The organism is Amycolatopsis sp. A133 (assembly GCF_031082405.1).
In the GTDB taxonomy this organism is placed as follows: Bacteria; Actinomycetota; Actinomycetes; order Mycobacteriales; family Pseudonocardiaceae; genus Amycolatopsis.
In genome coordinates, this window is record NZ_JAVHJU010000040.1 from 57,672 (window position 1) to 106,254 (window position 48,583).

Below are 48,583 nucleotides of genomic sequence, written 5' to 3' on the forward strand. Positions count from 1 at the left end.
GCCGTCGCGGCGAACGTGCTCATCGACACCGGGACCCAGCTGGCGTTCCGCCACCCCCTGCTGCGACAGGCCCTTTACGACCGCCTGCTGGCCGGGACGCGGGCGGCGCTGCACCGCCAGGCCGCCGAGGCGCTCGCCGGGATCGGCGCCCCGGTGAAGCGCGTCGCCGAGCAGCTGGTGGCGGCGCCCGCGACGGTGGACGAATGGGTGCTGGACTGGCTCGCCGCCCACCACGCGGTCGTCTCGACCCGGGCGCCGCTGATCGCCGTCGAGCTGCTGGAACGCGCGCTGGCCGCGTGCTCCAGCACCGACCGACGCCGGGAAACACTGCTCGTGGCGCTGGTCAAGGTGCTGTTCCGGCTGGAACGCAGCCCGGAAACCCTGGCGCGGCAAGCCCTCGACGTCGCCACCGAGCCGGACGCCGTCGAGGAGATGCGGCACGTGCTCGCGGCGCTGCGGCACCGCCGTGGGGACACCGAAGGTGCCGTCGCCACCCTCGCCGCGTCGGTCGACGACCCGGCCGTGCCGGAGCTCTGGCGGGGCAAGCACCGGCAGCTGCTGGCGAACTTCCGCCGCGGCGATCTGTCCGATTTGGACAATGCGGAGCGGACGGCGCACGAGACGAAAGCGCTCGCCGGCGGCGACCGCTACCTGACCGCGCACTCGCTGCAGTCGTTGTGGCTGGTCGATTCGGTGCGCCGCGAGCACGACCGCGCGCTCGCCCACGTCGACGCGGCGATCGAGGCCGTCGGCGACGACCACGAACTCGCCGACCTGCACCTCGACCTGCTCGACAACCGCGTGTTCACGCTCCAGAACCTCGACCGGCTGGCCGAAGCGGACGACGCGCTGCGCGCGGCGGGCGAAGTCGCCGCCCGGCACGCCCTGCCGGTCGGGCTGCAGGTGTCCGCCGCGGTGCACCGGTACTGGGAAGGCCGCTGGGACGAGGCGCTGGTCGAGCTGGACACGGTCATCGAGGACGGCCCGGCGATCACGTTCTACGGCCTGCGCGAGCCCGGCCCGGCGGCGCTGCTGCTGCACGGCGTCGCGGCGCTGATCGCGGGCCGCCGGGACGACCGGGCCCAGGCCGCGGCCCACCTCGACGCGGCGGAGGAGTACGCCCCGGCGACCGGCGCCGAGCGCGAAAGCTTCGACTTCCTGCTGGTCGCCGACGCCCTCGCGGCCGAGCAGCGCGGCGACCGGGTCCGCGCGCTCGCCGTCCTCGAACCGATCCTCAACCCGACGTACGCGCAGATGATGCTGCGGCACCAGTGGCTGCCGGCGTTCGTGCGGCTGGCGATGGAGCAGGACGACGTCGGCCGCGCCCGGCGCGCGTTGGCGGTGTGCGAGGAAGAAGCGGCGAAGGAACGACGTCCGGCGCGGGCGCACGCGGCGGCGTCGTGGTGCCGCGGGCTGATCGAGGAGGACCCGGCCCCGGTGCTGGCGACGGCCGAGCACTTCCGGGCGGTCGGCCGCCGCCCCGAACTGGCGTCGGCGCTCGAGGACGCGGCGGTGCTGCTGGCGCGCGCGGGCCGGCTGGACGCGGCGCACGCGGCGTTCGAGGAGGCCGCCGAGCTGTACACGGCGCTGGCCGCGCGCTGGGACCTGCGGCGCGCGGAAACCCGGCTGCGCCGCCTCGGCGTCCGCCGCGGCGCCCTGTTCTCGCCGATCCGGCCGGGTCACGGCTGGGAGTCGCTGACGCCGATCGAGGTCCGCATCGCCGGCCTGGTCGCCGAAGGCCGGTCCAACCCGGAGATCGCGGCGGAGCTGTCGTTGCCGCGGCGGACGGTCCAGGCCCACGTGGCCCGGCTGCTGGGCAAGCTGGATGCGCCGTCACGCGCGGGTGTCGCCGACGCCTTCCGGCAGCGCACCGGAGCGGGTGCCGATCCAGCACCACCCGCGGCCGGGCGACCGGGAAGCGGCAGGCGTTGAGGCCGAGCCCACGGGAAACCCGTCGGGAAGGTCATACCGGTGCCCCCTTCAGGATGCCCCGCACGATGTGGCGGCCCAGCAGCAGGAACAACGCGATGACGGGCAGGACGGCGACGGTCGCGCCGGTGAGCATGAGCGCGTAGTCGGTGTAGTAGCCGCTGGCCAGCTGCGACAGGGCGACCTGGACGGTCGGCGTCTCGTTGGGGTCGAGGACCACCAGCGGCCAGAAGTAGTCGTTCCACGTGGCCATGAAGGTGAGCATCGCGAGCACCGCGGCCGGCGCGCGCAGGGCGGGCACGGCCACGTGCCAGTAGGTGCGCAGGATCGAGCAGCCGTCGACGGTGGCGGCGTCGACGAGCTCCGCGGTGATCGCGTTTTCGCACGCCTGGCGCATCCAGAACACGCTGAAGGCGCTGACCAGCGCCGGCACGATCACCGCTTCGAGCCGGCCGTACCAGCCGAGGTCGCCGACAACGAGGTACAGCGGGATGACACCGAGCTGCGCCGGCACCATGGCCGAGCCGACGACCAGCAGGAACAGCGTGTTGCGGCCGCGGAACTCCAGCCGCGCGAAGGCGAACCCGGCGAGGCTCGCCAGCACGACGTTGGCCACCATGACGGTGCCCGCGACGATCAGCGAGTTCCCGATGGCCAGCCAGAAGTCGACGGTGTCGAAGACGCGCCGCACGTTCCCGGCCAGGTGCCCGCCCGGCAGCAGCAGCGGCGACGTCTCACCGATCGCCGAATTGTCGCGCGTGGCCACGACGAACGACCAGTACAGCGGGAACGCGGACGCGCCGAGCACCCCGGTCAGCACGGCGTACACCCAGCCGCCCGGCCGGCGCCGCGCCGTCACGCCGACCTCACGAACCGGCGCACCAACCGGTAGTTGACCAGCGCGAACAGCGCGCAGATCACGAACATCACCCAGGTCAGCGCGGCCGCGTAACCGGCGTCGAGGTGCGTGAAGCCCTTCTCGTAGAGGTACATGACCAGCGTCTGGAACTGGCGGTCGTTGCCGCCCGTTCCGGCGGAGCCACCGGCGTCGAACAGCTGCGGCTCGGCGAACAGCTGCAAGCCGTTGACGGTGCCGGCGATGGCGGTGAAGGCCAGCGCGGGCCGGATGCCCGGCACGGTGATCGACCAGAACGTCCGCCACCGCGAGGCGCCGTCGAGCTCCGCGGCCTCGTACAGGTCACCCGGGACGGCCTGCATCGCGGCCAGGTAGATCAGGGCGTTGTAGCCGGTCCAGCGCCAGAGCACCATGCTCGCGACGGCGAAGTGCGACGTCCAGGTCGTCGCCTGCCAGTTGACCGGCGCCACGCCGAACCAGCCGAGGACCTCGTTGACGACGCCGTAGTCGCGGCTGAACAGCTGCCCGAACACCAGCCCGACGGCGACGACGGACACGACGTTCGGCAGCAGGATGCCGGTGCGCCACCAGGTCGCGGCGCGCAGCGGCCGGTCCAGCAGCGCCGCGATGCCCAGCGCCAGCAGGAACTCCGGGACCGCGGCGAGCAGGAAGATGCTCACGGTGTTGGCGAGCGCGTTGTAGAAGTGCGGGTCGCCGAGCAGATCGCCGTAGTTGGCGAGTCCGGAGCCGCCCTGGTCGCCCTCGAGGAGGTTCCAGTCGTGCAGCGAAACCCACGCCGTGTAGAGCAGCGGGAACGCGCCGAAGACGACGAACAGGGCGAAGAAGGGCGCGACGAGCAGCAGCGGCGTGACCTTGCGGTCGAAACGGGCGAGCCGGTGCTGCACGCGCGGCTACTTCAGGGCGGCCAGGGCCAGCTGGACGGCTTTTGTCCAGGCCTGGTCGACCGTCTCGGTCCGGTCCTCGATCCGCCCGAGGGCCCGGCCGAACTCCGGCCGGACGTCGGCGTCGCGCAAGCCGCGGTAGTTCGGGCGCAGCCGCTCGGCCGAGGAGGCGAAGATCCGCCCGATCGGCGCGTCACCGAAGTACGCATCGGTGTGCGCGACGACCTGGGGATCCTCGTACACCGCGGGCTCGCTGGGCAGGATGCCGTCGGACAGGAAGAGCTTCTTCTGCTGCTCCGGAGCGGTCAGCCAGCGGGCGAGCTCGTACGCCTCCTTCTGGTGTTCGCCCTGCTTCGGCACGGTGAGGAACGAACCGCCCTGGTTGCCGCTGCTGCCGGGCACGGTGGTGACGTCCCACTTGCCGCGGTTGGCGTCCCCGCCGGCTTCCTTGATCTGGCTGAGCATCCACGCGGGACAGGCGACGGTGGCGAAGGAACCCTGTTTGATCGCCACGTTCCACGCCTGGGTGAAGGTGGTCGCCGCCGCCGTCTGCCCCTTCGCGGCCAGGCCGCCGGAAAGGAAGAAGGCGCTGCGCACGCTCGGGTTGCGATCGGCGATGAAGGAGTCGTCGCGCTGGGAGAAGTAGTTCTCCGGCGACTGGTTGAGCATCGCCGTGTAGACGGTCCCGGCGGAGTCGGCGAACTTCACGCCCGGCGTCTTGGCGGTGAACCGTTCCGCGGTGGCGGCGTAGGCGTTCCAGTCGGGGATCAGCTTCGCGACTTCGTCGCGGTCCACCGGCAGGCCCGCGGCCTGGAACAGGTCACGCCGGTAGCAGAGGGCGAGGCTGCCCATGTCCGTGCCGAGGCCCAGCACGAAGGCGCCGTCGGTGCCCTGCGCCCACTTCCACGGCACCCACTGGCGTTCGAGCTCGCGGGCGCCGTAACCGGCCAGGTCGGCGAACTTGTCTCTCACCTTCCGATACTGCGGCATGTACTGCTCTTCGATCGCGACGACGTCGGCGGCACCGCGCCCGGCGGCGAGCTGCGTCGCGAGACCCTTGTGGTGGGTGTCGAAGTCGGTGACGCGGTTCTGCACCGCGATGTCCGGGTGCAGCTTCTCGTACTCGGCGATCAGGGGCGCGTAGCCGAACTCGCCGAAGGTCGCGATGGTGAGTTTCGTCTTCTCCCCGGCGTCACCCGGACTGCAGGCGGCGAGCGGGATCAACGCGGCGACCGCGAGGGCGATCCGGCGGACGATCGTTCGCAACAGGCTTCCTCAGATCACACCGGCCCGCACGGCGTACGCGACCGCGTGCGGCCGGTTGCGCAGGTTGAGCCGGTTGGTCATGGCGTAGATGACGTTCTTCACGGTCCGCTCCGAGTAGCAGAGCTTGCCCGCGATCTCGGCAGTGTCCCAGCCCTCGGCCATCAGGCGAAGCACATCCACCTCGCGCGGCGTCAGCGCCGCCCCGCTGCCCTCGTGGGCGAGGGCTTCGACCTGCTCGCGCAGCGACGACGAGCGGCCCCGCGCCGCGGCGAGCACACTCCCGGTGAGCCGGTCGAGCGCGGTCCGCGGCAGCACAGCGGAGACGTGGCAGTCGGCGAGCAGGCTCACGTGCGCCGGGTCGACGCGCCCCGCGACCAGCACGATCGCGGCGGGCGACTCGGCGGCCGCGGCCCGCAGCGCGGCGACCGCCTCCCGGTCGACCTCGCCGACGGCGAACACCAGCACGGCCGCTTCGCCCCGGCGGGCACGCGGCAGGACCAGCAGCTCCGGACGGGACTTCAGGTGGTTGATCAGCCCGGTCAGGGCAATCGGGTCGGACGCCCACGCCGCCACTCGCACCTGGTCCATCGAACCCTCCTCCGCCCACGCCGGAACCTGACTCGCACCAGTCTGCTGAGGCCGCCTTCATGATTTCTCTAACGTCGGCGGAGGCCATTCTTCACGCCGTGAAGTTTGGCCGTCGACTACGGTCGGGGGACACACTGACGAGTGAAGGGACCGATGAACCACCGACGTCTTGCCGCCTCCGGGGTGGCGTTCTGCATCGTGGCCGGATGTCTGCTGGTCGTGGGCCTGCAACCGCGGACCGTGTCCGGGTTGGCGTTGCCCCGGGCATCCGATCGGCCCGTCCCTTCCGCGGCGGCTCCTCCTTCTGCTGCCGCGCCCACATCGCGTCTCGCGCGGCCGGGCGACTGCGCATCGCTGGTGACCGGGCTCGACGTCCGCAGCCAGGTCGCGCAGCTGGTCGTCGTGGGGGTCTCCGGCGACAACCCGGCGGCCACGGTGTCCCTGGTGCGCGACCACCAGGTCGGCGGAATCTTCATCGGCGGTAACGCAACAGCGTTGTTGAAAGATCGTTCCCTGGCCGCGGTCCAGGCCGCGGCCAAGGTGCCGGTGGCCGTGTCGGTCGACGAGGAAGGCGGCCGCGTCCAGCGCATCGACGACCTCGACGGCGATCTGCCGTCGGCCCGGACGATGGCCGCGACGAAGTCCCCGGACGAGGTGCGCGCGCTGGCCGCCGAGCGGGGCCGCCAGCTGCGCGCCCGCGGGGTGACGGTGGACTTCGCCCCGGACACCGACGTCACGGACGCCCCGGACGACGACGTGATCGGCGACCGGTCGTTCAGCCCGGACCCGGTCCGGGTGAAGACGTACGCGAAAGCGTTCGCAGCGGGCCTCCGCGACGCGGGCATCCAGCCGGTGCTGAAGCACTTCCCCGGCCACGGCCACGGCTCGGGCGACTCCCACAAGGGCACCGTGGTCACGCCTTCGCTGGACCGGCTGCGGGCGGTCGACCTGGTGCCGTACCGCGGTTTGGCCGACTACGGCCCGGTCACGGTGATGGTCGGCCACCTCGACGTGCCCGGCCTGACCGACGGGGTCCCGGCTTCCCTGTCGCCGGCCGCGTACCGGCTGCTGCGCGGCGAGTTCGCCTTCACCGGGCCGGTGGTGACGGACGACCTCGGCGCGATGAAGGCGATCACCGCGCAGTATTCGCTGCCGGAGGCGGTGTTGAAGGCCCTGCAGGCCGGAGCGGACGAGGCGCTGTGGTCTTCCGGGGGCCGGGTGGACCAGGTGCTGGACCGCCTGGAGCAGGCCGTGGAGAGCGGGGAGCTGCCGAAGGCGCAGGTGCAGGAGTCGGTGACGCGGGTGCTGCGGAGCAAGGGCCTCTGCTGAATTCCCGGTACGGCCGGCTTGCCCCAGCCCCGGGGGCGGGGTTCGACGATGGTTCGCATGACCGGGAACGCGCTGCCCATCTTCGAACCCCGGCTCCGCGAGCGAGTCGCCGCCCACTGCGAGGCCGACCTCGTGCCCGGATTCGTCGACGGCGTCCAGCACGCCGGCGAACAGATGATCTTCGCCCACGGCACCGCGAACGTCGCCACCGGTGCCCCGATGCGCGAAGACACCGGGTTCCTCTTCGGCTCGGTGAGCAAGGTCCTGACCACCACGCCGGTCCTCCGGGAGGTCGAGCGGGGGCACCTGGACGCACCGGTCGCGAAATACCTGCCTGGGTTCGCGCTGCGCACGCCCGGCGCGGCGGACCGGATCCTCGTCCGGCACCCGATCTCGCACCCCGACGGCATCGACGCGGACCTCTGCCTCCCCGACGCCCGGGGCCGCGACGCCCTGAAGGCCTACGTCGAAGACCTGGCGAGCAGCTGCGGGACGTTGTTCGAGCCCGGTGAGCACCTCAGCTACTCCCACGGCGGCATGATCGTCGCGGGACGGCTGCTGGAAGTGGTGACCGGCCGGTCTTTCCCGGAGCCGGCCCGGTGGTCTTCGCCGGCCTGGGCTCGTCTTGCCCTCCTGATGAAAGGACCATGAACCGGCCTCGTTGTCCGGCTGCGTTTTCGGTGGCGTGGAAGGAATCGTCGTAGTCACACCAACGACGCTACCGAACACAGGTTCGAAGGTCACCACTGAATCGGGTGAACCGCGCAGAGAAATTTCGACCGCTGTTTCCGTTGCGGCACAACGGAAACGCCAGTGCAGCAGGGGTGAGAAGCCCCCGATTTACACGCTACCGGTGACCACCGACAAAACGGGGGCGCGGACCGCGCCTAAACTTCGGCAGCATGGCGAACCTCGGCGGCACCTTCACCCTCGGCGGCGAACTTCCCGTGACGCGCATGGGTTACGGCACCATGCAACTGGCCGGTCCCGGCGTGTGGGGGCCGCCGCGGGACCACGACACCGCCGTCGCCGTGCTGCGGGAAGCCGTCGAGCGGGGGGTCACCCACCTCGACACCAGTGACTACTACGGCCCCCACACCGTGAACGCCCTGATCAAGGAAGCCCTGCACCCCTACCCCGAATCGCTCGTCATCGTGACGAAAGTCGGGGCGCGGCGCAGCGAGGACCGGGGCTGGCCGCCCGCGCTGTCGGCCGAGGACCTCACTCAAGCCGTGCACGACAACCTGCGCAACCTCGGCGTCGACGCGCTCGACGTCGTCAACCTCCGGCTCAGCAACGCCGCCGGGGACTACCCGGTGCCGATGCCGGTCGCCGAACCCTTCGGGGTACTCGCCGAACTGCGGGAGCAGGGGCTGATCCGGCACCTCGGCCTCAGCCACGTCAGCGCCGGGCAGCTCGACGAAGCGCGGGCGATCGCGCCCGTCGTCTGCGTCCAGAACCACTACAACCTCGCGCACCGCGAGAACGACGACCTCGTCGCCAAGTGCGCCGCCGAGGGGATCGCCTTCGTGCCGTACTTCCCGCTCGGCGGGTTCAGCCCGCTGCAGTCGGGGCTGCTCGACGACTGCGCCGCCCGGGTCGGCGCCACGCCGATGCAGGTCGCGCTCGCCTGGCTGCTGCAGCGGTCGCCGTCGATGCTGCTGATCCCCGGTACGTCGTCGCCGGCGCACCTGCGGGAGAACCTCGCGGCCGCCGAACTCGAACTGCCCGCCGACGTTCTGGCGGATCTCGACCGGATCGGCGCCGCCTGATCGCTACGCTGAGCGCGCAACCCAGCACGAGAACGGAGAAACCGTGGCGGAGTGGGGCGATCTGGTCGCTTACATCAGGGAGTCGTACCGGGTGGTGCGCGACGAGCCCGACGAGATCCGCATCCGCCTCGTGTTCGGCGACGATCCCGACACCGAGCAGCGGGCCCAGATCGTCGTGATCGCCCACGAGATCCTCGACCAGCGCGAGGACTGGGTCCAGATCGCCACGCCGTTCGCCCGGCACGAGGAGGTCGACCTCCTCGAGGTGCTGACCGAGATCGGCGAGGCGATCGTGGTGGGCGGGCTCGCGGTGATGGGCGAGCACGTCGTGCTGCGCCACTCGCTGCCGCTGATCAACCTCGACATCAACGAGTTCACCGACCCCCTCGAGCTGGTCGCCGGCGCGGCGGAACTGCTGGAGCAGCAGTTCACCGGCCGCGACGACTACTGAGGCCGTCGAACGCCAGGGGAAGCACGGCAACGGCGGCGGCCACGGCGAGCCCGGCTCCCAGGCCGAGCGCCGCGGTCGCCGAGCCGGTGCCGAGGCAAAGCCCGCCGAGGAGGGCGACGCCGAGGGTGCCGCCGAGCTGCTGCACCGCGTTGAGCAGCCCGGCCGCCGAGCCCGTCTCGTGCGGCCGGACCCGGTGCAGGGCCGCGGTGAAGAACGGCACCGTGAACGTGCCCATCCCGAGCCCGCACAGCGCCAGCGCGCCCAGCGTCGGCCACGCGTACGCGTGGATCCCGCCGGCGTACAGGGCGGCGATCCCCGCGACCAGCAGGGCCAACCCGGCGAACAGCACGCGCGAGCCGAACTTCGGCACCAGCCGGGCGCCGGCGAAGTACGACGACACCGCGAGCCCCGCCGAGAGCGGCACCAGCGTCAGGCCCGCGGTGCGGACGTCGGCGCCGAGCCCGAGCTGCAGCTGCATCGGCACCACCTGCATCAACCCCGTCATCACCGCGAAGAACAGCAGCGACCCGGCGAGCGCCGCCGGGAACCCGCGGTGGGCGAACAGGCTCGGCTCGACCAGCGGCGCGGCCGCGCGGCGCTGCTGGCAGCCGAACACCACCAGCAGCGCGGCCCCGGCCGCGAGCAGCACCCAGTTCGTCCCCGCGGGGTCGATCAGCGGGTACACGAGCAGCCCGGCACCCGCGACGACGAGCAGCGTGCCGGAGAGGTCGAGCCGGGGACGGGTGGCGGCCCGGTCCTCCCGCAGCAGCCGAGCGGCGAAGAGCACCGCGAGCCCCAGCGGGACGTTCACCAGGAACACCGCCCGCCACGACACCGCCTGCGTCAGCAGCCCGCCGAGCAGCGGCCCGGTGACCGCGGACAGGCCCATCACCGGCCCGATGCTGCCCAGCGCCTTCGCGAGTTCGTCGCCGTCGAAGAGGGCGCGGATGAGGCCGATGGTCTGCGGGATGATCAGCGCCGCCGCCGCGCCCTGGACCGCGCGGGCCCCGATCAGCAGCCCGGCGTCCTGAGCGGCCGCGCAGACCAGCGACGCGAGCACGAAGCCCGCCACGCCGATCCGGAAGACCTTGGCCCGGCCGAACATGTCGCCGAGCCGGCCGCCGGTGATGAGGAAGACCGCGAACGGCAGGGTGTAGGCCGCGCTGAACCACGGGATGTCGGCGGCCGGGCCGGGCAGGTCGGCGTGCACGGCCGGACCGGCCACCTGGACGATCGTGGCGTCGAGCAGGTTCATCGCCTCGGCGACGAGCAGCACGGCCAGTGCGGCCCAGCGCCGCCGGTAACGCGTCGTGGTCGGCAAGGGGTGTCTCCTTTCGTTCGGCGCCCACGTTGCCGAGCCGTCTACCAGTGGTTCCAGCTACGTGAATCAACAAGCGGATTTCTTCCATTGGATGCGCTTCAATGAGGGATATGACCACCCTGGACGCGGTCGACCGCGCGCTGATCCACGCGCTGCACATCGACGGCCGGGCGCCGTTCACCAAGATCGGCGACGTCCTCGGCGTCTCGACGCAGACGGTGGCGCGGCGCTACCGCCGCCTTCGCGCCGAGGCGTCGCTGCGCGTCGTCGGCCTCCCCGATCCGCAACGCGCCGGGCAGGCCGAGTGGATGGTCCGCCTGACCGCGACGCCGCACACGGCGCACGACCTCGCCCGGTCGCTCGCCCGCCGCGCCGACACCGCGTGGATCAAGCTCGTGTCGGGTGGCACCGAGATCTGCGTCAACGTGCACACGCCGGCCGCGAGCGACCACGCGCTGCTGCTGCGGGACATCCCGCGCACGGCGAGCATCACGGCGGTGTCGGCGCACCAGCTGCTGCACCGCTACTTCGGCGGCCCGACCGCGTGGCTCGGCCGGGCCAACGCCCTCGACGCGGCCCAGATCGCGGCGCTCACGCCGGTGCATCCGGGCCCGGGCAAGCCGCTGACCAGCGACGACGATGCGCTGATGGCCGCGCTGCAGCGGGACGGCCGCGCGGGCCTCGCCGAGCTGGCGACGGCGACCGGCTGGTCCGCGGCGACCGTCGCGCGCCGGTTGGCCGATCTCCAGGCGGGCGGCACGGTGTTCTTCGACCTGGAGATCGACCCGGCCCCGCTGGGCGCCACGACGCAGGCGCTGCTCTGGATGGCGGTCGCCCCGGCCCACCTCGACCGGGTGGCGAAGACGCTGGCGACGCACCCGGAGCTCGCGCTCGTCGCGGCAACGACCGGCCCGGCGAACCTGGTCGCCCAGGCGCTCTGCCCGGACGCGGCCGCGCTGCACCGCTATCTGACGCAGCGGCTGGGCGCGCTCGACGCCATCCGGACGCTGGAGACCGCGCCGGTCCTGCGCACCGTCAAGGCCGCCGCGTCTCGCTGAGGAGGGACCCCGATCGGCCTGATGGAGAGCTGGGCGCACGGCAGGCCGGCTTCGTCGAGGTCAGACGCCGGAGGCCGCCGGGACCACGATGACGACGGCCGGGTCGGGGAAGTGGTCGCCGGTCACGGTGCGGGCCGTACCGGCGGTTGTCCTAAGTGGACTTCACGTCGGCCAGGTGGTCGAGCATGCCGCGGACGGCCTCGAACTCCCGGACCTCCTGGCGGCAGTCCGGGCACGCCGAAAGGTGCCGTTCCACCCGTGCCGTGTCGGCGGCGTCGAGCAACCCCAGGCTGTACGCCCCGAGGTCGGTCCGGTCGTACCGGCCCATGGATCGCGTCTCCGTTCCGCGTCCCGCGAGGAACGCCCGCACTATCGGACGTCTCCAGGGTCCTGAGCCGGACGCCTCCCGGGCGGAGTTCCGCGGTTTTCTACCCGAACGGCCGACAACTTCGGGCGGCGAACAGCCCATGTGAGTGACAGCGGTGGTCACGCATTTCACCCATCCGAACACGGAAAGCTTTTGTGCGACCAACTTCACCCATTCCGCGTCATGGGTCCCCCGCTCGCTCGTCGGACCTGCGTCGGGCTGGAATTTTCCGGCTTCGACCTGGGCATGAAGGCGATCCGAAACGAGGAGAGCGATGACCGTACGGAGCCACCGGGCGGACGACGTCGTGGACGAGGTCGGGGTGTGGCTGGCCGGGGAGTTCGCGGGGCGGCTCCCCGCCTCGGAGATCGACCGCGTCGTCCGGACGACGCGGATCGACCTCGAAGGGAGCATCGCGCCGGAGGAGCTCGGGGAGATGCTCCACCGGCTGGGCCGGTTCCGGCTGCAGCGCATCCTGAACCTCGCGCCGGCCGCGCAGATCAGGATCCCGCAAGCGCGGTGACGTGCCGGGCGGGCCACGCGGACCGCAGTGCCGCGTCGCCCGCCCACCGGCGCGCCCGTTTTCCACGCGCCGCCCAAAAGCGGCTTCGCCGGGCTTCCACCCCGGAAAGCGAACCGGGCGATCCCGACGCCGCGATCGTGCGGTGCCGGCGGGCGCGGTGCCCGCGGCGATCTTCGGCGGGCTGACCGGCGCGGCCGCAACCGCTTCGACACTGCTGATGCTGGTCGCCCGGGTGAAGAACCGGCTCGGCGAAAGGATTCCCCCGGTTCAACTGAGGGGACGTTCGCGCACAACCCTTGCCCGCGACCCCCGGAAATCTTGACTGGACTAGACCAATCTGCTCTAGTGACGGTTGTCACGTTCGTCTCGGCCGGATGAGCACCCCCCACACCTCCGACGCCGGGCGCGCCCGCCGCGCCCGGGTTCTGTCGTGGCCGAAGGAGTGAGCGAGTCTTGAGAAGACGTCTTGTCGCGGTCCTGTCCGCTGTCGCCGCCGTAGCCGGGCTCGTGTTCGGTGTGCCCGCCGTCACCGGGCAGGCCCCGCAGGCGGCCGCCGCCGCGTGCAGTGCGCCGAACTGGGTGGCCGGCCAGTGGTACGACGTGGGTGCGGTCGTGCGCTACACCAACGGTGGTTACTACCGCGCCAAGAACGCCAATCCGGGTTACGACCCGGTCATCAGCACCTGGTACTGGGAGCCCTACAGCTGTGACGGCGGGGGCGGCACCACCTGCAGTTATCCGAACTGGGTCGCGGGCCAGTGGTACGACGTCGGCGCGATCGTGCGCTACACCAACGGTGGTTACTACCGCGCCAAGAACGCCAACCCGGGCTACGACCCGGTCATCAGCACCTGGTACTGGGAGCCCTACAGCTGCGGTGGCGGCACCGATCCCGGCAACCCGGGCGCGTTCGTCGTCAGCGAAGCCCAGTTCAACCAGATCTTCCCGGGCCGCAATTCCTTCTACACCTACAGCGGCCTGACCGCGGCCCTGTCCGCCTACCCCGGCTTCGCCAACAGCGGCAGCGACACCGTGAAGAAGCAGGAAGCCGCCGCGTTCCTCGCCAACGTCAACCACGAAACCGGCGGGCTCGTCTACATCGTCGAACAGAACACCGCCAACTACCCGCACTACTGCGACTACGGCCAGCCCTACGGCTGCCCCGCCGGCCAGGCCGCCTACTACGGCCGCGGCCCCATCCAGCTGAGCTGGAACTTCAACTACAAAGCCGCCGGCGACGCACTCGGCATCGACCTGCTCGGCAACCCCTGGCAGGTCGAGCAGAACGCGGCCGTCGCGTGGAAGACCGGGCTCTGGTACTGGAACACCCAGAGCGGCCCCGGCACCATGACCCCGCACAACGCCATGGTCAACGGCCGCGGCTTCGGCGAAACCATCCGCAGCATCAACGGCTCCATCGAATGCAACGGCGGCAACCCCGCCCAGGTCGAGAGCCGCGTCGCGAAGTACCGCCAGATCACGTCGATCCTCGGCGTCGACCCCGGCGCGAACCTCTACTGCTGAACTGACGCGGGCGGGGTGCGCCGGATCGCGGCGCACCCCGCCCGCTTGCTCAGCGGGCGAGCCGGTCGCCGATCAGCCGGATGACCGCCGCGGCGTGGTCGTTGAGGTAGAAGTGACCACCCGGGTACGTCTTCAGCTCGAAGCCCGCGGACGTGCGCTCGGCCCAGTCACGCGCCTCGGCCTCGGTGACCTTCGGGTCGCGGTCGCCGACCAGCGCCACGATCGGGCAGCTCACGTCCGGGCCGGGGCGGTAGCGGTAGAGCTCCGCGGCCTTGTAGTCGCTGCGCAGCGCGGGCAGCACCATGTTCCGGATGTCCTGGTCGTCCAGCACCGCCGTGTCGGTGCCGCCGAGCCGCTTGACCTCGGCCAGCAGCTCGTCGTCGCCCTTTTCGTGGACCCGCTCGTCGCGGACCGCCGAAGGCGCGCGACGGCCGGAGACGAACAACGACAGCAGCCGCGTACCCCGCGCTTCGAGCCGCCGCGCGACCTCGAAGGCCAGGCTGGCGCCCATGCTGTGGCCGAAGAACGCCACCGGCCCGGTGGTCTCCGGGGCGAGCACGTCCGCCAGCCGGTCGGCGAGCACGAACAGGTCGTCCACCGGGGTCTCGGCGTGCCGGTCCTGCCGGCCCGGGTACTGCACGGCCAGCACCTCCACCGCGGGCGCCAGCGCCGCCGAAACGGGGTGGAAGTAGCTCGCCGCTCCCCCGGCGTGCGGGAAGCACACGAGCCGCGCCGCGGCGGACGGCGCCGGGTGGAAGCGCCGGACCCACTCCGCGGCGTCGAGGGAAATAGTCATGGCCCCCAATCTGGCAGGCCGCCGGGCGGGCGTCGACCCCTAAGGTGCGCAGCGCCGGGCCGGCAGGCCCCGGGATGCGGCCGGGGCCTGCCGGTTCTCCTCCCTCCTCCTCAGTCGGAACCCGGCCCGCGGGTCATTCCGCCCGCCACAGCGCCGGGACGGCGGGCGGCTCCCAGCCCGGCTGGGCGGTGTGCGCCTGCAGGCACGCGTAACCCCGGCCGCCGTAGGTGACCCGGGCGCCGGCCGCGTACGCGGTGCCCACCGCCCAAGAGGTGCCCCCGGGCGGTGTCGAGGTCGGCGGCGTGGAGGTCGGCGGGGTCGACGTCGGCGGCGTCGACGTGGGGGTCTGCGGCACGTTGAGCACGAAGTCGAAGGCGGCCTCCTTCGCGGAGCCGTTGTCGCGCACGGTCATCAGCAGCCGCGCGTCGAAGATCGTGTCGGTGTTGTTGCGCGGCTCGCCGGGGAAGTAGAGCTGCGTGGTCAGGACCGGCCGGCCGGGGGCCTGGACCTTCACGTGGATGTGCCGGGTCCGGCCCGGGTAGAGCCCCGGCACGATCGTGGACAGCGTGAACGCGCCCTGGGCGTTGGTGTACTGGTGCCCGCGGAAGGTGTAGCCGGTGTTGTCGTAGGCGCCGTTGACGTCCGCCTGCCAGAAGTCCAGCAGCGCGCGGTTCACCGGCAGGCAGGCGCGGCCGAAGACGTACCCGGTCACCGTCAGCCGGGTCCCCGGCGTACCGGGCGTGACGAGGTTGGTCCGTTCCGGCGAGTTCGGCTTGAAGTAGGGGCCCTCGGTCTGCGCGATCGTCGGATCGTCGTCGTCGTGGCACGCCGGGGTCAGCTCCGGGGCGGCGCCGCCGGCGACGTTCGCGCGGGCGAGCGCCGGACCGCCGATCAACGCGACCGGCGCGGCGACACCCGCGGCGAGCGCGGCCTTCAGCACCGTTTTGCGGCTGAGCTTGTTCTCTTCGTCCATGCCTGCTCCTCGTGGGGAGGTCGGGGATCCCCTCGAACGTAGGCAGCGCACCGGGCGGGCGGCGATGGACTGGATCGGTCAGTCGTGGTGCTTCTCCCCGCCGCGCCGGAAGCCGCCGGGGCTCAGCCCGGTTTCCCGGCGGAAGAACCGGCAGAAGTAGGCCGGGTCGGCGAACCCGACGCGGCTCGCGACCTGCCGGACCGTCAGGTCCGTCCGGAGCAGGAACCGCTGGGCCTCGCGGATGCGGGCCTCGCGCAGCAGCTGCGCGGCGGTGCGGCCGGTTGCGGCCTTCACCGCCTCGGTGAGGTGCCCCGGGGTGACGCCGAGGCGTTCGGCGTGCGCGCGCACCGACCACAGCCCCGGCCCGGGACGGCCGGCGAGCCGGACGAACTCCGAGGCCACCGCGCCGGCGGGCGCGGGCGACGGCGTACCCAGCAGCCGTCCCGCCCGCACGAGCAGGACGTGCACCAGCGCCCGCAGCACCGACTCGGTGCCGTCGCCGCCGCGGCGGTACTCGTCCTCCAGATCGGCGATCAGCCGCGTGACCCGCGCGTCGGCGTGATCGTCCAGGGGCAGCCACGGCCGTTCGCTCAGCCGCCGCAGCAGCTCGCGGTCGGCCGGGTGGTCGAGGAGGAAGTCGTCGGTGAACACCACGACGTGCCCGGTGAGGCCCCGCACGTCCGCCCACTGGTGCACCTGCCCCGGCGCGATGACGCCGAGGTGCGGCGGCCGCAGGGGCCAGCGCGCGGCGTCGACGACGTGCGTGCCGGTGCCGCCGGTGACGTGGACGAGCTCGTGGAAGGTGTGCCGGTGCGGGAAATCCGCCCGCGACAGCGGCCCGATCGTGTCGAACGTGCCGACGGCGAACGGCGGCGCGTGCGGGGCGGGCACCTCCAGCCGGTGCATCGGCAGCTCGCCCGGCCGCGGCGGCGAGCAGGGGGTCCCGGGCGGAACGGTCGTACCGCGCATGGCCGAAAAGTCTAGACCAATCCGGGCAGCCCGCACCGGTTGTGCCCCGAAGATCGCAATCCGATCGTCGGGTGCCGGGCACAAAAAACGGGGCCGGTCCACTGTGGACCGGCCCCGTTTTCGAGGAACTGCTTACGCGCGGCTGCGGCGCCGGTTCACCAGCAGCATCAGCGCGCCGCCACCGAGCAGCAGGCCGCCGAGGGCGAACGGAACCGCGGCGTCGACACCGGTGTTGGCGAGCTCGCCGCCACCGGACGGGGCACCGCCGGGCGTGGTGCTCGGCGCGGTGCTCGGCGCGGCACCCGCCTCGGTCCAGCTGGCGGCCGCCTTCGCGGTCACCTGGGTCTTCTCCGAGTCGGCCACGATCAGCGACTGCGCCGGCTTCTTCGCGTAGTTCTCGGCGACGAACAGGCGGCCGGTGTCGAGCTCACCGGTGACCTTCAGCGAGAACGAGCCGTTGCCCGGCTTGGTGCCGGCCGGGACGTCGACGAACAGCTTGCTGCCGTCCTTGACGTCCGCGGTCTTCAGCTCCTTGCCGTCGGTGTCGGTGACCTTGACACCCTCGGGCAGCTCGGTGGTGAGCGAGGTGATGTCACCGGAGGTGGCGACCTCGAACGGGCCGATCTTGGTGCCCGCCTGGCCCTCGGTCTTCGGCGACGCGATGTTCAGCGTCGGCTTCGGCTGCGCGCCGATGCCCTTGTTCAGGTCACCGATCAGGTAGCTGTAGAGCGCGGCGACGTCGGCGTTGGCCTCGGCCGGGTTGTCCTCGGCCAGCGGCTTCTGCAGGTTGAGGTTCACCCCGTCGCTGAAGTGCCACACCGCGGCCTGCGTCGCGGCGATCGCCTCGCGCTCGGAGACGCCGTCGTGGACCTTGACGCCCTCCTTGCCGAGGGCGGCCTCGAGCGCGTCCAGCTTGATGCCCGGGTAGCCGTGGTGCAGCACCCAGTTGATCTTGTCGCTGTTCTTCTGGAAGGGCGAGTCAGCGGCGGGGTACTTGTTCCACGGCCGCTCGACCATGTCCACGTCGGTGCGCATGCCGACGGTGATCTGCACGCAGTAGAGCTTGAGCGACTTGCCGTCCGACAGCTTGAACCCGAACAGCTTGGCGATGGGGTCACCGCCGCCGTCGAGGTTGATCCGGTAGCCGACCGTGCCCGCCTCTTCGATGACCCGGCCGCGCGCGGCGCCGTCGTCCGCGAGGGCCGAGGGGGCGCCGACCATGACCGCGGCAGCCGCGGCGAGCACCGCGATCCCGCCACGCACGAGAGCTGACCTGACCTGCATAAATCTCCTATCCGAGCCCGAACCACGCATTTGGGCCGCGTGAGATCACATCTCCGACACGGCGGCCACTGATTCGGGTGAGTGATCACCCGGTCAAGCGACACCGGAGCATACACAGACCTCACGACCGCTACGGACGGTGCCCCCTCAAACACGGATTCACCGGGAAAGCGCCCGAACGGGCTGCGATTTTCAGGCGGGGAAATACCCCGCGAACAGGATTTCGCCGATCCTCGTGGTGGTTTCCCGGCCGACCGCGTCACCGTCGGCAACGACCTGGGTGTTGTTCATCAGGGCCAGGGTGTACCGCTCGTCCGGGCCCGCGAACCCGACCGAGTTCATGATCCACGAGCCGTCGTCGTTGTCGTCGGACCAGCCGTTCTTGTTGCCCGGCCGGGCGGCGGCCCCGGCACCCCAGACGCCCCACTGCTGGTTGCCGTCCACGGTGCGCAGCTCGCCGACGAGGTAGTCGCGGTGCCGCGCGGGCAAGCGGGTCAGCACGTACCCGATCAGCCGGTCCAGGTCGTCCGCCGTGGTCAGGATCCAGCCCCAGTGGTGCGGGTGCCGGTCACTGAACCGCATGTCGGTCAGCCCGTACTCCGGGAACCGCCGGGCGAACTCGGCCTCGCCGCCGTAGCGGGTCCACAGCGCGTGGGCGGCGGCGTCATCGCTGGAGTGCAGCATCCGGTGCAGCAGGTCGCGGTCCTCGGCCGTCAGCACGACCGCGCCGGAGTCCTCCCGCAGCAGCAGGTCGACGGCCATGGCCAGCTTCGGCGTCGAGCAGGCCCAGATCAGCGTGCCGGCGGCGGGGCTGCGGTAGACGTCCCCGGTCCACCGGTCCCGCAGCACGATCCCGGTCACGCCGGGCCGGCCGTCGGCGTAGGCCTGGGCCCGCGCGATCCGCGCCCGCAGGTCGCGGTCGAAGGGTCCGTGCGCACCGGAGTCCGGCACCGGCGCCAGCGCGAGGGCCGCCAGCAGCGCGGTGAGCAGGAGCTTGCCCATGAAAGTCCCCCGGGTGCGAACGAGCGGGTGTGCCACCCCGAAGACTCGCACGGACGGCCGGGCCGCGGCGAGCGCCGGGCGGACGCTCGCCGCACCCCGGTCAGCCGACCGTGCAGCCGACGGGCGGGGCGGTGCCCTCGCCGCTCCCGCTCGCCAGGAAGCCGAACGTGGCCGACGCGCCCGCGTCCAGCGTCCCGTTCCAGCTCGTGTTGCGCGCGGTCACCGAAGTCCCGTCCTGGCCGACCGTGGCGTTCCACGCCTGGCCGATCCGCTGGCCGCCGGTGAAGGCGAACGTCGCCGTCCACGCCGACGTCGGCGCCGAGGTGCCGTTGCGGACGCTCACCTCGCCCTGGAAGCCGCCGGTCCACCGGTTGGTGACCCGGTAGGTCGCGGTGCATGAGCCACCCGGCGACGGCGTGGTGGTCACCGGGGTGGTCGACGAAGGCGGGACGGGCGTGCCGAGGGCGGCCGCGACCGCCGGGTACCACCGGTCGGCCATCTTCCGGAAGCCGGAGTCGATCGGGTGCACCCCGTCGGAGGTGTCCGCCGCCGCGGAGAACCCCGTCCACTGGTCCACCACGGTGATCGGCGACCGCGCGGACGTCTTCGCGGCCGCCCAGCCCGGGATGGCGTTGTTCAGCGCGACCACCCGCTGCGGGCAGCCGGCGCAGCCGCTGGGTTCCATCGGGATGATCTGCGCGACGAGGATCTTCATGTCCGGGTTGCTCGCCCGCATCTGGTCGACCAGCTTGGAATACGCGGCGAGGATCGCGTCGGTGCCGATCGTGCCGCCCCACAGGTCGTTGGTGCCCAGGTGCATCAGCACGACGTCGGGCCGGGCCGCGGCCAGCCACGGCGGCAGCTGGTTCTGGTCCGCGATCCCGGTCGCCGCGTAGCCGCCGTGCCCCTCGTGGTCGCCGTCGAAGGGCACCGAGCACCCGCCGCCGGGCTGCGAGCCCACGAAGTCGATGTTCGTGTACCCCGAGCGCTGCAGGCGGTCCCACAGCAGCGCCCGCCAACAGCCGGGACCGGCCGTGATCGAGTCGCCCAGCGGCATGATCCGCACCGGCGCGGCCGCCGAGACCGCCGGCTGGGCCAGCGTGAGCCCGAGCACGGCGACGACGACCGCGATCAGCGCGTACACCCGCTTCGGCATCACGGGTCGACCGTCAAGAGGTGGGCCCGGAAGCCCTCGCCGTAGGTCTTGGTCGGCGTGCCGGTGTAGTCCTCGATCAGCACGTTGCCGCCGCTGCAGCCCCACGGGTTCCACGTCCAGGCGGTGTACCCGAGGTGGTGCGCGTCCAGCCAGGCCAGCACCTGGTCGATGTAGTCGTGCGCACAGCTGTTCTGGCCGATTTCCCCGGCCTGCACCGGAACCTGCGCCGCGACCGGCCCGATCTGGCTGTCCCAGCAGGCCACCGTGATGCAGGCGTTGAAGTTGTAGGAGTGCCAGGAAGCCATCAGGTTGCCCGCCGGGTCTGCAGGGCGGTAGGCCAGCCACTGCGTGAGATCGTTGGTCCAGGTCAGGCCGCCGGTCATCAGCACATTCTGCGCACCGGTCGCGCGGACGGCGTCGACGAGTTCCTGCATCCCCGCGACCACGTAGCCGATCCCGGTGCAGGTGCCGCCGTCACGCAGGCACCGCCACGCCGCGGCCGCGTCGGACCAGTTGGCGGCCGCGTCCGGGTAGGGCTCGTTGAACAAGTCGAACACCACGGCGTTGTCACCCTTGAACGCGGTGGCCACCTGGGTCCAGAACGCCGGCGTGTACTGCCGGTCCGGCATCGGCTTCTGGCAGGTCGCGTTGACGTCGGTGCAGGCCGAACTGGTGCCGGTGTACTGGCCGTGCGTCCAGTGCAGGTCCAGGATCGGGTTGATCCCGTTGGCCTCCAGCAGCTTCGCGTAGTCCTTGACGGCCTGCTGGTAGGGGGCGCCGCTGGGCGAGCCGGACAGGCCGAGCCAGCAGTCCTCGTTCAGCGGGATCCGCACCGCGTGGATGTTCCAGGCCTTCATCGCGTCGACCGAAGCCTGGTCGACCGGGCCGCTGTCCCACATGCCCTTGCCCTGCACGCAGGCGAACTCCCCGCTGGACCGGTTGACGCCGAGCAGCCGGTAGGTCTTCCCGTCGGCGGTGAGCAGCTGGTTGCCCGAGACGTGCAGCGCGGGCGCCGGGCCGGGCGGCGGCGGTGCCGACGTGGTCGTGGTCGGCGTCGTCGGTTTTGTGATCGGCGTCGTCGCCGTGGTCGGCGGGGTTCCGGTGCAGGTGGCGCCGTTGACCGCGAAGGCGGCCGGCGTGGTGTTGGTGCCGCTGTAGGAGAAGTTCGCGCCGGTGCTGACGGAGCCGCCGGCCGGGATGGTGCCGTTCCAGCTCGCGTTGGTCACGGTGACCTGCTTGCCGGCCTGCGTCCAGGTCCCCATCCAGCCCTGCTGGAGGGTCTGGTTCCCGGCGTAGGAGTAGGTCAGCGTCCAGCCGTCGGCCGCCGACGAGCCGACGTTGGTGATCCCCAGCGCGACGCTGAAACCGCTTCCCCAGTCGTTGGCCGAGTAGGTGACCTTGCAGGCGAACGCGGCGCTCGTCTCACGCGCGGACGACACCGCCGTCGTCGACGTGACGACCCCGGCGGCGACCGCGAGCCCCGCCACCGCAAGCACGGCAGGACGTTTTCGCGCACTTCCCCACATCGGCACTCCCTTGTGCACACTGACGGCGGAAGCGTCTGGGAGCGTTCCCAGACACCCGTGCACACCGTCGCTTCCCGGCTCCGCGTTGTCAATCTCCGCCGTCGACAAAGCGGCCGATTCAGGCGAACAGCGTCCGGCGCGTTCCACCAACGACCGCAGGGGGTTGCCCCGGCCGGAGTCACCGGCCGCCGCGGGCCGGCCGCCACGGACGGTAGCCGCCGGGCTCGACCGCGAAGACGGCCTCGCCTTGGCCCAGCGACGGCAGCCGGCGCCGGAAATCCGCGGTCGCGGCGGCCGGGAGCGTGCCGCCCAGCCGGGCGAAGCCGGCTGCGGCCACGGGCGGCTCGCACACCGCTTCGAGCTTGGCCAGCGCGATGAGCGCCGCTCCGGCAGCGAATTCGGGCACCTCGAGGTCGAACCGGTCCACCGGCTCGTACACGCGGGTCCCGGCCCGCGCCAACGCCAGCAAAAACAGCCTCGCGGTGACTTCCCGAAAACCGCCTGCCGTGCTGTGCGGCGGCTGGAACCCCGAATGGGTCAGTGTGACGACGCAGTCGGTGACCTCCCGGCCCCGCGGACCGCACGCCGCAGTGCGGTACACCGTCTGTTCGATGGCGGTGTGGAAGGCCCTCGGCAGCGAGCCGCGTTCGACGGCCGGCTCGTACCGGACACCGCTGCCGGTCCGGCCCGGGGCCACCCGCAGACCGACCGTCGCGACCGGGTCGCCGGGGCCCAGCCGGTCCAGGAACTGGACGGCTTCCCCGACGCCGACGGGCTTTTCGACGTGGACCGGCTCGGGCGGCGCGAACCGCGCGTCGAGACCGAAGTCCTCGCGCAGCCGCTCGAGGAGCACCTCGATCTGGACTTCGCCGTAAGCCCGGACCGACAAGGCACCGCGTTCGACCCGCAGGCCGAGCAGCGGGTCCTGGTCGCACAGCTCCCGCAGGGCTTGGTGCAGCCGGGTTTCCGCACCCGGCCGCGTGGTGACGACCGAAAGGAGCCCGGGCGGCGGGAACAACCCGGCGTCCGCCAAGCCGTCCGGGGTACCGAGCCGATCGTCGACCCGGACGTCACCCAGGCCCCGCAGCCGGACCAGGTCGCCCGCGTCCGCGCGCGTGACTTCGCGGCCCGCGAGCGTCATCCCGGTGACCCGCCGCCGGCTCCGGCCGGCCGTGCCGTCGCCGGTGCGCCGGAACAGGTTCACGCGATCGCGCAAGCGCAACGTCCCGCCCCGCAGGCGGGCGTACGCGATCCGTTCCCCGCCGCTGCCGCGTTCGACCTTGAACACGGTCGCGCGGAGTTCGTCGCCCGGCACCGCCGCGGGCAGGAAGTCCACGATGCCGTCGACGAGCTCGGGAACGCCGGCGCCGGTCATGGCCGAGCCGAGGAACACCGGGAACGCCTCACCGGCCGCCACCTGACGGCGGAAAGTGCGCCACACCAAGGCGTGGTCGAGCTTTCCGGCGACGTAGCCCGCCAGCAGCTCCTCGCTGCGCTCGGCGGCCACTTCGGCGATTTCCTCGACCATGCCGGCGGCCTCGCGTGGCCTGCGGCGAACGGAGCCGGCCGCGCCGGCGGTCACCATCGGCACCACCGCGGGCGACAGTTTCCTCCGCAGGCCCTCGAGCACCCCGGCCGGATCGACCCCGGCCTGGTCGAGCTTGTTGACGAACACCAGCGTCGGCACCCGCAGCCGGCGCAGGATGCGCCAGAGGATCCGGGTGCTCGCCTGGACCCCGCTGGGCCCGGAGACCACCAGGACGACGCCGTCGAGAACCCCGAGCGCCCGTTCGACCTCGGCGACGAAGTCGGCGTGGCCCGGTGTGTCGATGACGTTGACCGTCCGGTCACCCGCCCGGAAGGAGACCACGCCGGTGCTGATCGTGATCCCGCGGCGCCGTTCGATGCCGAGGGTGTCGGTCTGGGTGGTGCCGTCGTCGACGCGGCCCAGCGCACCGACCGCGCCGGTGTGGAACAGCAGTCGTTCGGTCAGGCTGGTCTTACCGGCGTCGACGTGGGCGAGAATTCCGATGTTCAGTGAGGTTTCGGGCAAAGAGCACTCCAGCGGCCGCAACGCGTTCTCGGGAATCGACGGTGTTGCGGATCCGGCGCATGGGTGCCCCCTTTCTTGCCTCGTACAGACCTGGGCGGAGGCTAGCCGAGGGATCGGCTGCAGGACAACGGATTATCGGCCGGCCGGGTATTCGGCGAAGATCTCGCCGAGGACGCGCCGGGCGTCCACGGCCTCCTCGCCGGTCCGGGCCGCGGACACGAGCGTCTTCCACAGCGCCCAGCCGCGTCCGCGCGCCCAGGTCTCGTCGTCGACGGACAGGCGCTCGCGAAAGGCCTGCCTTCCTTCGGCGGTGAGGAGCGTCCAGGCGATGGCCGTGTCGCAGGAGGGGTCGCCGACACCGCACGTCCCGAAGTCGATGACGGCCGCCAGTTCTCCGCCGTCGAGCAGGAGGTTCCCGGCTGCGACGTCACCGTGGAACCAGACGTCCCGGCCGTCCCACCGCGTGTCCAGTGCGGTGTTCCAGATTTTGCGGGCCAAGCCGACGTCGATCCGGCCGTCCAGGGCCGTGAGCGCGCGCCGGGCCGTCGCATCGTAGGTGCGCAGGGTGGCGCCCCGGAACCAGTTGTGCTTCCCCGGCTGCGGACCGCCCGCGGTCTCGACCTTCTGCAGGGCGGCCAGGAAACCGGCCAGGTCGAGGGCGAAGCGGACGGGATCGGCGATGCGGTCCGTGCTCGCGGTTTCGCCGTCGAGCCAGGGGAGGATCGACCACGGAAAGGGGTAGCCCGCCCCGGGTTTCCCCTTCGCCAGCGGGACCGGGACGGGCAGCGGCAAGCGGGCCGCGAGCACCGGGAGCCACCGGTGTTCCTTGTCGACCGCCAAGGCGTATTCGGCCGCGCTGGGCAGCCGCGCCACCATGGCGTCGCCGACGTGGAAGGTGAAGTTGTCCCACCCGCCGTGGGACACCGGCCGGACCGGGAGCCCCGCCCACTGCGGGAACTGCTCGTCGATCAGCCGGCGCACCAATTCCGCGTCGGCGGTGATGCGCCGAGGCACCGGACCCAGCTCGGGGATAGTGCTCCTGGCCTGATCAGGGGAATCGCCCACGCCGGGAGCATATGCCCGCGATATCCCACCCTGCCTACGCTCCGGCTGGTGAACAGGCGCCCCGGGCTCAGCGCGCGGCTGAAACTGACCATCAGCTACGCCGGGTTCCTCCTGCTCGCCGGCGCCGTCCTGCTGGCCGTGGTGTGGGGGTCGTTGCTGCGCTACGTGCCCGACAACGAGCAGGGGCTGCTCGGCATCTCCCCCAACCGCTACCTCCTCGTGCGCATGTTCACCCCCGCCGCCGTCACCGCGGTGACGTTCCTGCTGCTGTTCGGCGTGCTGGGCGGCTGGATCCTGGCCGGCCGGATGCTCGCCCCGCTGACCCGGATCGCGGACGCGGCCCGGCTGGCCGCGAGCGGGTCGCTGTCCCACCGGATCCGCCTGGCCGGTCCCGGCGACGAATTCCGCGAGCTCGCCGACGTGGTCGACACGATGCTCGAAAAGCTCGAATCCCACCTCGGCGAACAGCAGCGGTTCGCCGCCAACGCTTCGCACGAGCTCCGGACCCCGCTGGCCATTTCGCAGGCCATCCTCGACGTCGCCCGCAACGACCCGACGTACGACCGGGACGAGCTCATCGACCGCCTCCGGACGGTCAACACGCGGTCGATCGACCTGACCGAGGCCCTCCTGCTGCTCAGCCGCAGCGACCGCCGGAACTTCACCCGCGAGCCCGTCGACCTCTCCCTCATCGCCGAAGAAGCCGCCGAAACGTTGCTGCCACTGGCCGAAGAGCGCCGGCTCACGCTCGACGTCACCGGCGAGCCCGTCCACGCGGCCGGCTCCGCGGCGCTGCTGCTGCGGATGGTGACGAACCTCGTCCAGAACGCGATCGTGCACAACCTCCCGGACGGCGGCACGGTGACGGTCCACACCGAGCGGCGGCGCTACGCGAGCGCGCTGCGGGTCGAGAACACGGGCCGGGTGCTGCGCCCGGAACTGATCCCCACCCTGACCGAGCCGTTCCAGCGCGGCACGGAACGCGCGCGCACGGACGAGCACGCGGGTGTCGGCCTCGGGCTGGCGATCGTGCACAGCATCGTCCGGGCCCACGACGGGACGCTGGACCTGGCGCCCCGCCCGGGCGGCGGCCTCGTCGCCACCGTCCGCCTCCCGGCGAGCCGGTAGGGCGGTCTGACAAGGTCTCGGCTATCGGCGCGGCATCGCGCGGCGTGCTGTGCCGGAGGTGTTCGGCCCGTGGCAGGCGATCTGGACCCAGCGCCTGCTCGCCAAAGCTGACGTCGCGGGCCTGGCGGATGGGCCGGTGTCGGGGGTTCCACGATCGCGCGAGCGCACCAGCACGCCACCGGCCGCTCTCACGGCGACTGGAGCACAAGTGCACCACCTCGTCGTCGCCACCGTCCGCCTCCCGTCGAGCCGTAGCCGAGCCGGGAGTCGAAGAAAGTTCGGGATCGATTCAGTAAATTCTGCTAGCCTCGCGTCGTCTCGCGGCTCACCGTGGCGCCGCCCCCGCGAACTCACCGAGGAGCGCAATGACTGCCATCGTCCGGGTCAAGGGCCGCGAAGTACTGGACAGCCGGGGAAACCCGACCGTCGAGGTCGACGTCGAACTGGCGGACGGTTCGCTCGGCCGGGCCGCGGTGCCCTCGGGTGCCTCCACCGGCACCAAGGAAGCGGTCGAACTGCGTGACGGGGACAAGACGCGGTTCCACGGCAAGGGCGTGCGCAAGGCCGTCGACGCGGTCAACACCGAGATCGCCGAGGCGATCGTGGGCCTGGACGCCGAGGCGCAGGCGACGGTCGACCGCACGCTGATCGCGCTGGACGGCACCGCGAACAAGGCCCGGCTCGGCGCGAACGCCACCCTTGGTGTGTCGCTCGCCGTGGTCAAGGCGGCCGCGGCGGCGAATGCGCTGCCGCTGTACCGGTACGCCGGCGGCGTGTTCGCGCACCTGCTGCCGATGCCGATGATGAACATCATCAACGGCGGTGCGCACGCGGACAACCCGATCGACTTCCAGGAGTTCATGATCGGCCCGGTCGGCGCGACGACGTTCGCCGAAGCGGTGCGGATGGGCTCCGAGGTGTTCCACACGCTGCGCAAGTCGCTCCACGACGCCGGGCACAGCACCAACGTCGGCGACGAAGGCGGGTTCGCCCCCAACCTCAGCTCGGCCGACGAAGCACTGGAGTTCGTGCTGCGGGCGATCGAGCAGTCCGGCTACACCCCCGGCGAGGACATCGCCCTGCTGCTCGACCCGGCCGCGTCGGAGTTCTACACCGGCGAGGTCTACGACTACACCGGCGAAGGCCGCAAGCGCAGCGTCGAGGAGCACGTCGCCTACCTCGCCGACCTCACCGCGCGCTACCCCATCGTGTCCATCGAGGACGGTGTGGCCCAGGACGACTTCGCCGGGTGGAAGCAGCTCACCGACACCATCGGCGAGCGCGTCCAGCTCGTCGGCGACGACGTCTTCTGCACCAACGTGAACCTGCTGACCGACGGCATCGAGCGCGGCATCGCGAACTCGATCCTGGTCAAGGTCAACCAGATCGGCACCCTCACCGAAACGCTGACCACGGTGGAAACGGCGCACAAGGCGGGCTACTCCGTGGTCATGTCCCACCGCTCCGGCGAAACCGAGGACACCACGATCGCCGACCTCGCGGTCGCCACCAACTGCGGCCAGATCAAGACGGGTTCGCTGTCGCGCGCCGACCGCACCGCCAAGTACAACCAGCTCATCCGCATCGAAGAAGAGCTCGGCGCCGAGGCGCGCTACGCGGGCGCGAGCACGATCAGCGGCCGTCGCTGAGGTCGCTCCCCACGTGCCGCACCACCACGCCGACCAACCGGTCCCGCGGCACGAACCCGTAGTGGCGGGAGTCCCAGCTGGCCGGCCGGTTGTCGCCCAGGACGAGGGCGCAGCCGGCCGGCACCCGCTCGCCGCCGATGCCGTGGACGTCCGGTTCGGCCCAGCCGATCGGGATGCGGTCGCCCGCCACCGCCACCACGCGTTTGAGCAGCAGCTGGTGCCCCGACGGCGCTCCGCTCGGCAACGGCGGGAAGCGCAGCAGCGCCACCTGGCCGCGTCGCGGGCGGCGGGTCCGGCGCACCAGCACGCGGTCGCCGGAGCGCAGGGCCGGGGCCATGCTCGGACCGTCCACTGTGGTCAGGATCAGCGTCCGGCGGGCGACGACGGCGCAGCCGGCGGCCAGCAATCCCACGAGAACCGGGACCTTCACGGCACGGCCTGGTAGCCGTCGGCCTGCAGGCGGAACAGGCGCGCGTAGCCGCCGTCGTCGGCGAGCAGGCTGTCGTGCGTGCCCAGCTCGCTGACCCGGCCGTCCTCGAGCACGGCGATGCGGTCGGCGTCGCGCACCGCGCTCAACCGGTGGGAGATGAGCAGGCTCGTGCGGCCTTGCCGGTGCTCGCGGATGCGTGTGTGCACCTCGTGTTCGGCCTCCGGGTCGAGACCGGAGCTCGGCTCGTCGAGGATCATCAGGTCGCGTCCCTCCCGCACGAGCGAGCGGGCCAGCGCCAGCCGCTGCCACTGCCCGCCGGAGAGCACCACCCCGGTCGGGCTGTCGTTGTTGTCGGTGCCGATCTCGAAGATCCGGGTGAGCGGCGTGTCGTACCCGCGCGGCAGCGCGGCGAGCCGGTCGTGCGCGCCCGCCCGGGTCGCGGCGTCCACCAGCCGGGCCCGGTCGTCCATCGCGGCCGGCTCGCCGAGCCCGATGTTCTCGGCCGCGGTCATGTCGTAGTTCATGTGGTCCTGGAACACGGCGCTGATCCGGTTGCGCAGCAACGCGGGCGGGATGTCACGCAGGTCGACGCCGTCCCAGAGGATCTGCCCGCGCGTCGGGTCGTACATGCGGCACAACAGCTTCACGAGGGTGCTCTTCCCCGCGCCGTTGAGGCCGACGAGGGCGACCGCCGTGCCGTGCGGGATGGTGAGGTCCACCCCGCGCAGCACCCAGGGGTGTTCGTCGCTGTACCGGAACCAGACGTCGCGCAGCTCGAGACCCTGCCGCAACGCGGGAACCACACCACCGGAGCTGCTCGGCAGGTCGGGTTCCGCGCGGACCACGGCGACGTAGTGCGCGAACGACAGCAGCCGGGCCTGGCCGTTGGCGATCGACGACGCCAGCGTGCCCAGCGCGGCCTGCACCCCGGCGACGGCGGCCACGAACATCGACACGTCGCCGGCGCTGAGCGACCCGTCGCGCGCCGACGTGATCGCCCACCAGAGCCCGGCACCGGCGACCGCCGCGCTCAGCGCCGTCAGCCCGCCCATGGTCCGCAGCTCGCGTTCGTCCATGCGGCGCTGGGCTTCGTTCGCGCTGCGGCGTTCGTCCATCATCCGGGCGCGCAGGAACGCCCCGATGCCGAACAGCCGGATCTCGGTCGCGGCGGGGATGCCGGTGAGCAGCTGGCTGTAGAAGAATTCGCGCCGCGCGAACCGCTCGATGCGCCACTCCACGGCCGCGCGGCGCTTCGCGAGCAGCAGTTCGGCCAGCAGCGCGGGAATCGCGGCGGCCAGCACGACGCCGGTCATCGCCGGGCTCAGCAGGAGCAGGGAGCCGAGGAAGCCGGCCAGCGAGAGCGTTCCGCTGAGCGTGCCGCCGACGCCGTCGACGATCTCCGGCATCCGGCCGCAGCTCTCCTGGGCCAGCCGCAACCGGTCCTGGTAGGCGGGGTTCTCGAAGGTGCGCAAGCCGACCTGGCGGCCCAGCGCGTCGAACAGCCCGTCCGTGGCGACCGTGCTCGCCGCGCGGCCGATCTGCGCGCGGACGTAGTGGACCACCACGGGCAGCGCGGCGACGGCGAGGCCGGCGAGCACCAGCGCCCCGGCGAGCCCGCCGACCTCGCCGGTGCGCGAGACGAGCCGGTCGAGGACGAGCTTGGTCAGCCAGGCGGTGGCGATCGGCGCGGTGGCCGCGGCCGCCGTCATGACCAGCAGGGCCACCAGCCGCGCCGGGCCGGACCGCCACAGCAGCCCGGCGGCGGCAACGGCGGCGGCGCGCACCTGGTCCGCGCCGATCCGCCGGTCGGGTTCGCCCACCGTCAGCGCCCGGCGGGCACGGGCAGTTCGTGCACCCGGCCGGCGGTCGCGACCACCCGCCCATCGGCGACCACGTACAGCGCGGGCGTCCAGGTGTTCCGGAACGCGGCGGCGACCGGGCCGCCGTCGAGCTCCGCCGTCACCACGTGGGCGACCTCGGCGAGCGCGCGCACGGTGTCCGGTTCGTCGCCACCGAAGACGGCGAAGACGTTGTCCCGGCCCTGCTCGCGGGCGTAGGCGAGGAAGTCCGGCAGGGTGTCGTGGCAGGCGGCGCAGTCGGCGGAGAAGAAGGCGACCGTGCCGGTCAGCGTGGCGGTGGTGAGCGGCTCGCCGTCGGTCGTGGTGGCGGCGAACTCGCCGACGGCCGAGCCGGGACGCAGCGCGAAAGGCGGCGGTGTGACGGTCTGCGCCCGCATCCGGCGGAGGATCCCGATGGTCAGGAGCAGGTTCAGCAGGCAGAACAGGCCGAGCAGCACCAGGGTGGCGACGACGAGGGGCATCAGGAACTCCTTGCGAACACGACGGCGATGTCGTCCATCGCGATGACGAACACGGCCACCACCCCACCGGCCGCGAACGCGACGGCGGTCCCGGCAACGGGCGGCAGGTGCTCCGGCGCGAGCGCGCCGAGGACGGCGAAGCAGGTCAGCACGGTGTTGCGGGCGAGGTGGCGCGGGCCGATCGGGGTTTCGGCCGAGCCGAAGCAGCGGCAGGGAGGACGCCGTCCGCGGCGCAGCGAAGCGGCCATGGCGACGGTGAAGGCGAGCAGCAACGCCGACGCGAGGAGGAAACCGGCCACCGCGGTGACGGGTACGAGGACCGCCGCGCTCGCTTCGCCGGCCACGACGGCCACCGACACCGGCGTGATCCACCGCGCGGGCATCGGCACCAGCACGGGCACCGACCGCGCGAACCCGCGGAAGTCCCGCAGCTTCGCCACCGCCGAGGCGGCGAACACCACGGCGATCAGCGCCGCACAGGCGGCCCGGAGGTACTCCATGTCACTCCATCCACGCCGGGTGGTGTCCGCGGGGAAAGCGGCGGACACCACCCGGCACGCTCGGGACCCGGATCAGCAGGAGCTGCGGACCTTGGACCACTCGCAGCCGGTCTGCGGGCAGCAGAACCGGTACCAGTAGCCGGGGTGGCCCGCGGCGTTGCAGAAGTAGGTGCCACTGCAGGCGGAGGCCTTCGCGGTGGGCACGATCCGGTTGAGCACGCGGTCGATCAGGCGCCCCATGGTGTCTCCCTTCGACGGTGGATGTCCAAGGTGCGGGAAGCGGTACCGCAAGCCCGCGCCGGCTGCGAGCATCGCGGCGCCCCGCGGCCCCGAGCAGCAATCCCGGACGAACCCGGACGCCGATACCGACGCCTGGCCGAGCCTGGGTTGAGCCGGATGCCGGGGGTGGTTGAGCGCCGCACCGATCTTGGGGGGCTTCGACGCCGACGCCGACGCCGCGGGGAGCGCTCGCCCGCTGCGGTGACCAACCAACGCACGCCCGCGGGGAGCGCACGCCCTCGCCCGCTGCGGTGACCGACCCACGCCCGCGGTGACCTCGGCTGGCTTGGGCAGACCTCACCTCACCGCGGCGAAACAGGGCCGCCCGCACCCGCTGACGGCGGCCGACCATCCACGCCCGCGGTGGCCCCGGCAGCCTGGGGCCGGCCCACACGCCATCACCCGCCGGCCGCCACCGACCACCCCCGCGCCCTGCCGTGACCTCGGCCGCCTTGAGCAGGCCCAGCCCGCACGCCATCACCCACCGACGGCGGCCGACCATCCACGCCCGCGGTGGCCCCGGCAGCCTGGGGCCGGCCCACACGCCATCACCCGCCGGCCGCCACCGACCACCCCCGCGCCCTGCCGTGACCTCGGCTGGCTTGGGCAAGCCCAGCCCACACGCCATCACCCGCCGGCCGCCACCGACCAGCCCACCCCCGCCGTGATCTCCGCCGACTCCGGCAATCCCAGCTCACGATGTTGCTCCCGAGCCGCCAGCCAGTGGTGCCGGGCCCGGGCCGTGTCCCCCATCGCCGTCAGCGTGCGGGCCAGGCCGATGTGCGCGCGGGCCTCCTGGTGCATGCTGCCCAGCTCCGCCGCCATCGTGAGGGCGCACTCGTGCGTCGTACGGGCGTGGCCGGTGCGGCCGAGTTCCAGCGAGGCGTCCGCGAGGCACAGCAGCGCCTCCAGGTGCAGGTCGCGGTCGCCGCCCTGCTCGGCGATCGCCGTCGCGCGGTGGAAGTAGCCGCAGGCCTCGGCGTGCCTGCCGGACCGCAAGTGCGTGTCGCCGATGTTGAGCAGCGTGCGGCCGGTGTCGCACAGGTCGCCCGTCTGCTGGTCGATCGCCAGCGCTTTCAGGTGGATCTCCAGCGCCTCGGCGTACCGGCCCAGCCGTCCGTAGACGTAGCCGAGGTTGGTGAGCGCGGTGCGTTCGCCCGACCGGTCGCGGTTCTCGCGGGCCAGGGTCAGTGCCTCCCGCAGGAACCCCGCCGAGCGGGCGAAGTCGGCGCTCCACGAGGCGATCGCGCCCAGCGTGCCGAGCGCCCGGCACTCACCCCAGCGGTCTTCCGCACCGCGGAAGCAGTCCAGCGCCTGCTCGGCCAGCCGCGTCGCCACCTCGTAGCGGCCGACCTGGCTGTGGGTGGCCGCGAGGCTCACCAGTGCGTGCCCGCGGGCGACCGGGTCCGCCGACTCCGTCGCGCTCGTGTGCAGGACCAGCGCCTCCCGGATGTAGCCGCCGGTCTGCAGGTACCGGAACAGGATCCGCGACAGCAGTCCCGCGTGGCCCGACGGCACCCCGTGGACACCGGCGCTGACCAGGTTGGCCCGTTCGGCGTCCAGCCACGCGGCCGCCGGCCCGCGGTCGGTCAGCGGCGGGATCGGCAAGCCGGGATCGGGGACGTGCGGCCGGTGGTCACGCACGCGCGGCGCGTAGGAGTCCATCGCGGTGGCGGCGGCGAACGTGTAGTAGCCGAGCAACCCCGACAGCGCGGCCCGCCGGCCGGCGGAGACGTCCTCGTCCTCGGCGCGCGCCATCCCGAACGCGCGGATGAGGTCGTGCAGCTCGAACCGGTTCGCCTCGCTGCGCCGCACCAGGCTGGCGGCGACGAGCCGGTCCGCGGTCCGGGTCGCCTGGGCCAGGCCGGTCCCGGTGAGCGCGGCGATGCCGTAGGCGTCCAGGTCCGCGCCCGGGTGCAGGGCGAGCAGCCGCAGGGCCCGCCGTTCCGGCTCGGCGAGCTGGTCGTAGGACAGGCTGATCGACGCGTCCACGGCGTTGTCCAGCCGCAGGTGCGCGCGCCGCTGCTCGAGCCGCTCCAGGTGGTCGGCCAGCAGCCACGACCGGTGCGCGGGCGCGGTCATCCACAACGCGGCGAGGCTCAGCGCGAGCGGCAGCCGGCCGAGTTCGGCGGTGATGCGCCGGGCCACGCCGGGCGCCTGGTCGACCCGCTTCGCGCCGACCGTGCGCCGCAGGTAGGCCAGCGCCTCGTCCGGGCTCAGGACGTCCAGCCGCACGTGCGCGGCACCGCTCAGCCCGGTGAGCGACAGCCGGCTGGTGACGAGCACCGGCCCGCCCCGCTCGTCGGGCAGCAGCGGCCGGACCTGGTCTTCGCCGGCCGCGTTGTCGAGGACGACGAGCAGGCGCCGCCCGGCCGATCGTTCCCGGTACACCCGGGTCTTGCCCGGCAGGTCGGCGGGCACGGCGTGGCCGGGAACCCCGAGCAACCGCAGGAAGGAGTCGAGCACCGCGGCCGGATCCACCGCCGGCCGGCCGGGATCGGGGTGGAACCCGCGCAGGTTCACGAAGAGCGCGTTTTCGAACCGGCCCGTGCGCAGCAGTTCGTGGCCGGCGTGCACGGCCAGCCCGGTCTTGCCGACCCCGGCCATCCCGGCGATCGCCGCCACCTGCCCGCCGTCGGCGGCGCCGAGCAGGGCCGACAGCCGCGCGAGTTCCGTCCGCCGCCCGGTGAAGTGCGGGATCGCCTCGGGCAGGCCGAGCCGAGTCTGCACGAAGGTCGCCGCCTCCGCGCGCCCGCGGACCACCCGCAGCACGTCCCGCCACTCGGCGACGTAACCCGGGTCCGGGTGCAGCACCTCGACCACGGCCAGCACCAGATCGGGGTTGGGCCGGGCCCGGCCGGTCTTGAAGCAGTCGGCGACGGTCGTGCGCGCGGTGCGCTCGCCGGGCGGCCGCCCGGCCGCCGTCCAGAGCCGGTTGACCCGCTCGGCGAGCTGCGAGTACGACGGGCCGCCCGCCCACGCCTTGAGCAGCCGCAGCCGGGCGATGAGCTCGGCCGGCGTCCGCGCCTGGCCGGGATCGGGTGGTTCGGTGAACGCCATCCCGCCATTGTTGGCCGCGCACCCGGCGATTCGTGGCGATTCGCCGCAACGGCCACGGATTCCGGAGCCGCGGCCGGCTCGACGCCGCCGACACCACGGCCCGCTCAAGGGCCGTGGTGTCGCTCGGCCGCTGGTCCTCTGTGGACTGGCGGCCGCGCTGCTGCTCGCCCGCCGGAGATCAAGCCGCCGATCGTGAGGTGAACCCGCGCAGCCGCAGGCTGTTCGCGACGACGAACACCGAGCTGAACGCCATCGCCGCGCCCGCGATCATCGGGTTCAGCAACCCCGCCGCGGCCAGCGGCAGCGCCGCCAGGTTGTACGCGAAGGCCCAGAACAGGTTGCCCTTGATCGTCCGCAGCGTCCGGCGGGACAGCCGGATCGCGTCGGCCACCGCGCGCAGGTCACCGCGCACGAGGGTGATGTCGCTCGCCTCGATCGCAACGTCCGTGCCGGTGCCCATGGCCAGCCCGAGGTCGGCCTGGGCCAGCGCCGGCGCGTCGTTCACGCCGTCCCCGACCATGGCGACGACCTTGCCCTCGTCCTGCAGCCGCTTGACGACGTCCAGTTTCCCGGACGGCAGCACCTCGGCGATCACCTCGTCGATGCCGACCTCGGCCGCGACAGCGTTCGCGACCGCCGTGTTGTCCCCGGTGAGCAGCACCGGGGTCAGCCCGAGTTCGCGCAGCTGGGCGATCGCCTCGGCCGACGTCGGCTTGACGGTGTCCGCGACCACCAGGACACCGCGGGCCGCGCCGTCCCAGGCCACCGCCACCGCGGTGTGCCCCCGCTCTTCCGCCGCGGCCTTCGCGGCCGCGAGGTCGCCCGTCAGCGGCTGGCCCCAGTCCTCCAGCAGCGCCGTGCGGCCGACCAGGACCGCGTGACCGTCGACGATCCCCTGCACACCAAGGCCTTCCACGTTCGTGAAGTCCTCGACCGCGGGCAGGTCCCCCGCCCGTTCCCGGGCACCGCGGGCGATCGCCGTGGCGATCGGGTGCTCCGACGCGTCCTCGAGCGCGCCGGCCAGCCGCAGCAGTTCGGTTTCGGCAACGCCCTCGGCCGGGTGGACGCCGGTGAGGGTCATCCGGCCGGCGGTGACCGTGCCGGTCTTGTCGAGCACGACGGTGTCGACGCGGCGGGTGGACTCCAGCACCTCCGGGCCCTTGATCAGCACCCCCAGCTGCGCGCCGCGGCCGGTGCCGACGAGCAGCGCCGTCGGCGTGGCCAGGCCGAGCGCGCACGGGCAGGCGATGATCAGCACCGCGACCGCCGCGGTGAACGCGGCCGCCGTGCCGACGCCGCTGCCGAGCCAGAACCCGAGCGTGGCGACCGCGAGGCCGATCACGATCGGCACGAACACCCCCGACACGCGGTCGGCCAGGCGCTGCACGTCCGCCTTGCCGCTCTGGGCGGCTTCGACCAGCTCGGCCATCTGCGCCAGCTGCGTGTCCGCTCCGACGCGGGTGGCCCGCACGACCAGCCGGCCGCCGGCGTTGACCGTCGCCCCGGTCACGGGGTCCCCCTCGCCGACCTCGACCGGCACCGGCTCACCGGTCAGCATCGACGCGTCGACCGCGGACTTGCCGTCCTCGACCACGCCGTCGGTGGCGATCTTCTCGCCGGGACGCACGACGAACCGGTCCCCCACCGCCAGCCCGGCCGCCGGGATGCGCACCTCCGCGCCACCCCGCAGGACGGCGACCTCCTTCGCCCCCAGGTCCAGCAGCGCCCGCAACGCAGCACCCGCGCGGCGCTTGGACCGCGCCTCGAAGTAGCGGCCGGCGAGGATGAACGTCGTGACGCCGGCGGCGACCTCGAGGTAGATGTTGCCCGCGCCGTCCGACGGCGCGATCGTCAGCTCGAACGGGTGCACCATCCCCGGTGTCCCGGCCGTGCCGAACAGCAGCGCCCACAGCGACCACACGAACGCCGCGAGCACGCCCATCGACACCAGGGTGTCCATGGTCGCGGCGCCGTGGCGCAGGTTCACCCACGCCGCCCGGTGGAACGGCCACGCGCCCCAGGTGACGACCGGCGCGGCCAGCGTCAGCGAAATCCACTGCCAGTACGTGAACTGCAGCGCCGGGATCATCGCCAGCAGGACCACCGGGACCGCGAGCACCGCGCTGGTGATCAGCCGCTGCCGCAGCGGGTCGGCCTCTTCGGTGCCGCTCTGCTCGGGCTTCTCCTGCTGCGGCAAAGCCGCGCGGTAGCCGGCGGCCTCGACCGTGGCCACCAGCGCGGCCGGGTCGACACCCTCCGGGGCGTGCACGCGCGCTTTCTCGGTCGCGTAGTTGACCGACGCGGTGACGCCGTCGAGCTTGTTCAGCTTGCGCTCGATGCGGTTGGCGCAGGACGCGCAGGTCATGCCACCGATCGCGAGTTCGATCTCGGTCACCGGGCCGGCCGCGGCCGTGGTGCTGGTCATGATCGTCTCCCTTCGCGGTTTCAGTGGCCGTGGCCGTCGGCCGGGGCCTGGGCGGATACCCCGCCGGTGGTGAGGGTGAACTCGGCGGTCCGCACGACATCGCCGTGCTTGAAGTCGAGGAACAGCCGGTAGGTCCCCGCGCTGGGCACCTCGGCGGCGAATTCGACGTCGGGACCCGCGGGTGTCTTCCCGTCACCGGGTTCCCCTTCGGGGTGGACGTGCAGGTAGGCGAGGTCGCCTTCGCGCAGGGCGACCAGGTGCCCGTAGGCGCCGAGGTAGGGCTGCAGGTCGGTGACCGGGACGCCGTTGCGGCTGACGGCCAGTGCCAGCGGCGAGGTTTTCCCCGCCGCCAGGTCGCCGGTGAGCTGCACGGTGTAGCCGTCGACCTCGGCCGTCCGGCTGGTCTCGTGGCTCGCGGGCCGGTAGTCCCCGGCGACCGAGAGGTCGACGCCGAGGGTCATCGGCCGGCCGCCGGCCGGGGCGAAGTCGGCGAACGCCCGGTACGAGCCCGCGGCGGGCAGGGTCAGCGGGACGCTCCACGTGCCGTCCGGCGCCATCTCGGGGTGGACGTGCTGGAAGCCCGCCGTGTCCCGGCGGACCACGATCAGGTGCAGCCGCTTCTCGTGCTCGACGTCGAACGCGGTCACCGGCTTGCCCGCCGGCCCGGTGATCGTGAACGAGAACCGCCCGGGCGCCGGCGTCGGGTCGGCGACGGTGAAGGTGTAGCCGTCCTTGCTGGCAGCGAGCCCGCCGGGCAGGTCGTCCGCGGCGGCGTCGCCGGCCGTGGTGCCCTCGTGCGGGGTGCCGTGTTCCGCGTTTCCCCCGGTCGCCGCGGATACCGGACCGGCCGCGTTGCCGACGGCGAACCCGCCGGCCGCGAGCAGGGCCAGCGCCCCGCCGAACGCGGCCAGCCGCGCTGTGGTGTTCATCTCCGCTCCCTCGTGTGAAGGCCGGGTCTACCCGGCGAGCGTGTAGCCGGCCTCTTCGACCGCCGCGCGGACCCGCGCGTCGTCGATCGGCTCGGCACTGGTGACGGTGACGGCCCCGGTGGGCAGGTCGACCGCGACGTCGGTGACGCCGTCGATCGCGCCGACCTCCTCGCTGACCGAGGCGACGCAGTGCGCGCAGGTCATCCCGGTGACGGTGTAGGTGAGCTGACTCATGGGGGCTCCTTCGGCGGTTCGGCGATGCCCTCAAGGTACCCCTAGGGGGTACCGGTATCAAGTGACCTGTGTCTCGTTGTCACCCCGGGCCTCCGAACGGCGATTTCCGGAAGCGGCCGAATTGTCCAATCAGGACATTCAGCGGCACTGCTGTCGCAAATAGCGGACAGTGCTAAGCGAAATTGCGGAGCGTGACGGATTTCTTACACCGGAAGGTGGACACGACCGTGGTCTTTTCGTAGCCTGGCCGAGATCTCGTGGTAGCTGCCGTCGACCGGACGGCGACGCGGGATCACGCCGGCCCGGCCGGCCTCTTCGCCCGGTTCCAGCCGGCGGACAACGAGCAAAGGAGACCCGCGCGACCGTGCAGTCGCAGTCCATCAGGCGCGTGGTTTCAGGCATCCTCGCAGCGACCTCGGTGATCCTCGTGATCACCGTCGCCCAGCCCTCGGCCACCGCCGCCCCGATCCCCGCTCCCCAGGCCCCACCCGGTTCTTCGGACGCCTTGGCCAAGTACCGCGAACTCGCGGCGCAGGCCGAGAAGCTCAACGAAGACCTGCTCAAGGCGCAGAACGACCTCACCACCAAGCAAGGCGAACTCGACAAGGCCACCACCGACGTCGACGCGGCGAAAGCCCAAGGCGTCAAGGCCACCGAGAACCAGAAGAAGTACCAGGCCGAAGTCGACGAGTTCGCCGGCGCCTCCTTCACCAGCGGCGTCCAGCTGAACAAGCTGTCGGCACTGCTGTCCGGTACGTCCACTCAGGACTTCCTGGACCGGTCGTCGGCGCTCGAAGTGCTGGCCACGGACAAGAACGCCGCGTTGACCAACCTCACCGCGGCCGTCCAGCAGGCCACCGACGCCACCAGCAAGGCGTCGGACGCCGCAAAACGGGCCCAGGACGCCCGCGACGCCGCGGCCAAGCTGACCGAGGACATCAAGGCCAAGCAGAAGACGCTCAACGACCAGATCGAGCAGATCAAGGCCGCCGACAAGACCCTGAGCGCCGCCGACAAAGCAGCCCAGCGCGACACGGGCGGCGCGGCCCCGAACGTCAAAGCCCCGACGGCCGCGGCGCAGACGGCGGTGAACGCGGCGCTGAGCAAGCTCGGCAGCCCGTACGTCTGGGGCGCCACCGGGCCGGGCTCGTTCGACTGCTCGGGGTTGATGCAGTGGGCGTATGCGAAGGCCGGCATCACGTTGCCCCGCAACTCCGCGGCCCAAGCGCAGTACGGCACACCGGTGCCACGCGACCAGCTGCAGCCGGGCGACCTGGTGGCGTACTACTCGCCGGTCTCCCACATCGGGATGTACATCGGCAACGGCAAGATGGTCCACGCACCGACCAGCGGCGACGTCGTGAAGATTTCGCCGTTGCAGAGCCAGTACGCCGGAGCAACCCGCCCCACGGCCTGAGTTCGCGCACCAACACCGGGGCGGGCATTCGCAGCCCGCCCCGGTTCCGCGTTTTCCCGGGTCCCGCCCGGGCGGCCGCCACGATGAGCGCGTGGGGCCGCAGCGGCTCCAGCCCGCCTCACCCTCGTTCGGCTGCGCCCCGGCCGGTTCCACGCGAACGGCTTTGAGAACCCCTGGTTCCCGACATCGACGCGTTGCCGAACACCTTCTCGCCCTCGGCGGCGAAGCGCGGCAGCAGCCGCGCGAACACCGCCCGCTCTTCGCGCGTCCAGCCGGCGCAGATGCGCCGGATCAGCGCCCTGTTGCGCACCCTCATGTCGTCGAGGAAGTCCTGGGACGCCGGGGTCAGGCTCGCCATCATCGCGCGCCGATCCCGCTCGTCGGGGTGCCGGGTCACCAGGCCGCGGGACTCCAGGTCGTCGAGGTGGCGTGTCACCGTCGTGCGGTCGAGGCCGAGCTCCTCGGCCAGCTGCGAGACCCGCAGCGGTCCGGTGCGGTGCAGTACGAACAGCGGCGAGGCGGTCCCGCGGCGCAGCCCGGCCGAGATGTCGCCGGCGATCCGCTCGAAGAAGTCCTCGGTCGTCCGCGTGAGCAACGCCATCGCGTCGATGACCCGGTTCTCGAGCGTCTGGCGCACTATCGGCGCGCCTCCTTCCCGGCTCGTCGAGGGAGGGGTCGAAGCACCTGCGTCCGCATCACCGTGGGTCCTCGTCATGCCGGCGTCACCGCTTCCAATCGTCGAGCTGGCGGGAGAGGTCACGCCGTCCACGCGGATTCACGTGTACACCGCTTCCTAAAGCAATGTACGCCAGTACCTGTTCTGGCACTGGGCCGACTTGAGCGGCAGCACCGGAAGCACCGCCGAATTACGTGTAGACGACCGCATAATATGCGTGTACTGTGCCTCGTATCTGGAGGACGGCCGGAGCTTCTGACGACCAGGCCCGAGCGCGTCGCCACCCACACCACCCGTGAAGGGGACCCCGCATGGAACCGAGCTACCCGCTGCACCTGCCGGACTTCTACATCGGTGATCCGGCACCGGCCTACCGGGACCTGCGCCACCACTCCCCGGTGCACTGGACCAGCGCCAACGGCGGGTTCTGGGGGATCACCCGCTACGAGGACATCAAGTTCATCGGCTCGCGGCCGCACCTGTTCTCGTCGGCGAAGGGAGTGCTGATGCCCGACGGCAAGCCCCCGGCGGCTGCCCCGCGACCGATGCTGATCACGACCGATCCACCGCGGCACAACGCGTTGCGCAAGCTGATCTCGAAGGGCTTCACCCCGAGGCACATCAACGCGATGGAGCCCGACGTCCGCGCGATCGTGCGCGGTGTGCTCGACTCCGCGGAGGCGGGCGTCGAACTGGAGTACGCCGAGGGGCTCGTCGCGAAGGTCCCCGTCCGCATCATCGCCGACCTGCTCGGGGCACCGGCCGAGGACTGGGAGCAGTTCCGCGCCTGGTCCGACGCCTCCGTCGGCTCTGCCGACCCCGGCATCACCTTGACCTCGCAGGAGGCGTTCGGGGCACTGACCACGTACTTCCGCCGGTTGATCGAACTGCGGGAGCAGCGCGGCACCAACGACCTCATCTCGATCCTCATGGACGCCGAAGTCGACGGCGAGAGCCTGTCCCACGACGAGCTCATCTCGTTCCTGCACCTGCTGCTCGTCGCCGGCAACGAGACCACGCGCAACCTGATCGCGTTGGGCACCATCGCGCTGATCAACCACCCCGGGCAGCTGCGGATGCTCGTCGCCGACCCGAGCCTGATCCCCTCCGCGGTCGAGGAGATGCTGCGCTACGTCTCCCCGGTCACGCACATGACCCGCTGGGCCACCGAAGACGTCGAGCTGCGCGGCAAGACCATCAAGAAGGGGCAAGCGGTCGTGCTGCTCTACGGCGCCGCCAACCGTGACGAGGACGTCTTCGGCGACACCGCCGAGCAGTTCGACATCACCCGCCGGCCCAACCCGCACCTGGCCTTCGGCACCGGCGAGCACGCCTGCCTGGGCCTGTCGCTGGCCCGGCTCGAGGCCCGGGTGTTCTTCGAGGAGTTCCTCGCCCGCTTCGACCGCGTCGAGCTCACCGGTGAGGTGCTGCGGATGCGCTCGACCATGGTGCCCGGCGTCCGGACCATGCACGTCCGCCTGGGTGCCGCGAACGAGCAGGCCGGTGTCCGGTGAGGATCGTCCTGGACCGGGCCAAGTGCACCGGCATCGGAATCTGCGAGTCCTTCGCGCCCACCGTGTTCGAGGTGGACGACAACGGGGAACTGGTCGTGTTGTCCGCCGAGGTGCCCGAAGGCGCCCTGGACGAGGTGACCGAGGCCGTCGAGGGCTGCCCGGCCATGGCGCTGAGGCTGGCACCGTGAACGCCTCGACGGGCCACACCGGACCCCGCTCGCTCGTGGTCGTCGGCGCCTCGCTCGCGGGCCTGCGTGCGGTCGAGGCCGCGCGCAAAGCCGGATTCGCCGGCCGCATCACCCTGCTCGGCGACGAATCCCACCTCCCTTACGACCGGCCGCCGCTGTCGAAGCAGTTGCTGGCCCCGGGAGTCCCGGCCGATCCGGTGACCTTCCGCAGCCGTGCGGAGCTCGTCGACGAGCTGGGTGTGGAACTCCTGCTCGCCACCCCGGCCACCGGACTCGATCCGGACACCCGGGTCGTGCACGCCGGCGGTGCAGAAGTGGCCTACGACGCGCTGGTCATCGCCACCGGCGCCGCGGCCCGCAGCCTGCCCGGCACCGAAGGTTTGGCAGGTGTGCACGTCCTGCGGACGCTCGACGATGCACGCGCGGTCGCCGTGCTCTGGACGAGGGGGCTCGCACCGTCGTCGTGGGGGCCGGGTTCATCGGGGCCGAGGTCGCCTCGGCCGCCCGCCGGCGTGGTTTGCCGACGACGGTGCTGGAGGCGCTGCCGACCCCGCTGGTCCGCTCCGTCGGCCCCGACCTCGGTGCCGCGCTGTCGTCGCTGCACACCCGCAACGGCACCGTGCTGCGCTGCGGAGAGGCCGTGGCCGCGGTGGAGGGCACCGACCGGGTCGAGGGCGTCCGCCTCACCGACGGCAGCGTGATCGGCGCCGATCTGGTCGTCGTCGGGATCGGGGCGGTGCCCCGCACGGATTGGCTCGCCGGCAGCGGACTGCTCGTCGACGACGGCCTGGTCTGCGACGAGTTCCTTCGCGCCGGCGCCCCCGGTGTCCACGCCGCGGGCGACGTCGCCCGCTGGCACAACCTCCTGTTCGACCGCTCGATGCGGGTGGAGCACTGGTCCGCCGCCGCCGAGCAGGGGGCGCGTGCCGCGCGCAACGCGGTGTCACCCGAAGACCTCCGGCCCTACTCGACGGTCCCGTACTTCTGGTCGGACTGGTACGGCTCTCGCATCCAGTTCGCCGGTGTCGCCACCGTCGACGGCGTCGAGATCGTCTCGGGTGACCCGGCCGGTGACCACTTCGTCGCGCTGTACCGCGAGGGCGACCGCCTGAGCGGGGTGCTGACCCTGAACGGGCAGCGCCACGTCATGAAGTACCGCCGGCTCATCGCCGAACGCACCCGCTTCGACGAAGCCGTCGCGTTCGCGAGGACATCGGCGCCCGAGCGCTCCGCGACCGCCACCTCCTGAATTCCCGCCACGCCGGCCTACCGCCGAAAGGACGAGACAACCATGACCAAGCCGCAGCAGCACGACACCATGGACGACGACACCACGAGCTCACCCTCCGACACCGGTCCCCCCCGAGAAGAGGCGATGCTCGCTCGCATGGGTACGCGGATGGGCTTCATCTACTCCGCTGTCCCGGTGGTCGTGTTCGTGACGGCGAACCTCTTCCTCCCGTTGGCGGTGACGCTCACCGTCGCCCTGCTGACGGGAGCGGGATTGATGGTGTTCCGGCTCGTGCGTGGTGAGCGCTGGATCGCAGCGGCCGGCAGCCTGGCCGGCGTCGCGCTCGCCGCCGGGATCGTGGCCCTGACCGGGTCGGCGAAGAACTACTTCGCGGTGGGGATCTGGGCCTACCTGGCGGGCTTCGTGCTCACCCTCGGCTCGGTGCTGCTCCGCCGTCCGGTCACCGGCGTCATCTGGAACTTCGTGCACGGCCGCCAACACCGGTGGCGGACCGACCGGACGGTCCTGCGCGCCCACACCATCGCCACTCTCGCCGCCGCAGCCGTGCTGGGTGCCCGGTTCGCCCTCCAGCAGTGGCTCTACCTCGCCGACAACACCAGCGCGCTCGGTGTCGCCCGCATCGCGATGGGCACGCCGCTGTCGGCACTCGTCGTGCTCGCCATCGTGTGGGCCTTCCGCCGCAGCACCAAGCGGTTCCTCCCGAAGAACGTGGACGCCGGCGAAGGCGTGGGGGACACCCGCCACCAGCCGGCGGAGTGACCCCGTGAACCAGCCGGAACCCGTGACACCGCCACCGGCAACGCTCATCGCCGTGCTCGCTCTCGCGGGGATCACGGTGTCGTTGCAGCAGACCTTCGTCATCCCCTTGCTCCCCCATCTGCCGGCGCTGCTGCACACCACCCCCGGCAACGCCTCGTGGGCCGTGACGGCCACGTTGATCGCGGGAGCGGTGTCCATCCCGATCGCCGGCCGGCTCGCCGACATGTGGGGCAAGCAGCACGTTCTGCTGTGCTGCCTCTCGACGCTGGTCACGGGTTCCGCGGTGACGGCGCTCAGCACCTCACTGGGCTGGTTCGTCGCCGGTCGCGCCTTGCAGGGCACCGCGGCGGGTGTGGTGTCCCTGGGCATCAGCCTGCTCTGCGACCACCTGCCGCCGCACCGCCTGGCCGCCGCGACATCGGTGATGAGCACGTCACTCGGCGTCGGGGCCTCGCTGGGAATCCCGCTGTCGGCGTTGCTCGCGCAGTACACCGACTGGCGAGTCCTGTTCTGAACCGCAGGCGGGCTGGCCACCGTGGCGGGGGTTCTCGTCCTGCTCGTCGTGCCCCGTGCGGCGCCGCCGCGGGGTGGCCGGTTCGACCCGCTGGGGGCGCTGCTGCTCTCGGGCGCGCTGGTCGGCCTCTTCCTCGCTGTCTCCCAGGGCGGTACCTGGGGGTGGACCGGCGGCCTCACCCTCGGGTCGTTCGCGGGCGCGGCCACGCTGCTGGTGCTGTTCGGCGCGTGGGAGCTGCGCACCCCGCAGCCGCTCATCGACCTGCGGGTGAGCCGCCGGCCGCAGGTCCTGCTCACCAACACCGCTTCGCTGGTCTTCGGCTTCGCCATGCTGACCAACTCGCTGGTGTTCACCCAGCTCCTGCAGACGCCCACGACGACGGGGTACGGGTTCGGCGCGTCGATGCTCGTCGCCGGCCTCCTGCAGGCGCCAGGCGGAGTGTGCATGATCTCCATGTCGCCGGTGTCGGCCAGGATAACCGTCCACCTCGGACCGAAGATGACGCTCATGGCCGGTGCCCTGGTCCTCGTGTGCAGCTACGGCTTCGCGGCGATGTGGCACGCACAGCTCTGGCAGTTGCTCGTCTGCACCGCCCTCGTCGGATCCGGCATCGGGCTCGCCTACGGGGCGATGCCCTCGCTTGTCATGGACGCGGTCCCCGCCGGCCAGACCGCGGCGGCCAACAGCCTGAACAACCTCTGCCGGTCGCTGGGCACTTCCACCGCCGGCGCGGTGACCGGGCTGATCCTGGCCATGAGGACCACAACGGTGAGCGGGCGCGCCGTCCCGGACCCGGCCGCGTTCACCACCGTCCTGCTGGCCGGCGCGTCGGCGGCGCTGCTCGCCCTGGTCGTCGCCGCTTTCATCCCCGGTCGCCGTGCCCGCGGGGATTCCGGCCCGGATCATCCACAGAGGACGCTTGCATGGGGGCGGCGATGACGTTGTCGAGCCGGTCCTCTTGCTGCGGGTTCGAAGCCCAGCTGGCCGACGCCGAGGCAGCCGTTCGATCGTTCCCGTGCTTGTGGTGCCCCCGACCAGGCTCGGACAACATCCGCACGCCGGGTTGTACCTGCTGACCTGCGGATATCTACCACAGTGGCGCTGCTCGACGGCTGCGCGGACGGCGAACATGACCCCTCAGAGACTGGAGTGGCTTGACCTCGATTAACGCCGCCACCTCGCGGCGCCGTGCCAGTTCACCGCTCCGCTCCGGCTGGCCCCTGCGGCCAGGCGGGACCTGACCCGTCATGCGATAGCGCATATGGGACAAGCGTTCGGCTTTCTGGACGCGACTGTTGATCGTCTCTAGCATCTTCATCGGCCAACGTTGTCGAACATACGCACGAACTCACCTGGAGGAATCACTGGGGAGGGATACCCCTACAGACCCCTGGCCCGCATCGGCCCTGGCAGGAGCGTCACTCTCGCCTGAATAACGAAGTCCGCCTGGAGGGCGTTTCGATCTTCGAATGTCACTCAGTGTCGCTTAGGCTGACTGATCGTGGACGGCGACAGTGGTGACGACGTAAACGATGAGGTCAGCACGGCTGCGACCAGCCGCGAGCAAGATGCGGTCCGGATCTTGTTGTTGATCGACGGCGCTGCCGAACCCCTGGCTGCCCCGATCCGTAACGACGCAGCCCTGACGGATGCCGTCGGAGTCGTGGAGGGGCAGCTTCGGCTGCAGAAGCTAGACTTCTGGCTACGGAGTCCCGATTTCCTTGCCGACGAGTTGCTCAACGACTACGAGCGCAGCGGCGAGCCGAGACTACTGGACTTGGCGGCACAGATCCTCGACTCCGAGGAGCCCGAGGTACGCCGATATCCGATGCTGCGTCACCATTTCGGCGCCTACGAGCCTCTCGATGACGCCCTGGCGGTCCTACGCAGCGCGGGGCTGGTCGTGCGTCGCCGCCACGGCCGAGTCGGCCGAACCTCGCGACACGACTACTACCTGCTGGCTCGGGGCCGCGACGTCGCCCGAACGGTCGTTGCTCAGGCGCCAGCCTTCCGCTATTACGTCGATCGTGTGCAGTTGGTGCTCGATCTGGCCGACGGACGAGGGGGGAACCAGTTGAAGGAGCGCCAGTACCTGCAGGACGAGTACGCGACGGCGGCCCGTGGAACACGAATCGGCAGCATCAGCGCTCGGGCACGGAGCCGTCTCGCCCAGCTGCGGGCGGGGACCTCGGTCACCGACGGAGTGGACGCATGACCGTGGAGGCATCCAGTGTCGAACATTCCGGCTCGCTCGTCGGCCGAATCGCTGCTGCGGCCAAGACCACCGAGGACGATGTTGTCGTAGTCTTCACGACCCACGGCATCCCCCTGGTCTACCCGCCGGCACGGCCTCGATCTGTTCGTGTCCACCGCCTTCGTGTCCTTGGGGTTCGCTCCGGAACGACGCACGACGGCCCGTTTGACCGCATCTTCACCTTCGACACCGACTTCACCGCCCTGGTCGCGTCGAACTTCCGGGGCAAGACCAGCGTCTTGGAGATCATCACGTGGTGCTTGCGGGGTTCACCCCGCGACCGCCTTCAGGCGGATGTCCGCCGATGGCTGTCAGGAGTCGAGCTCGACGTCACCATCGCGGGCCAAGCGGTTGGGTTTCGTCTCTCCCTGGACAAAGGCACCCTCGTCAGGGGCGAGGTGCTCGCAGCTTCGCAGTGAGAGCGCCTCACAGCGGAGAACAGTGATGCGGGACACCAGGGCGTCTCGATCCTCGTTGACACTGCAGACGAAGACGACTTCGCTGCGCAGGTGGCCACCTTGATGCTCGATCGGCTCGACCTGCAGCCATTGGTCAACTCGGTGAGCAAGGACAAGCAGGTTGGCACCCAGACTCATGGCTGGCCCGCCTACTACTCCGCGATCAATCTTCCGGCAGGCCCTGACAAACCCCTGCTCGGGGATCAGCCGATGGCTGGGCTGCCCGGACGGCTGTTGCAAGTGTTCCTCGACCTGCCGGCTGCCGCGGTACTCACGCGAGTAAAGGCGACGCGCGAAGTGCTGCAGTCGAAGGTCGCCCAGGAACGTGATCGGGTACGGCAAGCAGCCGAGCAGCGGGCGGCTGACCGCGCCCGAGCTCAGGAGGCACTCGCGGCCGCCCAGACCGAACTCGACCGACTCGTCCAGCAAGCGCCCGGCCCGTCGCTCACCAACCTGGCGTACGCCTCAGGCCGACTCGCTCGCCGGGTGGCCGATGCCGAAGAGGACTGGGATCAGCTGAACCGTGCCTATCGCGCCGCGCGGCGGCAACGACAGGCGGACGAAAAAACGTTGAACGACGTCAAGGAAAGCGAGATCGCCCGACTGTTGTTCCACGGCTTGGATCCCAGCGCGTGCCCGCGCTGCGAGACACCGATCACCAAGGAACGCCGTAAGGAAGAGCGTGATGTCCACCGTTGCGCGGTCTGCACCGCAGAGGTCGTCGGTGAGACCGCCAGCGATGAAGAAGTCGAGGCCGAAGCACAGGCACGTGTAGACGCCAGCAAGTCGGCCGAAGATGCGGCGCGACAGGCGCTGGAATCCGCCGAATCCACTCTTTCTCAGCTCACGGCACAGCTGGACGAGGCGCAACAGAGGTTGCGGACCGCCGGCAGCGACGACACGGTGCGTCAGCGCATGACTGCGGAGCTTGAAGTGGCACGGTGGAAGGGCGCGCTGGAGATGGTGCCCGAACCGGCCGAGCACGACGGAGACGAGGAGTCCACCGTCCTCAAGGTGCTCGCTGCCGCGGACAAAGTGCTCGATCAGGACAGCAAAGCAGCTGCAGCCGCACTGTTCACCGAGCTGAACGCCGAGATCGCTGACCTTGCCCGTCGGTTCGGGATGAGCGCGCTGGAACGGGTGGAGGTCAACCGGGCCGCTCAGCTCAAGGTGATCAAAGGCGGCGGCGCGCAGTCGTACTTCGGCAAGCAGAGTCCCGGCGAACAGGTACGGCTGCGTATCGCCGTTGTGATCGCCTTGCTGCGGGTAGGTGCGCGTCTCGGGATCTCGACCCATCCCGGTCTTGTCCTGATCGACAGCCCCAAAGCCGAGGAGGTTCAAGACTTCGACGCTGCCGTTGTATTCAAGGAGCTCGCGGAGCTGGCCGCAAGCAACCACATCCAGGTGCTGATCACAACTGCGGACCGCGACCTGAGCAGGGCCGTTCTGCCCGCAGACTGCCTTGTCACGGCTGAGGAAGGTGCGCCACTGTGGTGACCTTGATATCTCCGCAGCAGCTTCCAACGGGCGCAGACTCTGCGGTGCTCGACATGATCGAAAGAAACGACCGCGCAGCCTGGCGGTTGTGGTCATGAACCGGCTCGCTGAACACCTGGTCGACACCGCAGTCGACGAGACTCCGGCCGCGATCGCCCAACTCGGCGCGGAGGCGGTGGCCGAAGAGGCAGCCGCAATCGCCGCCAGCCCGCTGGCGCCGGTGCTGGCGCGCGCGCTCGCCCACATCGTCGGCGCCGAGGCCAGCGGATGGCAGACAGCCACTGCCAGCTTCATCGAGGGCCTGACTGACCAGCGGGTCTGCTGCACCAGTAGGTGACATCTGAGTTGGCTTGCCGTGATGGTGAGCTGGGAGGATGTTGCGGTGCCCAA

The 48,583-nt window shown here is 71.6% G+C and carries 46 protein-coding genes and 1 pseudogene (1 of these 47 running past the window's edge); 22 read left to right on the plus strand and 25 right to left on the minus strand.

The window, feature by feature from the left end; translation table 11 throughout:
• Positions 1-1,932: the 3' portion of a BTAD domain-containing putative transcriptional regulator gene (locus Q5425_RS25875; RefSeq protein ID WP_308674903.1), read on the plus strand. 1,755 nt of this gene lie to the left of the window's left edge; only the last 1,932 of its 3,687 coding nucleotides appear in the window; the start codon falls outside the window, past its left edge; the stop codon is at positions 1,930-1,932.
• 31 nt (positions 1,933-1,963) lie between these two features.
• Here Q5425_RS25875 and Q5425_RS25880 read toward each other — a convergent pair whose 3' ends face one another.
• Genes Q5425_RS25880 through Q5425_RS25895 form a run of 4 tightly spaced genes read right to left on the minus strand, consistent with a single transcriptional unit; the run spans position 1,964 to position 5,541 of the window.
• The gene (locus Q5425_RS25880; protein ID WP_308674904.1) at positions 1,964-2,788 is read right to left on the minus strand and encodes a carbohydrate ABC transporter permease; all 825 of its coding nucleotides are present in this window, start codon (positions 2,786-2,788) and stop codon (positions 1,964-1,966) included.
• Complete coding sequence (locus tag Q5425_RS25885) at positions 2,785-3,690, minus strand: sugar ABC transporter permease (RefSeq protein WP_308674905.1); 906 nt, start codon at positions 3,688-3,690, stop codon at positions 2,785-2,787. The genes Q5425_RS25880 and Q5425_RS25885 overlap by 4 nt, the downstream gene beginning before the upstream one ends.
• A gap of 6 nt (positions 3,691-3,696) precedes the next feature.
• Positions 3,697-4,953: an extracellular solute-binding protein gene (locus Q5425_RS25890; protein WP_308674906.1), complete on the minus strand. Its 1,257-nt coding sequence runs from the start codon at positions 4,951-4,953 to the stop codon at positions 3,697-3,699.
• A gap of 9 nt (positions 4,954-4,962) precedes the next feature.
• Positions 4,963-5,541 (minus strand): LuxR C-terminal-related transcriptional regulator, encoded by a 579-nt coding sequence (locus Q5425_RS25895; RefSeq protein WP_308674907.1) that lies wholly within the window; start codon positions 5,539-5,541, stop codon positions 4,963-4,965.
• A 183-nt stretch (positions 5,542-5,724) separates the two neighbouring features.
• Here Q5425_RS25895 and Q5425_RS25900 point away from each other — a divergent pair, with 183 nt between their 5' ends.
• The 4 genes from Q5425_RS25900 (at position 5,725) to Q5425_RS25915 (ending at position 9,093) form a co-directional block, all read left to right on the plus strand.
• Positions 5,725-6,870: a glycoside hydrolase family 3 N-terminal domain-containing protein gene (locus Q5425_RS25900; protein WP_308674943.1), complete on the plus strand. Its 1,146-nt coding sequence runs from the start codon at positions 5,725-5,727 to the stop codon at positions 6,868-6,870.
• Between the two features lie 57 nt (positions 6,871-6,927).
• Complete coding sequence (locus tag Q5425_RS25905) at positions 6,928-7,521, plus strand: serine hydrolase domain-containing protein (protein ID WP_308674908.1); 594 nt, start codon at positions 6,928-6,930, stop codon at positions 7,519-7,521.
• A gap of 251 nt (positions 7,522-7,772) precedes the next feature.
• Positions 7,773-8,642, plus strand: coding sequence for an oxidoreductase (locus Q5425_RS25910; RefSeq protein WP_308674909.1), 870 nt, complete (start codon positions 7,773-7,775; stop codon positions 8,640-8,642).
• Between the two features lie 43 nt (positions 8,643-8,685).
• Complete coding sequence (locus Q5425_RS25915; RefSeq protein WP_308674910.1) at positions 8,686-9,093, plus strand: hypothetical protein; 408 nt, start codon at positions 8,686-8,688, stop codon at positions 9,091-9,093.
• Here Q5425_RS25915 and Q5425_RS25920 read toward each other — a convergent pair.
• Positions 9,071-10,414 (minus strand): MFS transporter, encoded by a 1,344-nt coding sequence (locus Q5425_RS25920; RefSeq protein ID WP_308674911.1) that lies wholly within the window; start codon positions 10,412-10,414, stop codon positions 9,071-9,073. The two genes, Q5425_RS25915 and Q5425_RS25920, sit on opposite strands and share 23 nt — an antisense overlap.
• A 110-nt stretch (positions 10,415-10,524) precedes the next feature.
• Between Q5425_RS25920 and Q5425_RS25925 the strand changes: the two genes are divergently transcribed.
• Positions 10,525-11,472, plus strand: coding sequence for an AsnC family transcriptional regulator (locus Q5425_RS25925; RefSeq protein WP_308674912.1), 948 nt, complete (start codon positions 10,525-10,527; stop codon positions 11,470-11,472).
• Positions 11,473-11,623: 151 nt separating this feature from the next.
• Here the strand turns inward: Q5425_RS25925 and Q5425_RS25930 are convergent, their stop codons facing one another.
• Positions 11,624-11,800 carry a zf-HC2 domain-containing protein gene (locus Q5425_RS25930; protein ID WP_308674913.1) on the minus strand — a complete coding sequence of 59 codons (177 nt, stop codon included), beginning with the start codon at positions 11,798-11,800 and terminating at the stop codon, positions 11,624-11,626.
• A 313-nt stretch (positions 11,801-12,113) separates the two neighbouring features.
• Here Q5425_RS25930 and Q5425_RS25935 point away from each other — a divergent pair, with 313 nt between their 5' ends.
• Together Q5425_RS25935 and Q5425_RS25940 are read left to right on the plus strand one after the other, a co-directional pair.
• Positions 12,114-12,362, plus strand: coding sequence for a hypothetical protein (locus tag Q5425_RS25935; protein WP_308674914.1), 249 nt, complete (start codon positions 12,114-12,116; stop codon positions 12,360-12,362).
• 507 nt (positions 12,363-12,869) lie between these two features.
• Positions 12,870-13,886, plus strand: a complete 1,017-nt coding sequence (locus tag Q5425_RS25940; protein WP_308674944.1) for a glycoside hydrolase family 19 protein — start codon at positions 12,870-12,872, stop codon at positions 13,884-13,886.
• 49 nt (positions 13,887-13,935) lie between these two features.
• Here the strand turns inward: Q5425_RS25940 and Q5425_RS25945 are convergent, their stop codons facing one another.
• The 9 genes from Q5425_RS25945 to Q5425_RS25985 form a co-directional block, all read right to left on the minus strand.
• Positions 13,936-14,682: an alpha/beta fold hydrolase gene (locus tag Q5425_RS25945; protein WP_308674915.1), complete on the minus strand. Its 747-nt coding sequence runs from the start codon at positions 14,680-14,682 to the stop codon at positions 13,936-13,938.
• Between the two features lie 133 nt (positions 14,683-14,815).
• Complete coding sequence (locus tag Q5425_RS25950; RefSeq protein ID WP_308674916.1) at positions 14,816-15,655, minus strand: carbohydrate-binding protein; 840 nt, start codon at positions 15,653-15,655, stop codon at positions 14,816-14,818.
• 78 nt (positions 15,656-15,733) lie between these two features.
• Entirely contained in the window at positions 15,734-16,561 is an 828-nt protein-coding gene (locus tag Q5425_RS25955; RefSeq protein WP_308674945.1) for an AraC family transcriptional regulator, read from the minus strand.
• A 195-nt stretch (positions 16,562-16,756) separates the two neighbouring features.
• On the minus strand, positions 16,757-17,908 hold the full coding sequence (locus tag Q5425_RS25960) for a Cys-Gln thioester bond-forming surface protein (protein ID WP_308674917.1): 1,152 nt from the start codon (positions 17,906-17,908) through the stop codon (positions 16,757-16,759).
• Positions 17,909-18,100: 192 nt separating this feature from the next.
• The gene (locus tag Q5425_RS25965; RefSeq protein WP_308674918.1) at positions 18,101-18,910 is read right to left on the minus strand and encodes a serine hydrolase; all 810 of its coding nucleotides are present in this window, start codon (positions 18,908-18,910) and stop codon (positions 18,101-18,103) included.
• Between the two features lie 100 nt (positions 18,911-19,010).
• Positions 19,011-20,066 carry a cellulose binding domain-containing protein gene (locus tag Q5425_RS25970; RefSeq protein WP_308674919.1) on the minus strand — a complete coding sequence of 352 codons (1,056 nt, stop codon included), beginning with the start codon at positions 20,064-20,066 and terminating at the stop codon, positions 19,011-19,013.
• Complete coding sequence (locus Q5425_RS25975; protein ID WP_308674920.1) at positions 20,066-21,562, minus strand: cellulase family glycosylhydrolase; 1,497 nt, start codon at positions 21,560-21,562, stop codon at positions 20,066-20,068. The genes Q5425_RS25970 and Q5425_RS25975 overlap by 1 nt, the downstream gene beginning before the upstream one ends.
• A gap of 208 nt (positions 21,563-21,770) precedes the next feature.
• Entirely contained in the window at positions 21,771-23,645 is a 1,875-nt protein-coding gene (locus tag Q5425_RS25980; protein ID WP_308674921.1) for a GTP-binding protein, read from the minus strand.
• A gap of 132 nt (positions 23,646-23,777) precedes the next feature.
• Positions 23,778-24,659, minus strand: a complete 882-nt coding sequence (locus tag Q5425_RS25985; protein WP_308674922.1) for an aminoglycoside phosphotransferase family protein — start codon at positions 24,657-24,659, stop codon at positions 23,778-23,780.
• A 99-nt stretch (positions 24,660-24,758) separates the two neighbouring features.
• Here Q5425_RS25985 and Q5425_RS25990 point away from each other — a divergent pair, with 99 nt between their 5' ends.
• Entirely contained in the window at positions 24,759-25,838 is a 1,080-nt protein-coding gene (locus Q5425_RS25990; protein WP_308674923.1) for a HAMP domain-containing sensor histidine kinase, read from the plus strand.
• A 365-nt stretch (positions 25,839-26,203) separates the two neighbouring features.
• Complete coding sequence (gene eno, locus Q5425_RS25995) at positions 26,204-27,487, plus strand: phosphopyruvate hydratase (RefSeq protein ID WP_308674924.1); 1,284 nt, start codon at positions 26,204-26,206, stop codon at positions 27,485-27,487.
• On the opposite strand, the gene Q5425_RS26000 is transcribed toward eno, so the two are convergent.
• The 9 genes from Q5425_RS26000 to Q5425_RS26040 all read right to left on the minus strand — a co-directional run bounded on the left by Q5425_RS26000 (position 27,471) and on the right by Q5425_RS26040 (position 37,664).
• A complete protein-coding gene (locus Q5425_RS26000) occupies positions 27,471-27,917 on the minus strand; it encodes a S26 family signal peptidase (RefSeq protein WP_308674925.1) in 447 nt (148 codons plus the stop codon). The two genes, eno and Q5425_RS26000, sit on opposite strands and share 17 nt — an antisense overlap.
• Positions 27,914-29,737: an ABC transporter ATP-binding protein gene (locus Q5425_RS26005; protein ID WP_308674926.1), complete on the minus strand. Its 1,824-nt coding sequence runs from the start codon at positions 29,735-29,737 to the stop codon at positions 27,914-27,916. Before Q5425_RS26005 ends, Q5425_RS26000 begins: the two co-directional genes overlap by 4 nt.
• Before the next feature lie 2 nt (positions 29,738-29,739).
• A complete protein-coding gene (locus Q5425_RS26010; RefSeq protein WP_308674927.1) occupies positions 29,740-30,237 on the minus strand; it encodes a TlpA family protein disulfide reductase in 498 nt (165 codons plus the stop codon).
• Positions 30,237-30,737: a MauE/DoxX family redox-associated membrane protein gene (locus tag Q5425_RS26015; RefSeq protein ID WP_308674928.1), complete on the minus strand. Its 501-nt coding sequence runs from the start codon at positions 30,735-30,737 to the stop codon at positions 30,237-30,239. Before Q5425_RS26015 ends, Q5425_RS26010 begins: the two co-directional genes overlap by 1 nt.
• 72 nt (positions 30,738-30,809) lie before the next feature.
• On the minus strand, positions 30,810-30,977 hold the full coding sequence (locus Q5425_RS26020; RefSeq protein WP_308674929.1) for a hypothetical protein: 168 nt from the start codon (positions 30,975-30,977) through the stop codon (positions 30,810-30,812).
• A 666-nt stretch (positions 30,978-31,643) separates the two neighbouring features.
• Positions 31,644-34,076, minus strand: coding sequence for a tetratricopeptide repeat protein (locus tag Q5425_RS26025; protein WP_308674930.1), 2,433 nt, complete (start codon positions 34,074-34,076; stop codon positions 31,644-31,646).
• A gap of 178 nt (positions 34,077-34,254) precedes the next feature.
• On the minus strand, positions 34,255-36,501 hold the full coding sequence (locus Q5425_RS26030) for a heavy metal translocating P-type ATPase (protein ID WP_308674931.1): 2,247 nt from the start codon (positions 36,499-36,501) through the stop codon (positions 34,255-34,257).
• Positions 36,502-36,521: 20 nt separating this feature from the next.
• Positions 36,522-37,430 (minus strand): hypothetical protein, encoded by a 909-nt coding sequence (locus Q5425_RS26035; protein ID WP_308674932.1) that lies wholly within the window; start codon positions 37,428-37,430, stop codon positions 36,522-36,524.
• Between the two features lie 27 nt (positions 37,431-37,457).
• The gene (locus tag Q5425_RS26040; protein ID WP_308674933.1) at positions 37,458-37,664 is read right to left on the minus strand and encodes a heavy-metal-associated domain-containing protein; all 207 of its coding nucleotides are present in this window, start codon (positions 37,662-37,664) and stop codon (positions 37,458-37,460) included.
• A gap of 364 nt (positions 37,665-38,028) precedes the next feature.
• Between Q5425_RS26040 and Q5425_RS26045 the strand changes: the two genes are divergently transcribed.
• A complete protein-coding gene (locus Q5425_RS26045) occupies positions 38,029-39,081 on the plus strand; it encodes an NlpC/P60 family protein (protein WP_308674934.1) in 1,053 nt (350 codons plus the stop codon).
• A gap of 118 nt (positions 39,082-39,199) precedes the next feature.
• On the opposite strand, the gene Q5425_RS26050 is transcribed toward Q5425_RS26045, so the two are convergent.
• Positions 39,200-39,718 carry a MarR family transcriptional regulator gene (locus Q5425_RS26050; RefSeq protein WP_308674935.1) on the minus strand — a complete coding sequence of 173 codons (519 nt, stop codon included), beginning with the start codon at positions 39,716-39,718 and terminating at the stop codon, positions 39,200-39,202.
• A gap of 350 nt (positions 39,719-40,068) precedes the next feature.
• Between Q5425_RS26050 and Q5425_RS26055 the strand changes: the two genes are divergently transcribed.
• From Q5425_RS26055 to Q5425_RS26100, 11 genes and pseudogenes are all read left to right on the plus strand, one after another.
• Complete coding sequence (locus Q5425_RS26055) at positions 40,069-41,271, plus strand: cytochrome P450 (protein WP_308674936.1); 1,203 nt, start codon at positions 40,069-40,071, stop codon at positions 41,269-41,271.
• A complete protein-coding gene (locus Q5425_RS26060; RefSeq protein ID WP_308674937.1) occupies positions 41,268-41,459 on the plus strand; it encodes a ferredoxin in 192 nt (63 codons plus the stop codon). The genes Q5425_RS26055 and Q5425_RS26060 overlap by 4 nt, the downstream gene beginning before the upstream one ends.
• Before the next feature lie 35 nt (positions 41,460-41,494).
• Positions 41,495-42,318 (plus strand): annotated as a pseudogene (locus tag Q5425_RS26065) (NAD(P)/FAD-dependent oxidoreductase); the annotation flags it as partial.
• Positions 42,319-42,339: 21 nt separating this feature from the next.
• The gene (locus tag Q5425_RS26070; RefSeq protein ID WP_308674946.1) at positions 42,340-42,708 is read left to right on the plus strand and encodes an oxidoreductase C-terminal domain-containing protein; all 369 of its coding nucleotides are present in this window, start codon (positions 42,340-42,342) and stop codon (positions 42,706-42,708) included.
• A gap of 42 nt (positions 42,709-42,750) precedes the next feature.
• Complete coding sequence (locus tag Q5425_RS26075; protein WP_308674938.1) at positions 42,751-43,470, plus strand: DUF3159 domain-containing protein; 720 nt, start codon at positions 42,751-42,753, stop codon at positions 43,468-43,470.
• A gap of 4 nt (positions 43,471-43,474) precedes the next feature.
• Complete coding sequence (locus tag Q5425_RS45800; protein WP_396135244.1) at positions 43,475-43,984, plus strand: MFS transporter; 510 nt, start codon at positions 43,475-43,477, stop codon at positions 43,982-43,984.
• A gap of 21 nt (positions 43,985-44,005) precedes the next feature.
• Positions 44,006-44,923: an MFS transporter gene (locus Q5425_RS26080; RefSeq protein WP_396135245.1), complete on the plus strand. Its 918-nt coding sequence runs from the start codon at positions 44,006-44,008 to the stop codon at positions 44,921-44,923.
• Positions 44,924-45,485: 562 nt separating this feature from the next.
• Positions 45,486-46,199, plus strand: coding sequence for a hypothetical protein (locus Q5425_RS26085; RefSeq protein ID WP_308674939.1), 714 nt, complete (start codon positions 45,486-45,488; stop codon positions 46,197-46,199).
• A complete protein-coding gene (locus Q5425_RS26090) occupies positions 46,196-46,657 on the plus strand; it encodes a hypothetical protein (RefSeq protein ID WP_308674940.1) in 462 nt (153 codons plus the stop codon). Before Q5425_RS26085 ends, Q5425_RS26090 begins: the two co-directional genes overlap by 4 nt.
• A 90-nt stretch (positions 46,658-46,747) precedes the next feature.
• Positions 46,748-48,193 (plus strand): hypothetical protein, encoded by a 1,446-nt coding sequence (locus Q5425_RS26095; protein WP_308674941.1) that lies wholly within the window; start codon positions 46,748-46,750, stop codon positions 48,191-48,193.
• A gap of 94 nt (positions 48,194-48,287) precedes the next feature.
• Positions 48,288-48,530, plus strand: coding sequence for a hypothetical protein (locus Q5425_RS26100; RefSeq protein WP_308674942.1), 243 nt, complete (start codon positions 48,288-48,290; stop codon positions 48,528-48,530).
• Positions 48,531-48,583: the final 53 nt, after the last annotated feature.

Bases quoted from the DNA above. Each gene is read 5' to 3' on its own strand.
- Q5425_RS25895 (WP_308674907.1), bottom strand. From the start codon at position 5,541: ATGGACCAGGTGCGAGTGGCGGCGTGGGCGTCCGACCCGATTGCCCTG.
- Q5425_RS25905 (WP_308674908.1), top strand. From the start codon at position 6,928: ATGACCGGGAACGCGCTGCCCATCTTCGAACCCCGGCTCCGCGAGCGA.
- Q5425_RS25910 (WP_308674909.1), top strand. From the start codon at position 7,773: ATGGCGAACCTCGGCGGCACCTTCACCCTCGGCGGCGAACTTCCCGTG.
- Q5425_RS25925 (WP_308674912.1), top strand. From the start codon at position 10,525: ATGACCACCCTGGACGCGGTCGACCGCGCGCTGATCCACGCGCTGCAC.
- Q5425_RS25930 (WP_308674913.1), bottom strand. From the start codon at position 11,800: ATGGGCCGGTACGACCGGACCGACCTCGGGGCGTACAGCCTGGGGTTG.
- Q5425_RS25935 (WP_308674914.1), top strand. From the start codon at position 12,114: ATGACCGTACGGAGCCACCGGGCGGACGACGTCGTGGACGAGGTCGGG.
- Q5425_RS25945 (WP_308674915.1), bottom strand. From the start codon at position 14,682: ATGACTATTTCCCTCGACGCCGCGGAGTGGGTCCGGCGCTTCCACCCG.
- Q5425_RS25950 (WP_308674916.1), bottom strand. From the start codon at position 15,655: ATGGACGAAGAGAACAAGCTCAGCCGCAAAACGGTGCTGAAGGCCGCG.
- Q5425_RS25955 (WP_308674945.1), bottom strand. From the start codon at position 16,561: ATGCACCGGCTGGAGGTGCCCGCCCCGCACGCGCCGCCGTTCGCCGTC.
- Q5425_RS25960 (WP_308674917.1), bottom strand. From the start codon at position 17,908: ATGCAGGTCAGGTCAGCTCTCGTGCGTGGCGGGATCGCGGTGCTCGCC.
- Q5425_RS25965 (WP_308674918.1), bottom strand. From the start codon at position 18,910: ATGGGCAAGCTCCTGCTCACCGCGCTGCTGGCGGCCCTCGCGCTGGCG.
- Q5425_RS25970 (WP_308674919.1), bottom strand. From the start codon at position 20,066: ATGCCGAAGCGGGTGTACGCGCTGATCGCGGTCGTCGTCGCCGTGCTC.
- eno (WP_308674924.1), top strand. From the start codon at position 26,204: ATGACTGCCATCGTCCGGGTCAAGGGCCGCGAAGTACTGGACAGCCGG.
- Q5425_RS26010 (WP_308674927.1), bottom strand. From the start codon at position 30,237: ATGCCCCTCGTCGTCGCCACCCTGGTGCTGCTCGGCCTGTTCTGCCTG.
- Q5425_RS26015 (WP_308674928.1), bottom strand. From the start codon at position 30,737: ATGGAGTACCTCCGGGCCGCCTGTGCGGCGCTGATCGCCGTGGTGTTC.
- Q5425_RS26020 (WP_308674929.1), bottom strand. From the start codon at position 30,977: ATGGGGCGCCTGATCGACCGCGTGCTCAACCGGATCGTGCCCACCGCG.
- Q5425_RS26025 (WP_308674930.1), bottom strand. From the start codon at position 34,076: ATGGCGTTCACCGAACCACCCGATCCCGGCCAGGCGCGGACGCCGGCC.
- Q5425_RS26030 (WP_308674931.1), bottom strand. From the start codon at position 36,501: ATGACCAGCACCACGGCCGCGGCCGGCCCGGTGACCGAGATCGAACTC.
- Q5425_RS26035 (WP_308674932.1), bottom strand. From the start codon at position 37,430: ATGAACACCACAGCGCGGCTGGCCGCGTTCGGCGGGGCGCTGGCCCTG.
- Q5425_RS26040 (WP_308674933.1), bottom strand. From the start codon at position 37,664: ATGAGTCAGCTCACCTACACCGTCACCGGGATGACCTGCGCGCACTGC.
- Q5425_RS26055 (WP_308674936.1), top strand. From the start codon at position 40,069: ATGGAACCGAGCTACCCGCTGCACCTGCCGGACTTCTACATCGGTGAT.
- Q5425_RS26070 (WP_308674946.1), top strand. From the start codon at position 42,340: ATGCGGGTGGAGCACTGGTCCGCCGCCGCCGAGCAGGGGGCGCGTGCC.
- Q5425_RS26075 (WP_308674938.1), top strand. From the start codon at position 42,751: ATGACCAAGCCGCAGCAGCACGACACCATGGACGACGACACCACGAGC.
- Q5425_RS26090 (WP_308674940.1), top strand. From the start codon at position 46,196: ATGACCGTGGAGGCATCCAGTGTCGAACATTCCGGCTCGCTCGTCGGC.
- Q5425_RS26100 (WP_308674942.1), top strand. From the start codon at position 48,288: ATGAACCGGCTCGCTGAACACCTGGTCGACACCGCAGTCGACGAGACT.